Source organism: Streptomyces sp. NPDC001714 (assembly GCF_042892755.1).
In the GTDB taxonomy this organism is placed as follows: Bacteria; Actinomycetota; Actinomycetes; order Streptomycetales; family Streptomycetaceae; genus Streptomyces.
The window spans coordinates 57,672-114,144 of sequence record NZ_JBIAUL010000018.1 but is presented as its reverse complement, the minus strand read 5'-3'; the positions used below and the strand labels follow the sequence as shown (position 1 = coordinate 114,144).

At 73.7% G+C, this 56,473-nt stretch carries 48 protein-coding genes and 1 pseudogene (1 of these 49 running past the window's edge); 24 read left to right on the top strand and 25 right to left on the bottom strand.

The window, feature by feature from the left end:
- Nucleotides 1–105 precede the first annotated feature (105 nt).
- A complete protein-coding gene (locus tag ACFY0P_RS38300) occupies nt 106–372 on the top strand; it encodes a response regulator transcription factor (protein WP_388924189.1) in 267 nt (88 codons plus the stop codon).
- A 306-nt stretch (nt 373–678) separates the two neighbouring features.
- On the top strand, nt 679–1,233 hold the full coding sequence (locus tag ACFY0P_RS38295) for a hypothetical protein (protein ID WP_388924186.1): 555 nt from the start codon (nt 679–681) through the stop codon (nt 1,231–1,233).
- Between the two features lie 54 nt (nt 1,234–1,287).
- Here the strand turns inward: ACFY0P_RS38295 and ACFY0P_RS38290 are convergent, their stop codons facing one another.
- Nucleotides 1,288–2,340 carry a LuxR C-terminal-related transcriptional regulator gene (locus ACFY0P_RS38290; RefSeq protein WP_388924184.1) on the bottom strand — a complete coding sequence of 351 codons (1,053 nt, stop codon included), beginning with the start codon at nt 2,338–2,340 and terminating at the stop codon, nt 1,288–1,290.
- An 878-nt stretch (nt 2,341–3,218) separates the two neighbouring features.
- On the opposite strand from ACFY0P_RS38290, the gene ACFY0P_RS38285 reads away from it, so the two are divergent.
- On the top strand, nt 3,219–4,376 hold the full coding sequence (locus tag ACFY0P_RS38285) for an ROK family transcriptional regulator (RefSeq protein ID WP_388924181.1): 1,158 nt from the start codon (nt 3,219–3,221) through the stop codon (nt 4,374–4,376).
- Nucleotides 4,377–4,446: 70 nt separating this feature from the next.
- Here the strand turns inward: ACFY0P_RS38285 and ACFY0P_RS38280 are convergent, their stop codons facing one another.
- Nucleotides 4,447–5,208, bottom strand: coding sequence for a GntR family transcriptional regulator (locus tag ACFY0P_RS38280; RefSeq protein WP_388924179.1), 762 nt, complete (start codon nt 5,206–5,208; stop codon nt 4,447–4,449).
- Between the two features lie 351 nt (nt 5,209–5,559).
- Between ACFY0P_RS38280 and ACFY0P_RS38275 the strand changes: the two genes are divergently transcribed.
- On the top strand, nt 5,560–6,390 hold the full coding sequence (locus ACFY0P_RS38275) for an alpha/beta fold hydrolase (protein ID WP_388924176.1): 831 nt from the start codon (nt 5,560–5,562) through the stop codon (nt 6,388–6,390).
- A gap of 219 nt (nt 6,391–6,609) precedes the next feature.
- Here ACFY0P_RS38275 and ACFY0P_RS38270 read toward each other — a convergent pair.
- Nucleotides 6,610–7,446, bottom strand: a pseudogene (locus ACFY0P_RS38270) (EamA family transporter); the annotation flags it as partial.
- Nucleotides 7,447–7,493: 47 nt separating this feature from the next.
- Between ACFY0P_RS38270 and ACFY0P_RS38265 the strand changes: the two are divergent.
- The 5 genes from ACFY0P_RS38265 (at nt 7,494) to ACFY0P_RS38245 (ending at nt 16,468) form a co-directional block, all read left to right on the top strand.
- Nucleotides 7,494–8,924 carry a PLP-dependent aminotransferase family protein gene (locus ACFY0P_RS38265; RefSeq protein WP_388924173.1) on the top strand — a complete coding sequence of 477 codons (1,431 nt, stop codon included), beginning with the start codon at nt 7,494–7,496 and terminating at the stop codon, nt 8,922–8,924.
- Between the two features lie 126 nt (nt 8,925–9,050).
- Nucleotides 9,051–10,631, top strand: coding sequence for an alkaline phosphatase D family protein (locus ACFY0P_RS38260; RefSeq protein ID WP_388924170.1), 1,581 nt, complete (start codon nt 9,051–9,053; stop codon nt 10,629–10,631).
- A gap of 151 nt (nt 10,632–10,782) precedes the next feature.
- Nucleotides 10,783–12,213 (top strand): SWIM zinc finger family protein, encoded by a 1,431-nt coding sequence (locus ACFY0P_RS38255; protein ID WP_388924167.1) that lies wholly within the window; start codon nt 10,783–10,785, stop codon nt 12,211–12,213.
- A complete protein-coding gene (locus tag ACFY0P_RS38250; RefSeq protein ID WP_388924164.1) occupies nt 12,213–14,912 on the top strand; it encodes a DUF6493 family protein in 2,700 nt (899 codons plus the stop codon). The genes ACFY0P_RS38255 and ACFY0P_RS38250 overlap by 1 nt, the downstream gene beginning before the upstream one ends.
- A 104-nt stretch (nt 14,913–15,016) precedes the next feature.
- Nucleotides 15,017–16,468, top strand: coding sequence for a GNAT family N-acetyltransferase (locus tag ACFY0P_RS38245; protein WP_388924161.1), 1,452 nt, complete (start codon nt 15,017–15,019; stop codon nt 16,466–16,468).
- 101 nt (nt 16,469–16,569) lie between these two features.
- Here ACFY0P_RS38245 and ACFY0P_RS38240 read toward each other — a convergent pair whose 3' ends face one another.
- Nucleotides 16,570–17,748 (bottom strand): trans-sulfuration enzyme family protein, encoded by a 1,179-nt coding sequence (locus tag ACFY0P_RS38240; protein WP_388924158.1) that lies wholly within the window; start codon nt 17,746–17,748, stop codon nt 16,570–16,572.
- A gap of 59 nt (nt 17,749–17,807) precedes the next feature.
- Between ACFY0P_RS38240 and ACFY0P_RS38235 the strand changes: the two genes are divergently transcribed.
- From ACFY0P_RS38235 to ACFY0P_RS38210, 6 genes are all read left to right on the top strand, one after another.
- Nucleotides 17,808–18,299 (top strand): Lrp/AsnC family transcriptional regulator, encoded by a 492-nt coding sequence (locus ACFY0P_RS38235; protein ID WP_388924156.1) that lies wholly within the window; start codon nt 17,808–17,810, stop codon nt 18,297–18,299.
- Between the two features lie 33 nt (nt 18,300–18,332).
- Nucleotides 18,333–20,021, top strand: a complete 1,689-nt coding sequence (locus ACFY0P_RS38230) for a DUF885 domain-containing protein (RefSeq protein WP_388924153.1) — start codon at nt 18,333–18,335, stop codon at nt 20,019–20,021.
- Between the two features lie 181 nt (nt 20,022–20,202).
- Nucleotides 20,203–20,883, top strand: a complete 681-nt coding sequence (locus ACFY0P_RS38225) for a hypothetical protein (protein ID WP_388924150.1) — start codon at nt 20,203–20,205, stop codon at nt 20,881–20,883.
- A 144-nt stretch (nt 20,884–21,027) separates the two neighbouring features.
- Complete coding sequence (locus tag ACFY0P_RS38220) at nt 21,028–21,255, top strand: ferredoxin (protein WP_388924444.1); 228 nt, start codon at nt 21,028–21,030, stop codon at nt 21,253–21,255.
- Nucleotides 21,242–22,636, top strand: a complete 1,395-nt coding sequence (locus ACFY0P_RS38215; protein WP_388924147.1) for an NAD(P)/FAD-dependent oxidoreductase — start codon at nt 21,242–21,244, stop codon at nt 22,634–22,636. Before ACFY0P_RS38220 ends, ACFY0P_RS38215 begins: the two co-directional genes overlap by 14 nt.
- A 34-nt stretch (nt 22,637–22,670) precedes the next feature.
- The gene (locus ACFY0P_RS38210; RefSeq protein ID WP_388924144.1) at nt 22,671–23,900 is read left to right on the top strand and encodes a cytochrome P450; all 1,230 of its coding nucleotides are present in this window, start codon (nt 22,671–22,673) and stop codon (nt 23,898–23,900) included.
- A 7-nt stretch (nt 23,901–23,907) separates the two neighbouring features.
- On the opposite strand, the gene ACFY0P_RS38205 is transcribed toward ACFY0P_RS38210, so the two are convergent.
- On the bottom strand, nt 23,908–24,423 hold the full coding sequence (locus ACFY0P_RS38205; protein WP_361299351.1) for an immunity 21 family protein: 516 nt from the start codon (nt 24,421–24,423) through the stop codon (nt 23,908–23,910).
- 47 nt (nt 24,424–24,470) lie between these two features.
- Nucleotides 24,471–24,944, bottom strand: a complete 474-nt coding sequence (locus ACFY0P_RS38200; RefSeq protein WP_388924141.1) for a rhodanese-like domain-containing protein — start codon at nt 24,942–24,944, stop codon at nt 24,471–24,473.
- Between the two features lie 137 nt (nt 24,945–25,081).
- On the opposite strand from ACFY0P_RS38200, the gene ACFY0P_RS38195 reads away from it, so the two are divergent.
- A complete protein-coding gene (locus ACFY0P_RS38195) occupies nt 25,082–25,528 on the top strand; it encodes an Lrp/AsnC family transcriptional regulator (RefSeq protein WP_388924138.1) in 447 nt (148 codons plus the stop codon).
- A gap of 242 nt (nt 25,529–25,770) precedes the next feature.
- Here ACFY0P_RS38195 and ACFY0P_RS38190 read toward each other — a convergent pair whose 3' ends face one another.
- The 5 genes from ACFY0P_RS38190 to ACFY0P_RS38170 all read right to left on the bottom strand — a co-directional run bounded on the left by ACFY0P_RS38190 (nt 25,771) and on the right by ACFY0P_RS38170 (nt 33,043).
- Nucleotides 25,771–28,761 carry an AAA family ATPase gene (locus ACFY0P_RS38190; RefSeq protein WP_388924135.1) on the bottom strand — a complete coding sequence of 997 codons (2,991 nt, stop codon included), beginning with the start codon at nt 28,759–28,761 and terminating at the stop codon, nt 25,771–25,773.
- A gap of 40 nt (nt 28,762–28,801) precedes the next feature.
- Nucleotides 28,802–29,965, bottom strand: a complete 1,164-nt coding sequence (locus tag ACFY0P_RS38185; RefSeq protein ID WP_388924132.1) for an exonuclease SbcCD subunit D — start codon at nt 29,963–29,965, stop codon at nt 28,802–28,804.
- 281 nt (nt 29,966–30,246) lie between these two features.
- Nucleotides 30,247–31,008: a cupin domain-containing protein gene (locus ACFY0P_RS38180; RefSeq protein ID WP_388924129.1), complete on the bottom strand. Its 762-nt coding sequence runs from the start codon at nt 31,006–31,008 to the stop codon at nt 30,247–30,249.
- Nucleotides 31,002–31,928, bottom strand: coding sequence for a PmoA family protein (locus ACFY0P_RS38175; protein WP_388924126.1), 927 nt, complete (start codon nt 31,926–31,928; stop codon nt 31,002–31,004). The genes ACFY0P_RS38180 and ACFY0P_RS38175 overlap by 7 nt, the downstream gene beginning before the upstream one ends.
- Complete coding sequence (locus ACFY0P_RS38170) at nt 31,925–33,043, bottom strand: Gfo/Idh/MocA family protein (protein ID WP_388924123.1); 1,119 nt, start codon at nt 33,041–33,043, stop codon at nt 31,925–31,927. The genes ACFY0P_RS38175 and ACFY0P_RS38170 overlap by 4 nt, the downstream gene beginning before the upstream one ends.
- A 240-nt stretch (nt 33,044–33,283) precedes the next feature.
- On the opposite strand from ACFY0P_RS38170, the gene ACFY0P_RS38165 reads away from it, so the two are divergent.
- A complete protein-coding gene (locus tag ACFY0P_RS38165) occupies nt 33,284–33,469 on the top strand; it encodes a hypothetical protein (protein WP_388924121.1) in 186 nt (61 codons plus the stop codon).
- 42 nt (nt 33,470–33,511) lie between these two features.
- Here the strand turns inward: ACFY0P_RS38165 and ACFY0P_RS38160 are convergent, their stop codons facing one another.
- Genes ACFY0P_RS38160 through ACFY0P_RS38150 form a run of 3 tightly spaced genes read right to left on the bottom strand, consistent with a single transcriptional unit; the run spans nt 33,512 to nt 35,530 of the window.
- Nucleotides 33,512–34,138: a YigZ family protein gene (locus tag ACFY0P_RS38160; protein WP_388924118.1), complete on the bottom strand. Its 627-nt coding sequence runs from the start codon at nt 34,136–34,138 to the stop codon at nt 33,512–33,514.
- Between the two features lie 40 nt (nt 34,139–34,178).
- On the bottom strand, nt 34,179–34,721 hold the full coding sequence (locus ACFY0P_RS38155) for a SixA phosphatase family protein (protein ID WP_388924116.1): 543 nt from the start codon (nt 34,719–34,721) through the stop codon (nt 34,179–34,181).
- Nucleotides 34,718–35,530 (bottom strand): hypothetical protein, encoded by an 813-nt coding sequence (locus ACFY0P_RS38150; protein ID WP_388924113.1) that lies wholly within the window; start codon nt 35,528–35,530, stop codon nt 34,718–34,720. Before ACFY0P_RS38150 ends, ACFY0P_RS38155 begins: the two co-directional genes overlap by 4 nt.
- Nucleotides 35,531–35,654: 124 nt before the next feature.
- Here ACFY0P_RS38150 and ACFY0P_RS38145 point away from each other — a divergent pair, with 124 nt between their 5' ends.
- The 3 genes from ACFY0P_RS38145 to ACFY0P_RS38135 all read left to right on the top strand — a co-directional run bounded on the left by ACFY0P_RS38145 (nt 35,655) and on the right by ACFY0P_RS38135 (nt 39,235).
- A complete protein-coding gene (locus ACFY0P_RS38145; protein WP_388924111.1) occupies nt 35,655–36,068 on the top strand; it encodes a CoA-binding protein in 414 nt (137 codons plus the stop codon).
- Nucleotides 36,069–36,298: 230 nt separating this feature from the next.
- The gene (locus ACFY0P_RS38140; protein ID WP_388924108.1) at nt 36,299–37,936 is read left to right on the top strand and encodes an APC family permease; all 1,638 of its coding nucleotides are present in this window, start codon (nt 36,299–36,301) and stop codon (nt 37,934–37,936) included.
- A gap of 75 nt (nt 37,937–38,011) precedes the next feature.
- Entirely contained in the window at nt 38,012–39,235 is a 1,224-nt protein-coding gene (locus ACFY0P_RS38135) for a 4-hydroxybenzoate 3-monooxygenase (RefSeq protein ID WP_388924105.1), read from the top strand.
- A 257-nt stretch (nt 39,236–39,492) separates the two neighbouring features.
- Here ACFY0P_RS38135 and ACFY0P_RS38130 read toward each other — a convergent pair whose 3' ends face one another.
- Nucleotides 39,493–39,858, bottom strand: coding sequence for an ArsR/SmtB family transcription factor (locus ACFY0P_RS38130; RefSeq protein WP_388924102.1), 366 nt, complete (start codon nt 39,856–39,858; stop codon nt 39,493–39,495).
- Nucleotides 39,859–39,920: 62 nt separating this feature from the next.
- Here ACFY0P_RS38130 and ACFY0P_RS38125 point away from each other — a divergent pair, with 62 nt between their 5' ends.
- A complete protein-coding gene (locus ACFY0P_RS38125) occupies nt 39,921–41,087 on the top strand; it encodes a cation diffusion facilitator family transporter (protein ID WP_388924099.1) in 1,167 nt (388 codons plus the stop codon).
- 151 nt (nt 41,088–41,238) lie between these two features.
- Here the strand turns inward: ACFY0P_RS38125 and ACFY0P_RS38120 are convergent, their stop codons facing one another.
- Both ACFY0P_RS38120 and ACFY0P_RS38115 read right to left on the bottom strand, forming a co-directional pair.
- Nucleotides 41,239–41,793: a YbaK/EbsC family protein gene (locus ACFY0P_RS38120; protein WP_388924096.1), complete on the bottom strand. Its 555-nt coding sequence runs from the start codon at nt 41,791–41,793 to the stop codon at nt 41,239–41,241.
- 31 nt (nt 41,794–41,824) lie between these two features.
- Nucleotides 41,825–42,397, bottom strand: coding sequence for a helix-turn-helix domain-containing protein (locus ACFY0P_RS38115; protein ID WP_388924093.1), 573 nt, complete (start codon nt 42,395–42,397; stop codon nt 41,825–41,827).
- A gap of 124 nt (nt 42,398–42,521) precedes the next feature.
- Between ACFY0P_RS38115 and ACFY0P_RS38110 the strand changes: the two genes are divergently transcribed.
- Nucleotides 42,522–43,379, top strand: a complete 858-nt coding sequence (locus tag ACFY0P_RS38110) for an EamA family transporter (protein WP_388924090.1) — start codon at nt 42,522–42,524, stop codon at nt 43,377–43,379.
- A 19-nt stretch (nt 43,380–43,398) separates the two neighbouring features.
- On the opposite strand, the gene ACFY0P_RS38105 is transcribed toward ACFY0P_RS38110, so the two are convergent.
- The gene (locus ACFY0P_RS38105) at nt 43,399–44,163 is read right to left on the bottom strand and encodes an acyltransferase (protein WP_388924087.1); all 765 of its coding nucleotides are present in this window, start codon (nt 44,161–44,163) and stop codon (nt 43,399–43,401) included.
- Nucleotides 44,164–44,273: 110 nt separating this feature from the next.
- On the opposite strand from ACFY0P_RS38105, the gene ACFY0P_RS38100 reads away from it, so the two are divergent.
- On the top strand, nt 44,274–44,801 hold the full coding sequence (locus tag ACFY0P_RS38100) for a gamma carbonic anhydrase family protein (protein ID WP_388924084.1): 528 nt from the start codon (nt 44,274–44,276) through the stop codon (nt 44,799–44,801).
- A 94-nt stretch (nt 44,802–44,895) separates the two neighbouring features.
- Here the strand turns inward: ACFY0P_RS38100 and ACFY0P_RS38095 are convergent, their stop codons facing one another.
- Nucleotides 44,896–45,540, bottom strand: coding sequence for a DedA family protein (locus ACFY0P_RS38095; protein ID WP_388924081.1), 645 nt, complete (start codon nt 45,538–45,540; stop codon nt 44,896–44,898).
- A gap of 209 nt (nt 45,541–45,749) precedes the next feature.
- Here ACFY0P_RS38095 and ACFY0P_RS38090 point away from each other — a divergent pair, with 209 nt between their 5' ends.
- Nucleotides 45,750–46,733, top strand: a complete 984-nt coding sequence (locus ACFY0P_RS38090; RefSeq protein WP_388924441.1) for a YbhN family protein — start codon at nt 45,750–45,752, stop codon at nt 46,731–46,733.
- Nucleotides 46,734–46,742: 9 nt separating this feature from the next.
- Here the strand turns inward: ACFY0P_RS38090 and ACFY0P_RS38085 are convergent, their stop codons facing one another.
- The 6 genes in view from ACFY0P_RS38085 to ACFY0P_RS38060 are tightly spaced (at most 3 nt apart) and all read right to left on the bottom strand, a layout consistent with a single transcriptional unit that may run on beyond the window.
- Nucleotides 46,743–47,798: a class I SAM-dependent methyltransferase gene (locus ACFY0P_RS38085; RefSeq protein WP_388924078.1), complete on the bottom strand. Its 1,056-nt coding sequence runs from the start codon at nt 47,796–47,798 to the stop codon at nt 46,743–46,745.
- Nucleotides 47,782–48,975 carry a glycosyltransferase gene (locus tag ACFY0P_RS38080; RefSeq protein ID WP_388924075.1) on the bottom strand — a complete coding sequence of 398 codons (1,194 nt, stop codon included), beginning with the start codon at nt 48,973–48,975 and terminating at the stop codon, nt 47,782–47,784. The genes ACFY0P_RS38085 and ACFY0P_RS38080 overlap by 17 nt, the downstream gene beginning before the upstream one ends.
- Entirely contained in the window at nt 48,972–49,787 is an 816-nt protein-coding gene (locus ACFY0P_RS38075; RefSeq protein ID WP_388924072.1) for an alpha/beta fold hydrolase, read from the bottom strand. The genes ACFY0P_RS38080 and ACFY0P_RS38075 overlap by 4 nt, the downstream gene beginning before the upstream one ends.
- Nucleotides 49,788–49,790: 3 nt before the next feature.
- On the bottom strand, nt 49,791–50,108 hold the full coding sequence (locus ACFY0P_RS38070) for an acyl carrier protein (protein ID WP_089105552.1): 318 nt from the start codon (nt 50,106–50,108) through the stop codon (nt 49,791–49,793).
- Nucleotides 50,105–54,781 (bottom strand): beta-ketoacyl synthase N-terminal-like domain-containing protein, encoded by a 4,677-nt coding sequence (locus tag ACFY0P_RS38065; protein WP_388924069.1) that lies wholly within the window; start codon nt 54,779–54,781, stop codon nt 50,105–50,107. Before ACFY0P_RS38065 ends, ACFY0P_RS38070 begins: the two co-directional genes overlap by 4 nt.
- A 1-nt stretch (nt 54,782) precedes the next feature.
- Nucleotides 54,783–56,473, bottom strand: partial view of an SDR family NAD(P)-dependent oxidoreductase gene (locus ACFY0P_RS38060; protein ID WP_388924066.1) — the end only. Its footprint extends 5,173 nt past the window's final position; the window shows 1,691 of its 6,864 coding nt (coding positions 5,174–6,864); its start codon lies off the right edge, out of view; the stop codon is at nt 54,783–54,785.

Below are 56,473 nucleotides of genomic sequence, written 5' to 3'. Positions count from 1 at the left end.
CTTCCGCGCGGAGGTTCCCCGCACCACCCGAGACGGGACCAGTCCGCCCTTCCGCCGGGGGCGGACCGGCCCACGTCAGGGTTCTCCTGCGACGAGGAAAACGGAATGGACACACGTCGACCGCCAATAGCTGCCGAAGCTCTGGCCTCACTGAGCGTCCGCGAGCGTGAGGTCCTGCGCCATCTCGCCGACGGCCTCACCTACACGTCCATCGCACGCCGAATGGACCTGAGCCCGCATACCGTCGACACCTATCTGCGCAGGATCCGGGACAAGTCGGGGGCCCGGAGCCGGGTCGGTCTGCTGCGTCTCGCCATCGCCGTGGCCGAGGACCAGGAAAGGGTCCGGGGCCAGGACCAGGCCCCGGACTAGACGACAGCCCCTCAGGCGTGGGGCGCAACCGCCCGGTGGGGCCGACGGTCACGGACAGAAACCGGCCGTCGGCCCCACCGGGCGGTCGTGTGACGCCGCCCCCTTCTCCCGTTCAGCCCCCTGTGTGGCGGGAACACGTGACTACATGTTTCGCGGCACGAACACCACAATGCCTCTCACACCGCCGTCGGACGGCAGCGGGACATCTGGGTCCCGGAGGAAGCGAACGAAGACGAAGCCGACTCGACGGTGCCCACAAGCCCCTTGCCAGGGATCGGGCCGACGCGAGATCGGAGAGTCAGAGCTGTGCCTGAGCCCAGACGGCTGGTGAAGCCGCTCGAGTCCTTTGTCCAGGAGTTGGCGCTGTGCGTCGCGACGAACGGGGACAGGGGACCGGCACTGCTGTGGCCCGAGGACTCCGAGACGTTACCGGAGCTGCTGCGCATCGCGCGCCTCGCCTATCACCAGGAGCGCTGGCCGTACGCCTCCGACGCGGCGCCGCCTCGGACCGACGAGTGTCCGCGGGAGCCCGGGGCCCCGGGAGAGGAGGCGGAGCCGCTGCTGCTGGCCTCGGCGCTCGGCGCGCTGCTGGAGCTGCGGGTCCGCCCGTCCTTCCGGTTCATGCATTCCATGTCGGTCGGCGAACAACAGGCCTCGAGCACGGTCGAGTACATCGTGACCGTGCTCGAAGGCGCGTGCCGGTGCAGGCTCACCCGCACGGACGGCATTCCGGGGAGCACCGTGGATCTGCGCCTTCGCGCGGGCGGGACACTCTTCGTGCCCCGCGACCACGCCTACGCTCTGCTGGACGTCCACACGCCGACGGTCCTGATGGAACTCCTCCTGGGCGAGCCGAACTGACGGGCTGACGGACCATCAAGCAGCCCTTGTCGGCGGACCGTTCGCGGGACCGGACTACTCGTCCTGCGGGTCGGCGCTCTCGTCGTCCGGGTCGTCGCACAGCAGCCCCCTGGTGGCTACCGCGAAACCGGCCTGGAAGCGGCTCTCCGCCCCGAGGGTCTGCATGATGTCCGCGATGTGTTTCCGTGTGGTGCGCAGCGACATGCCGAGGCGCCGGGCGATCGTCTCGTCCTTCCGCCCGGTTGCGAGAAGCCTCAGGATGGTGCGGTCAAGGTCCTTGGCAACGGCTTCCAGTCCATCGGTGGCCGCGTCGGAGAACGGCTGGGCCTCCGTCCACGCGTGTTCGAACAGCTCGCACAGGAAGTGCACGACCGACGGTTCACGGATGACGACCGCGCCCCACGTCCCCTTGTGGTCGGGCAGGAAGGCCAGTTCACGGTCGAACACGATCATCCGGCCGAAGAGCTGATGGGCGGTGCGGTACTCGGCTCCGAGGGCGCTGGCCATGGCGACGTACGCCTGGCTGGGGCTGTTGAACCGCGCGGTGTGGTGGTAGAGGGTCCGGATCCGCACCCCGCGGGCGAGCATCTCGCCATCCCTGGCCAGCGCGTCCTTGAGCACTTCGGGTGCCCGCGTGCCGCCCGGCTGGACGGTGATCATCTCCTCGCGGCACAGCTCGGCCGCCCGGTCCAGGGCGACCCGTACCTCGGTCAGAGCGGGGATGGTGTCGAGGGGCGCGGGGGTGGCACGCTGCGCCTCCTCGTAGTGCGAGGTGAGCTGGGCGAACTGGTCGCGGAAGGCGCGCAGCGAGATCTGCTGCTCGCGTATGGCCCTCTCCAGCGGGGCGGTGGCCACGGCGGCGGCCAGATGCGGGTCGACCGCCCGCATCACCTGGTCGTCCTCCGCGTGCCGCTGGAGCAGGCCCACTTGGAGGAGAGCGTCGACGGCGCGCGTCACCGTGGCTTCGTCGAGCGCGAGTTCCGCGGCCATCCGGGAGAGGTCGAACTGCCGGCGCAGGGCGAGCCACCGGTAGACGGCCACCTCCTCGGCGCCGAGTCGGTCGCCCACACCGAAAGGCTGGCTCTTGGCCTCCTGCCTCAAAGTCATCCCCTCTCCGTGACAAGTAACGCGGGAACGCAGAACACGCCGCCGAACGTCCCCCGGGCCGGCACGTGGCGCGGCGATGACGTGGTGAAGGGGAGATGACTCGGGCAGCGCTCGGGGAATCGATTCGCCCGGGCCCGACCGGCGCGTTCCGGTACCGCGTGAACTCCGCGGCCTCCGCGTGAGCAGGAGGCATCTCGCGCCGAGCCGAACCGGCCGGCGACGGTCGTGGGTGGCAAGGCGTCCCCTCCGCCGGGGTCGAGAACGTGTCGTGTGTTCATCGCATCCGTTCCCCAGGTCGGCCCGCGTGCACCAGACGGGCCGATAATCCGATGGGTGTTCACTACGACGTCGGCGAGGACCGTCAGGCCCGGCACCGCACGATACGGCCGGCCACAATGGAGACATATGGGACGCTCCCCCAACGCAACCCGGTCCAGTCTCACAAGTGCCAAACCACCCCCGGTCGACACACCGCCACCGGTCCTCACCGGCGGTCCTCGTGCCGCAACCAGTCCCTCGCTGGGCAGTGACAACCATAGCGTCCGGGTAGGCAATGTGACATGACAATGGGAGCCCCTCGGCGCGTCGCGCACGTACGCGCGCCACCGCGCCCCGCCCTGCCGGGTCGACGTGGCGACCGACCGAGGTCAGCCGATCCGGGCGTGGCGGACGTGGCGCGTCGGGGGATTCCGCGAGCCGTGCGCGGGGTGCCTCCGGAGCTGGGAGGGCCGGTCACGGTCGGTCCGGCCGCGACCGGTCGCGGTCGCGCCCCGCTGATCGCGGATCTCCGGCAGATCGAAGGCATCCGGCACTCGCCTGGGCCGTCGGCGCCGAAGTACGATCCGGCCAACGTGCGGGGCAAGCTGGGAGGACGGACCTTGGCGGGATTGACCGGCGGTGATCCGTCTCTGCTGCGAAGGATCAATTCCGCGGTGGTGCTGCACGCGCTGCGGGCGACCGACTGTGCGACGCTCACCGAGATCACCCGGGTGACCGGGCTGTCCCGGCCGACCGTCGAGGGGGTCGTGGAAGGGCTGATCGAGGCCGGACTGGTCGTCGAGACGGCGGCCGAGGAGGGCGCCGCCCGGCGGCAGGGGCGGCCGGCGCGGCGGTTCCGGTTCCGGGCCGAGGCCGGCCACCTGCTGGGCCTGGAGATCGGCCCGCACCGCGTCGCCGCTCTCCTGGCCGACCTGGACGGCCGGGTCCTGGGGGCCCAGGCCAAGGACGTCGACGAGACCGCCGATGCCGACGAGCGGCTGGAACGGCTGCGCACCGCCGTGGCCGAGCTGCTGCGCCGGGCCGGGGTGGCGCGCAGTTCGCTGCGGGCCGTCGGGGTCGGCACCCCCGGCATAGTCGAGGCGGACGGCCGGGTGCGGCTGGGCACCGCGCTGCCCGAGTGGACGGGGCTGCGGCTCGGCGAGCGGCTGAGCCGGTCCTTCAAGTGCCCGGTCCTGGTGGAGAACGACGCCAACGCGGCGGCCGTGGCCGAGCACTGGAAGGGCGCCGCCACCGAGTCCGACGACGTGGTGATGGTGATGGCCGGGCTGAGCCCGGGCGCCGGATCGCTGATCGGCGGGCGGCTGCACCGGGGGTACGGCGGGGCGGCCGGGGAGATCGGCGCACTGCATCTGCTGGGCCGGGAGGTGACCCCTGAGACGCTGCTGTCCACCACCGACGAGCCGCTGCATCCGCTGGACGAACAGGCGGTCGCCGAGGTGTTCGCGCTGGCCCGCAAGGGGGATGCGCGGGCGCGGGCGGCCGTCGACCGGTTCATACAGCGGCTGGTCCACGACGTGGCCGCGCTGGTGCTGGCACTGGACCCGGAGCTGGTGGTGATCGGCGGCTGGGCGGCCGGCCTGGACGGCGTCCTGGAGCCGCTGCGCCGGGAGCTCGCCCGTTACTGTCTGCGGCCGCCCCGGGTGGCTCTGTCCCTGCTCGGTGAGGCCGCGGTGGCGACGGGCGCGCTGCGGCTCGCCCTCGACCACGTGGAGGAGCAGTTGTTCGCGGTGGACGGGACGGTCACCGCGCGCCGCTGAGCGCGGGTGCCGGGAAACGCGTCGCGCCCCGGCGGAGAACCGGGGCGCGACCTGGTGTCCGGCGCGGTGGCTAGGAGGCCTGCCGCTCGGGGCCGTGGTGGATCTCCACGCCGCCGGTGTCGCCGAAGGTCAGTCGGCAGGTGTCCGCGCGGTAGGTGGCGACGGAGAGCGCGGCGGTGCGGCCGGCGGCGAGGAACCGGGTGGTGACGACCAGCACCGGGGCGCCGGGGAGCCGGTCGAGTTCCTTGGCGTCGTCCGCGCGGGCCGAGCCGAGCTCCACGGCGCGGTCCTGGCCCTCCAGCTCCAGGCGCTGCAGCTCCCGCAGGACCGCACGCGCGCGGGGCGCTCCGGACGGCGCGTCGATCGCCGTCAGCTCCGGGACCGAGGCCGCCGGGATGTAGAGCAGCTCGGCGGCGACGGGCTGGCCGTGCGTGACGCGGGAGCGGCGCACGATGTGCACGGGCTCCTCCGCGCCGGTCTCCAGGGCGGTCGCGACGGCGGCGGGCGGCACCGCGAGGGTGCAGTCGGCGGGCTGCCAGGCGTCCCCGGGGGCGCCCGGCCAGGCCTGCTGGTCGGTGCCGACCGCCACGCCCATGCGCGGGGGCGCGACCGTCGTACCGACGCCGCGGCGGCGCTGCAGGCGGCCTTCCAGTTCGAGCTGTTCGAGGGCCTGACGGAGGGTGGCGCGGGCCACGCCGAAGCGGGCGGCGAGGTCGCGCTCGTTGGGCAGGATCTCGCCGACCGAGAACTCCGAGTCCAGTGCCTCACTGAGCACGGTCTTGAGATGCCAGTACTTCGGCTCCGGCACCGATTCCAGCTGCGTGGTCCCCACCCTGTCCTCCGCAATCGCCGTGGTCCGGCGGCGTTTTAGCGCCCTTGTTTATTAAAGGTTGTTTTACTTATCTGCGACCATAGGACGGCGCAGACCCTTGGTCAAGACCAATCCTCGATCCCTTGACCAACGCATAGAAAGCGGTGCCACAGAGCGTTCACGAGGCGTTCGCGCGAGTGCGTTTTCGTGACATGGCGGCAAAGCTCCCGTCGCGGGACCGCACCCCCGGCCCAGAATGATCCGGAGACCGGCGGCCGGGGTGCGACACGCCCCACCGGGGACTACCCGCGAGTAGCAATTGCTGACAAGCTGTCTACGGCGTCCGCCGGAGTCGCCAGACGAGGAGCCCCCATGTCCGCCACCGTCTCGTTCAAAGCCCCGGCCGCGCACGGCCGGCAGGATGTGACCGTCTCGTACGCGCGCGTGGGCCGCGGCGAACCGCTGGTCCTCATCCACGGCATAGGGCATCACCGGCAGGCCTGGGACCCCGTGGTGGACATCCTCGCGACCGAGCGGGACGTGATCGCCGTGGACCTGCCCGGCTTCGGCGCCTCCCCGGCCCTGCCCGACGGCCTCGCCTACGACCTGCCGACCACCAACGCCCTGCTCGGCGCCCTGTTCGAGGCCCTGGAGCTGGACCGGCCGCACGTGGCGGGCAACTCGCTCGGCGGGCTGCTGGCGCTGGAACTGGGCCGCGAGAAGCTCGTACGGTCCGTCACCGCCCTCTCCCCCGCCGGGTTCTGGTCACAGGCCGAGCGCCGCTACGCCTTCGGTGTGCTCATCGCCATGCGGCGGATCGCGGAGCGGCTGCCGCTCCCGCTGGTCGAGCGGCTGTCCAGGTCGGCCGCCGGACGGGCCGCCCTGACGAGCACCATCTACGCCCGCCCGGCGCGCCGTTCACCCGAGGCCGTGGTCGCCGAGACGCTGGCTCTCGCGCAGGCCAGCGGATTCGCCGAGACCCTGCGGGCGGGTTCCACCGTCCAGTTCACCGACGACGTCCCCGGCATCCCGGTCACCGTGGGCTGGGGCACCCGGGACATGCTGCTGGTGCGCCGCCAGGGGGTGCGGGCCAAGCAGATCATCCCGAAGGCCCGGCTGGTCCGGCTGCCCGGCTGCGGACACTGCCCGATGAACGACGACCCGGCGCTGGTCGCCCGCGTCATCCTCGACGGCAGCCGCTGACGGACGGCCGGGCGCCGACGGCACGGTGCGGTGCGGGGCCCGGTCGGCCGGCGTCCGACGGCCGCCGAGGCAGGTCAGAGCCCTGGCCACCGGGGAACGGCGGTCCGGCGCACGGCGGCCCACCGGCCGGAAGCCGGAGGGCCCGCTGCTGGGCTGAGGAGTGGTCGTCGCCGAGCGGTGACCGGGCCGTGGCAGGGCGCCGGAGCCCAGGGCGACCCCCGCACCCACCAGGGCCCCGCCGACGGCCTGGGCGGGGCCGTAGGAGCCCGTTCCGACGAGCGGGGCGGTGCACACGGCGGTCAGCGGGATGAGGCCGGTGAACAACGTCGCGCGCTCCGTGCCGATCCGCTGTACGCCCATGTACCAGCACACGAAACCGATGACCGTGACGACGGCCGCCTGCCACAGCAGCGCGGCCGTCTCCGTGGCGTCGGGCCGCCGCAGCCACGCCCCGCCGTCGAGCACGGCCCCGGTCACCGCCGCCTCGGCCGCGGCGAGGGCGCACACGGCGGCGGTCAGCAGCCGGGGTCCGAGCGCGCCCAGCACCGGTCCCGCGAGCACCGCGAACCCGACCTCACCGGCCAGCGCGCACCCCGAGAAGACGAGACCGCTCGCGTCCGTCCGCCCCCAGCCCTGGACCGCGAAGGCACCGACCGCGACCAGCAACGCGCCGCGGAACACCTGGCGTTGGGGCCGGCGACCGTCCAGGAGCGGGACCAGGACCGCGACCACCACCGGGGCGCAGCCGACGAAGACGCCCGGCACCGCCGGCTCCGCGGTGCGCTCGGCCGCGAGGATCGCGAGGTTGAAGCCGACCATCCCGACGGCGGCGAGCAGGGCCGACCGCAGCCACCCGCGCGCCCCGAGCCCGCGCAGCCGCTCGGCCGCGCCCCGCCCGACGAACGGCGCGAGCAGCAGGCAGGCCAGTCCGTAGCGGAGGAACTGGCCGCCCGCGTAGGGGTAGTGGCCCAGCACGCTGTTGGCCGTGAAAGAGGCCCCGACGAGCACGTAGGCGAGCGCGGTGGGCAGGGAGCCGCGCGTGGTGGTCGCGTCCATGAGGACGACACTAGGAACCGGGGCGGTCCGGATTAAGGTCCACTTCCATGACGTCATCGGGGACCAATCCGGGCGGCCTGCCGGGCTCCGCCGCGTGGGAGCTGTTGCTGCCGACCGCATCGGCACCGGCACGCGCGCGCGGGCGTTTCCTCCAGGCCGCGCTGCGGGAGGCGATCCGCGCGGGACGGCTCGCGCCCGGCACCCGGCTGCCGTCCAGCCGGGAGCTGGCCACGGACCTCGGGGTGTCGCGGGGGCTGGTCACGGAGGCGTACGAGCAGCTGGCGGCGGAGGGCTATCTGCGCAGTGGCCGGGGTGCGGGGACCTGGGTGAGCGGTGCCGTGCGGGCGGCGGCGCCACGCGCGCGTGACCTCGCGCCGCGCCCGCACGGCGTACGGGTGGACTTCGTGCCGGGGTCGCCGGACCTGTCGCTGTTCCCGCGGGCCGCCTGGGCCGCCGCCCAGCGGGAGGTGCTGGCGGAGCTGCCGCACCACGACCTCGGCTATCCGGACCCGCGCGGACTGCCCCGGCTGCGCTCGGCCCTCGCCGAACTCCTGGGCCGGCGCCGGGGCGTGGTCGCCGGCCCCGAGCGGATCGTGGTCGTCTCCGGAGTGGCGCAGGCGGCGGCGCTGCTCGGTTCCGTGCTGCACGCGCGCGGGGTGCGCGAGATCGGCGTGGAGGACCCCGGCAGCCCGCAGCACGACGCCCTGTACGCGGCGGCCGGACTGCGCGCCGTACCGCTGCCCCTGGACGACGAGGGCCTGGCGCCGGGCCCGCTGCACGCGGCCGGCGTCCGCGTGGCGGTGACGACGCCCGCCCACCAGTACCCGACCGGGATCGCCTGCTCCCCCGGCCGCCGCACCGAGCTGCTGGACTGGGCCCGCTCGGTGGACGGGCTGCTGCTGGAGGACGACTACGACGGCGACTTCCGCTACGACCGGGCCCCGGTCGGCGCCCTCCAGGGCCTCGACCCGGAACGCGTGGCGTACACGGGGTCGGTCAGCAAGTCCCTCGCCCCCGGGCTGCGGCTGGGCTGGCTGCTGGTGCCGGAGTTCCTGGCGGACGCCGTCGTCGAGCGCAAGCGGACCATGGACCTGGGTCATCCCTCCGTCGACCAGGCGGTGTTCGCCCGGTTCCTGGAGCGCGGCGACTACGACCGGCAGCTGCGCCGCTGCCAGCGCGCCTACCGGGAGCGGCGGGACGTCCTGGTCGCCGCCCTCGCCGAGCACTTCCCGCACGCGCGCGTGTCGGGGATCGCGGCGGGGCTGCACGCCATCGCCGAACTCCCCGAGCGGTACGGGCCGGAGAGCCGCTTCGTGCGGCGGGCGGCGGCGGCCGGGGTGGCGGTGCGACCGCTGAGCGCGTGCGCACACACGCGTGGCGACGAGTCCGCCGTACGGCTGGTGCTGGGGTACGCCCATCTGCCGGCGGCACGGATCCGGGAGGGCGTACGGGTGATGGCGGAGGCACTCGACGGGTGAAGGCGACACGACCGGCCCCGCTTCCTCAGCCCGTCCTTTGTTCACTCGCGGTTTGCGTGTGCGCTGGGGCGCCCCAGTAGTTGTGGCTGTGCACAACTGGCCGGATCCCGTTCTGGAGGCCCTTCCATGTCCCTTTCGCTCCCTGGCCGCCGCAGCGTGCTGCGCGGCTCGCTCGCCGCGTCGGCGGCCCTGACCCTGCCCACGGCGCTCGGTTCCGCGCCGGCGTTCGCGCTGTCCGGACGTCCCCGGGCGGACTGGGGCGTACAGGCGGGCGACGTGACCGCCGACTCCGGCCTGGTGTGGGTCCGTTCGGACCGGCCGGCCCGGATGATCGTGGAGACCTCGGCCACCGAGTCGTTCCGCGACGCCCGCAGCTGGCGCGGCCCGCTGCTCGGCGCGGACAGCGACTTCACCGGCACCACGCGGCTGCACGGGCTGCCGTCCGGTGAGCAGATCCACTACCGGGTGCGGCTCGCCGACCCCGACGACCCGCGCCGCACCGGCGAGCCGGTCACCGGCACCTTCCGCACCGCGTCCGCGCGCCGCCGCCAGGGCGTGAGGTTCGTCTGGTCCGGCGACCTGGCCGGGCAGGGCTGGGGCATCAACGAGTCCATCGGCGGCTACCGCATCTTCGACGCGATGGCGAAGCTAGACCCGGACTTCTTCCTGTGCAGCGGTGACAACATCTACGCCGACGGCGTGATCTCGGCGACCCAGGCGCTGCCCGACGGCAGCCTGTACCGCAACCTCACCTCCGAGGCGAAGTCGCACGTCGCGGTCACGCTGGACGACTTCCGCGGAAACTTCCGCTACAACCTGCTGGACCAGGCGCTGCGCCGGTTCAACGCGCAGGTGCCGAACGTCATCCAGTGGGACGACCACGAGGTCCGCAACAACTGGTACCCGGGCGAGGTCATCGGCACCGGCACCGCCTACCCGGCCGGCACCAGGCTCGACGACATGGCGCTCCGCTCCCGGCAGGCGTTCTCCGAGTACTTCCCGATCTCCACGATCAGCGGCCGCCCGGACGGCCGGATCTACCGGGTCCACCACCACGGCCCGCTCCTCGACGTGTTCGTGCTGGACATGCGGACCTACCGCAACGCGAACTCGCCCGACGCTCAGACGACCGACCCGCAGGGCATCCTCGGCGCCGAACAGCTGGCGTGGCTCAAGCGTGAGCTGTCCCGGTCGCGTGCGGTGTGGAAGGTGATCGCCGCGGACATGCCGCTCGGTCTTGTCGTGCCCGACCCGGTCGAGGGCAAGGCGAACTTCGAGGCCGTCGCCCAGGGCGACCCGGGCGCGCCGCTCGGCCGTGAGCTGCAGATCGCGGAGCTGCTGCGGTACGTCAAGCACCGGAAGATCACCGGCACGGTGTGGCTGACGGCCGACGTCCACCACACCTCGGCCCAGCACTACGACCCGTCGCGGGCCGCGTTCAAGGACTTCGCGCCGTTCTGGGAGTTCGTCTCCGGCCCGCTGAACGCCGGTGCCTTCCCGGCCAACGCGCTGGACGGCACGTTCGGCCCCGACCGGGTGTTCGTCAAGGCGCCGACCGCCTCGAACGTGTCACCCGCCGAGGGCTACCAGTTCTTCGGCGAGGTCGACATCGACGGCGACAGCGGCGAGCTGACGGTGCGCCTGCGCGAGTACGACGGCACCGTGCTGTTCACGCAGACCCTGCAGCCCGGCCGGGTCGGCCAGTAACTCCCGTACGCTTTCCACAGGGCCGCGCACCGGCGTCATCCCCCGGCGTGCGGCCCTGCCGCATCCCCGAACTCGCCTGCCCGCAGCGCGTCTTCGCGGGTGTCTTCGCAGGTCCGAGTCGATTGTCAGTGGTCGCCTCTACGGTTTTTCCATGACGCGATCTTCACAGGCCGTGGCCTATCGCCAACCCTCCGTGCTGCGCTCCGGCGCCGACGGCCGCCGTCTCGGGCTCGAGACCTCCCGGGGTGCGACACCCACCGGGGCCGAGGACCATCCGCGGTTCTTCGCGGGCTTCCTGACCTCTCCTCAGGTGGCCGCGGCCGGGCTGCTCGCGGTCGCCGACGTGGCGGCGGCGCGGTACTACCAGCCGCAGCTGCGCGCCTCGCTGGACCCGGTGGTGACGGGCAACGGCGACCGGCTGCGCTTCGAGTCCTTCTCCGGCTGCGGCGGGGTGTACGCCCGGCTGGACGTCCTCGGCCCGGGACTGGACGGCGGCGAGGTGGGCCAGGGCACGACGAACGTCGACGTCAACAACCCGCTGCGGGAGGCGCTCGCCCGGCTCGGCTCGGACGATCCGCTCCATCTGCGGGTCGGCCCCGAGGAGCTGGCGGTCACCACGCTGGACGGCCCGGTGGTGGAGAAGAAGGTCCCGCTCCCGGACCGCTGGCTGCGCGGTTTCGCGGAGGCGCAGGTCATGGCCGCCGGGTTCGATCTGCGGGCCGAGCTGCCGGCGGACGAGGCGGTGCGGTTCCTGCGCTCGCTCCCCCGCGGCGGCACCGCCCGCCGGGGTTCGGCCGGTCCCGGCTGGGTGGTGCCGGTGGGCCGGGGGCTGCGGCCGACGACCCGTCCGGTGCCGGGCGCGGTGTGCCTGCCGGGACCGGAGCGGCTGGGCGCGCTGCAGCGGGTGCTGCGCCATGCGACGGCCCTGCGCGTCTACGGCCCGCAGGGCGCCCTCGCCGCCTCCGGCACGGCCTCGGCCTGGGAGGTCGCGCTGCCGGGCATGCGGCTCACGCTGACCGTGTCGCCCAACGCGGCCCGCGGATTCTCCGGTGAAGGCGGCGTGCTGGACGCCCTCGCCACCGACGAGGCCGCCGAGGACGCGGAGCTGATCGCGGTCCTGCTGGCCTGGGAGCCCCGCGTCGACATCGCCGACCTGGCCGCTTCCTCCGGGCTCACCCCGGAGCGGGTCCGCGCGGCCCTGGTCCGCCTCGGCACCTCGGGACGCGTCGGCTACGACACGGCGGAGGCCGCCTACTTCCATCGGGAACTGCCGTACGACGCGGGGCGCGTGGAGCGGCACAACCCCCGGCTGCGGTCGGCCCGGGCCCTGGTGGCCGCGGGCGCGGTGGCCCTGGACGGCGCACTGGGCACGGTGACGGCCGAGGACGGTCATGTGCACCGGGTGCGGGATACGGCGGGGGTGCTGAGCTGCAGTTGTCTGTGGTGGGCGAAGTACCGGGGCGGGCGTGGGCCGTGCAAGCACGCGCTGGCGGTGCGGATGGCGCGGCGGGGGGCCGCGGTGGCGCAGGACGAGAAGCAGAACGTGGCTCAGGACATGACGGCGATCGGCGGGGGTGCGTGATGGGCGCGGTGCTGGAGGCGGTACGGGCGGGGCGCGTCGGGGAGACGGCCCTCCTGGTGGGGAAGTTGGCGGATGGCGAACGACGGGCGCTGCTGCCCGAGTTGCAGGCCCTGCGCAAGGAGCTGCGGGCCGCGCCGTGGGAGAGCGGGTCCCAGCGCAGCTATCCGGCGCTCCAGGTGGCCGGGGCCATGTGCCACTCGGGGGCCGCGGCGGCCGCGACCTGGATCGCCGGGGCCGACATGCGCTGGCGGCAGGCACCGGCGGACATGCTGCTGAAGGTGCTGGCGGACCGGGACACCGGCTGGCAGGCCGACGTGGCCCGGCGGCTGGCCGCGCGGCCGGTCTCCGCGGACGTGCCGTTCCTGCTGATGGCGGGGTTGGTACGGCGTTCGGGGTGCGAGGTACCGGTGACGGACGCCTACGTGGTCGGCTGGGTCCGCCACATCGGCCACAGCTGGGGACGCGTCCCCCTCGTCGACCGGCTGCGCGCCGAGCCCGACCTCGCGCCGCTGGTGAACGGCCTGTTCGAGCTCTCCGATCTCGGCGAGGTCCGCTGGCTGTTCGGCGACGGCCCCGGTTCCTGGCAGAGCGCCCTCGCGGAGCTGACCGGCGCGGGCGTGCTGGAGCGCAAGGCCGTGGTCGACGCCTGTGTCGCCCGCCTGCTGCGCGGCGGCGGTCCCACCGACCACCGGATCTTCCTGCCGTTGCTGGGCCTGCTCGCCCTCACCCGGGACGAGGTGTGCGAGCGCGTCGCCGACTGGACGGCCCTGGCCCGGGACGCCGTGTCCCCGGTCGCCGCCCACGCCCAGTCGGTCCTCGGCGCCCTCGCGCTCGACGGCGACCTCACCGCGCGGCAGCTCGCCGAGGCCTCCGAAGGGCTGCTGTTCCGCGCCGAGAAGAAGCTGGTGCGCGCCCAACTGGTGCTGCTCGGCAAGGTGCTCGCCCGCGACCCGTCCTCGGCCGCGGAGCTGCTGCCGGCCGTGGCCCAGGCGTTCGGGCACGAGGACACCCAGGTGCAGGAGCGGGCGCTGAAGCTGGTCGAGCGGCATGCGAAGCGGCTCGACGGCGAGGCTGCCTCCCAATCCGACGTCGCCGTCGCGGTCGAGCAGTTGAGCCCGGCCCTGCGGGTGCGGGCGGCCGCCGTCCTGGGCATCGCGCCCGCGGCGGAGTTCGCGGTGTACGAGGAGGTGCTGCCGCCGGTTCCGGAGCCGATCCGGCTCACGGCCGCACCGGATTCCGCCGTGGAACTCGCCGAGGAGGTGTCGGCCCTGCTGGCGGCCGACGGGGACATGGACGTGGCCGCGTTCGAGCGGGCGCTGGACGGTCTGGCCCGGCATGCCCACCGCGACCAGGACGCGTTGCGGGAGGCGCTCGAACCGGTGGCGGCCACCCGCTGGTGGTGGGAGCCCGAGTCGCACCGCCGGCAGCACTCCGAGGAGTACTTCGGTCATACCCGGCGCGGCCTCCTCACCACCGAGGGCGGCCTCGAACTGATCCTCGCCACGCTGTACGGGGCCGTGAGCACGGCCACCCTGCTCGCCGGGCTGCGGGGCGGCCCGGCCGACCACGACTGCGCACGCCACGGGTTCTCCCGCGTCCTCGACGTCCGGCTGCGTGAACTGGCCCTCCGGATACGCACGGACCCGCAGCCCCTGCTCCTGGCCACCCCGTCGTGGAGCACCGGGACTCTGGAGCCGGCCGAGCTCGTCGACCGGCTCGACACCTACCGTCGTCTCGGCGCCCGGCCGGGAGAGGTCGACTTCGCCCAGGCCCTGCTGCGGGTCCGGCTCGCGGACACTACGGCGGCTCTGGCCGCCGCCGGACGCGCGAGCGAGCTCGGCACGCCGGAGGGCGAGCGGCTCGCACGCCGGCTGTCCGCCGGGGAGGCCACCCTGCCCGGCTCCGACCGCCGGACCTCGGGTCCGCGCATCCTGATCGAGTCCGATGAGGTCCAGGAACTCGGGACGCAATTCCCCGAGGCGTTCCGGCGCCTGGGCCGGCCGTTCACGGCGTCCGACGCGGTCCGTCACTGCTACCACTGGGGCCAGGAGAACCACCGGCACTGGCTGGCCACGCTCCCGGAGCTGCGTGAACTCGTCGCCGTACGGCTGGTGCACGACCTCTCCGAGTCCGCCCTGGACGACCAGCGGGGCGCGGCCGCCGTCCTCCCGCTGCTCGCCGAGTCCGGCGGCGCGGCGGGCGAGAGCACACACCTGTGCGTGGCGTACGGGCTGGGCGCCCGCCATCCGGAGGACCGGCTGGCCGCGGTGGACGCGCTGCTGGTGCTCGCCGCGCGCGGGCAGCTCGACGCGGAGCGGCTCGGTGCCGACCTCGGCCAGTTGGTCCGGCGCGGTGCGGTGAAGCCGCTGCGGCTGGCCGAGTCGGCCCGGACGGCGGCGGCCACGGGGGCGAACGCGACGATATGGGAGATGCTCCGGAACACCCTGCCCGTGCTGCTCGCCGATCTCGCGACCGGGGGCACCGCAGGCGCCTCGGGCGCGACGCGAGGGCTCGGGGAGCTGCTCTCGGTCGCCGCCGACTGCGCGGAGCGGTCCGGGGCCCGGGGTGAGCTGCCGCATCTCTCCGGGGCGGCGGCCCGGCGCGGTTCGTCGCGGCTGGTGGTCCAGGCCCGTCGGCTGCGGGACGCGCTGGCGGTGGCGGCGGCCGTCCGAGAGGGACAGGAGCCGGTCCTTCGCTGACCCCGACAACTGTTGAAACTAGTACAAAAAGAACGTAAGCATGCTTTACCCGTCGGTCACAGAGCGTTCGTGATCACGCAACACCGTTGCTTCACAGTGGCTCCATGAATCGAGACATGTCTGATGTGACACGCACGAGGAACGGGCGCCCCGTGCACCACTGGCGACGGGACGTCGTCGAACTCGCCGCCCTGTTCACGGCCGTCGCGGTGGCCGACGCGGTGGCCAACCTGGTCGGGCACGGGCCCGACGGTCCTGCGCTGCTGGTGATCTCGGCGCTGGTGCTGGCGGCGACGGCGGGCTTCCACGTCTGGTGGGCGAGGCGCTCAGGGCACGCACCACCGGTGACGGACAGCGATACCGGCGCCCGGCCTGCCGTCACCGAGACACGGCAGGCCGGGCCCGGCACGGACACCTCGGGGACCGGCGACCGGGCGAGCACGCTGTGGCGGCTGCGGACGACGGTGCGCGACGAGCCCGGTTCGCTGGCGGCGCTGTGCGGCGCGCTCGCCGGGCATCGCGTGGACATCCTGAGCCTGCAGACGCATCCGCTGGGCGACGGCACGGTGGACGAGTTCCTGCTGCGGTCCCCGGGGGAGCTGATCGCCGGCGAGATCACGCGGGCGGTCGCGCTGGCCGGGGGCACGGACACCTGGATCGAGCGGGCCGACGCCCACGATCTGGTGGACGCCCCCACCCGGGTCCTGGGCCTGGCCACCCGCACCGCGTTGGACGCGGCGGAACTTCCGCTGGCCCTCCGGCAGTTGTTGGGGAGGTGCACGATCCGCTCGCTCCCCGCCCACCCGGTCGGCGGGGCCCGGAGCCCCGAGGCGGTTCCCGTCGAAGGGGTGCTGGAGGACACCGTGATGCGGCTGCGTGCGCCGGAGGGGGGAGTGATCACCGTGGAACGGCCGTATCTCCCGTTCACACCGACCGAGTTCGCGCGGGCGCGGGCGCTGGTGGAGCTGGACACCCGGCTCGGGCCGCGCATCCCGCGCAGCCAGGACGTGATCTCGCTGCCCGCGGGCAACGAGATCACCGTGCGCCGGGCCGACACCGGCGACCTGGAGGCGGCGAGGGCGATGCACGAGCGCTGCTCGAGCCGGACGCTCGGGCTGCGCTACCACGGGCCGGTCGGGGACGCGGACCGTTACCTGAACCACCTGCTCAGCCCCCGCTTCGGCCGGACGCTGGCGGTGCAGACCGCGTCGGGCCGGATCGTCGGCCTCGGGCATCTGTTGTGGGACGGGGACGAGACCGAGGTGGCGCTGCTCGTCGAGGACGACTGGCAGCGGCGCGGTATCGGGAGCGAGCTGCTGGGGCGGCTCGTGAGGATGGCCGTCGAGGCGGGCTGCGAGAGCGTGTACGCGGTGACGCAGGCGTCCAACACCGGGATGGTGGCGGCGATGCGGGGGCTGGGGTTGCCGCTCGACTATCAGATCGAGGAGGGGACGCTGGTCATCACGGCCCGGCTGGAGGCGGTGCCGGGGGACGCCGTGACGGCCATGGGGTGGCTTTCCAGTGCGGGGGACGCGGGACGGGCAGAAGCGCCGTAGCGCTCGGGGTCGTTGGGCGGCCGCGGGTGCGTGGGGGCCGGTCGTGCAGTTCCTCCCCCAGCCGGAGGCTGGGGGTACCCCCAGCGCCCCTGTCGGGGCGCTCAGACGTCCCCCAGTGCCCGGTCCAGGTCCGCCCACAGATCGTCCACGTCCTCCAGGCCCACCGACAGCCGCAGCAGCCGGTCACTCACGCCGGCGCTGCGGCGGTCTCCCGCGTCGACGACGCGGTGGCTGATGGAGGCCGGGTGCTGGATGAGGGTGTCGACGCTGCCGAGGCTGACGGCGGGGGTGATCAGCCGTACCCGGGAGACGACCTCGTGCGGGTCGTCGTAGACCTCGAAGGCGATCATCGCGCCGCCCAGTCGCGGGTAGTGGACGCGGGCGACACGCGGGTCGGCGGTGAGGCGGCGGGCCAGTTCGGCGGCGGTGGCGGAGGCGGCGCGGACCCGTACCGGGAGCGTGGCCAGGCCGCGCAGCAGCAGGTAGCCGGCGAGCGGGTGCAGGACGCCGCCGGTGGCGAACCGTATCTTCCGGAGCTGCCCCGCGAACTCCTCGTCACAGGCGACCACTCCGCCGAGCACGTCGCCGTGGCCGCCGAGGTACTTGGTGGCGCTGTGCAGCACGAGGCGGGCGCCGAGTTCGGCGGGGCGTTGCAGCACCGGGGTGGCGAAGGTGTTGTCGGCGAGCAGCGGCACGGTGCCGCAGGCGTGGGCGACGGCCCGCAGGTCGAGTTCGGCGAGGGTCGGGTTGGCCGGGGACTCGACCACCACGAGCCCGGTGCCGGGGCGCAGCGCGTCGGTGATCCCGGCCGGGTCGGTCCAGGTGACCTCGGTGCCGAGGAGCCCGGCGGTGAGGAGGTGGTCGCTGCAGCCGTAGAGGGGTCGCACGGCGACGACATGGCGCAGGCCGGTGGCGGCGCGCGCGAGGAGGACGGCGGTCAGGGCGGCCATGCCACTGGCGAAGGCGACCGCGGACCCGGTGCCTTCCAGGCGGGCCAGGGCGGTCTCGAAGCGGGCGACCGTCGGGTTGCCGAGGCGTCCGTAGACCGGTGGTCCCGCCGGGTCGGCGCCGTCCGCGGCGAAGGCGTCGATGCGGGCGGCCTCGGCCCTGCTGTCGTACGACGGGTAGGTGGTGGACAGGTCGATCGGCGGGGCGTGCAGGCCCTGGCGGGCGAGGTCGTCGCGGCCGGCGTGCACGGCTTCGGTGGCCAGGGCGCGGGGTGCGCGGGAGACGGGGCCGCCGACGGGCGCCTGGGTGTCGTAGGTGCTCGATGTGTCCATGACGGCAGGGTGAACAACCGACGGGGTGTGCGCGGTGAACCCCGTGCTACGTTCGGGCCGTGGCCGATTCTGTCGTACTGGATCCGGTCGATCTGCATCTGCTGCGGCTGCTGCAGAACGACGCCCGGACCACCTACCGCGATCTCGCCGCCCAGGTGGGGGTGGCGCCGTCGACGTGTCTGGACCGGGTGACCCGGCTGCGCCGCTCCGGGGTGATCCTCGGGCACCGCCTCGAACTCGATCCGGCCAAGCTCGGGCGCGGTCTCGAAGCGTTGCTGTCGGTGCAGGTCAGACCGCACCGGCGGGAGTTGGTGGGACCGTTCGTGGAGCGGATCCGGGCGCTGCCGGAGTCGCGGACGGTGTTCCATCTGACCGGTCCCGACGACTATCTGGTGCATGTGGCCGTGGCGGACATGGCGGACCTGCAACGGCTGGTCCTGGACGAGTTCACGGCCCACCGGGAAGTGGCCCGGGTGGAGACCCGGCTGATCTTCCAGCAGTGGGAGTGCGGGCCGCTGCTTCCGCCGGTGTCGTCGGTTCAATCCCCGTGACGCGCGGTGGTCCGTCGTACGAGGATGGACCGCATGTCTCAGACCAGCAACCCGCTGCCCCGTCAGGTCGCCGACACCTTCGTCGACGAGCTCATCGCCCTCGACCCGATCACCGGTACCTTCCTCGGCGACAAGGAGAGTTCGGGCCGGCTGCCCGACACCTCGCCGGCCGGCGCGGAGGCACTCGCCCGGCTCCAGCGCGACACGCTGGCCAAGCTCGACGAGGCCGAACGGCAGCCCGGTGCGGACGATGACATCGAGCGTCGCTGCGCGCGTCTGCTGCGCGAGCGGCTCAGCGCCTCCCTCGCCGTGCACGAGGCCGACGAGAGCCTGCGTTCGGTCAGCAACCTGAGCTCGGCCGCGCACGCGGTGCGCCAGGTGTTCACGGTGACGCCCACCGCCACCGACGAGGACTGGGCGGCGGTCGCCGAACGGCTGCGCGCGGTGCCGGCCGCCCTGGAGGGCTACCGGCAGTCCCTCGAACTCGGCCTGGACCGCAAGCTGTATGCGGGTCCGCGCGCCACCGTGACCTTCGTCGGACAGCTCGGCGAGTGGGCCGACACGGGCGACGGCAAGGGCTGGTTCGAGCTGTTCGCGGCGTCCGGGCCCGAGGCGCTGCGCGCCGAGCTGGACGAGGCGGCCCGCACCGCCACCGGGGCCGTGGTGGCGCTGCGCGACTGGATGCGGGACGTGTACGCACCGGCGGTCGAGGGCGCGCCGGACGTGGTGGGCCGGGAGCGGTACGCCCGCTGGGTGCGCTACTTCAACGGCACCGACCTCGATCTGGACGAGGCGTACGCGTACGGCTGGTCCGAGTACCACCGGCTGCTCGGCGAGATGAAGGCCGAGGCCGAGAAGATCCTGCCCGGCGCGGCCACCCCGTGGGTGGCGCTGGCGCACCTGGACGAGCAGGGCACCCACATCGAGGGCGTCGACGAGGTGCGCGGCTGGCTGCAGTCCGTGATGGACGAGGCCATCGAGAAGCTGGACGGCATCCACTTCGACCTGGCCGAGCGGGTGCGCCGGGTGGAGTCCCGGATCGCTCCGCCCGGCAGCGCGGCGGCGCCGTACTACACAGCGCCGTCGGACGACTTCTCGCGCCCGGGCATCACCTGGCTGCCGACCATGGGCCAGACCCGGTTCCCGGTCTACGACCTCGTGTCGACCTGGTACCACGAGGGCGTGCCCGGCCACCACCTCCAGCTGGCGCAGTGGAAGCACGTCGCCGACAACCTCTCCCGCTACCAGGCCAGCGTGGGCATGGTCAGCGCCAACGCCGAGGGCTGGGCGCTGTACGCGGAGCGGCTGATGGACGAACTGGGTTTCCTCACGGACCCGGAGCGCCGCCTCGGCTATCTGGACGCGCAGATGATGCGGGCCGCGCGGGTCATCATCGACATCGGCATGCACCTGGAGCTGACGATCCCGGACGACTCCCCCTTCCACCCCGGGGAGCGCTGGACGCCCGCGCTGGCGCAGGAGTTCTTCGGCGCGCACAGCAGCCGGCCCGCGGACTTCGTGGAGAGCGAGCTGACCCGCTACCTGTCCATGCCGGGGCAGGCGATCGGCTACAAGCTGGGCGAGCGGGCCTGGCTGCTGGGCCGGGAGCGGGCCCGGGAGCGGCAGGGCGCCGGCTTCGACCTCAAGTCCTGGCACATGGCGGCCCTGTCCCAGGGCTCGCTGGGCCTGGACGACCTGGTGGACGAGTTGTCCCGGCTCTGACGGGTCGGGCCCGCGCCTGACGGAGCGGCAGCACCGAGCGGGCGCCCGCCGCCGGTGGGCGCCCCGCGGCTGCCGCGACCGGGTCGACGCGGTCTGCCGTTCGGGGGTGCTCCGGTGGCGGCGGCCGGAGGCAGGAGGCTTGCTGGTGCCGGGGCCACCGGACACGGGAAGCGAGCCGCGCATGCAGACCTCCACGCCGCCACGGGAGCCGTTGCAGACGCCACGCGCCGCCGGCATGGCCGGGGTCGTCTTCGCACTGCTGCTCGCCGCCGCCATGGTGCTGATCCGGCTGGCCATTCCGCAGGGCGCCGACGCGGTCACCGCCCAGCAGCCGGATCCCGCCCGGCGCAACGCCGTCCACGCGGCCCTCATGCTGGTGCCGTTCGCCGGCATCTTCTTCCTGTGGTTCGTCGGCGCCGTCCGCTCGCACGTAGGCGACGCCGAGGACCGGTTCATGGCCACCGTGTTCCTGGGCAGCGGCCTGGTCTTCACGGCCATGATGTTCGGCGCCGCCGCGGTGGCCGCGGCCGTGCTCGACACCGCTCATCCGGCGGGCACCTCGCCCTCCCGGCCCACCTGGGACTTCGGCCAGGACCTCGCGTACACGCTGATGACCGGGTACGCGATGCGGATGGCGGCCGTCTTCAGCTGTTCGGCCTCGGTGATCGGGCACCGCCTGCGCATCCTGCCGCGTTGGCTCACGCTGGTCGGCTTCCTCACCACCGTGGTCCTGCTGTTCGTGGCGTCCGCCGTGCCCTGGGCCGAGCTCGTGTTCCCGGCCTGGTCGCTGCTGCTCAGCGTGTACATCGTCCTGGCGAGCTTCCGCCGCTCCCCCGCGGCGCCCGCGGCCCCGGCGGTCTGACGGCTCACCCGATCGGCGGGCCCCGGCGCGCGACGGCGGGACCGGGCTCCCATGCTGGCGTGCGGGGAGTTCTCCGCCGTCCGGGCCCGACGTGACGGACCGGCGGTACACACCGGACCCGGCCAGCGGAAGGGCGGAGCCATGATGCGCCTCGTCGTCGACCTCAACAGATGTCAGGGATACGCGCAGTGCGCGTTCCTCGCTCCGGACGTCTTCGCCATGCACGGCGAGGAATCCCTCGTCTACAACCCGCAGGCCGAGCAGGAGCATCGGGAGCGGGTGGCGCGCGCCGTCGCCGCCTGCCCGGTGCAGGCGATCACCGCCGACGGCCTGGACGGCTTCGCGGGAGGGACCTCCGATGCCGCCCACTGACTATCTCGAGTGGCTGCGGCGCGAGGGCCGGATCGTCGTCGTGGGTGCCTCGCTGGCCGGGCTGCGGGGTGCCGAGACGCTGCGTGCCGAGGGGTTCGCCGGTGAACTCACCATGATCGGCGACGAGCCGTACGAGCCCTACGACCGGCCGCCGCTGTCCAAGGCGGTGCTGCTCGGCAGGGCGGCCCCGCACCACACCGCGCTGCCGCACCGTCTGGAGATCGACGCGAAGTGGCGGCTCGGTGTCGCGGCCACCGGCCTGGACGTCGAGGCCAAGCGGGTCCGGCTGGCCGACGGCGACGAGGTCGAGTACGACCGGCTGCTGATCGCGACCGGAGTGCGGGCCCGGCCCTGGCCCAAGGAGGACGAGGCCCGGCTGGAGGGCGTCTTCACGCTGCGCACCCGGGACGACGCGGCCGCCCTGCTGCGGCGGCTGAAGGCCGGGCCGCGCCGGGTGTTCGTGATCGGCGCCGGGTTCACCGGCTCGGAGATCGCCTCGGCCTGCCGGGAGCAGGGCATCGCGGTCACCGTCGCGGAACGCGCGGGCGCACCGCTGGTGGGCGCCCTCGGCGGGGTGATCGGCGCGGTCGCGGCCGAGATGCACCGGGAGAACGGCGTGGACCTGCGCACCGGGGTCATGGTCACCGCGCTGGAGGGCGACCCGGCCGGGCGGGTGCGGGCGGTCCATCTGTCCGACGAGAGTGTGGTCGAGGCGGACGTGGTGATCGTGTCGCTCGGCGCGACCCGCAACACGGACTGGCTGGCCGGTTCCGGTCTGGGCGCCGGCCCGCGGGGCATCGCCTGCGACGCGGGCTGCCGTGCCTTCGACTTCCGGGGCATCGTCACCGACGACATCTTCGTCGCCGGTGATGTCGCCCGGTCCCCGCACGCGCTGTTCGGCTATCAGTTCCTGTCGCTGGAGCACTGGGGCAACGCGGTCGCCCAGGCCGAGATCGCCGCGCACAACATGATCAGCCCGAGCGCCGAGCGGAGGCCGCACCTGTGGGTGCCGGCGTTCTGGTCGTCGCAGTTCGGCGTGAACATCAAGTCGGTCGGGGTTCCGCCGATGGGCGAGCAGATCATGATCACCCAGGGTTCGCTGGCCGAGCGCCGGTTCGTCGGTGTGTACGGCTACCAGGGGCGGACGATCGCCGCGGTGAGCTTCGACAACACGCGGTGGCTGGAGTTCTACCAGCGGCAGATCGAGAAGGCAGGGCCGTTCCCGGTGGAGTTCCCGACCGTGGACCGCCGTCCCGAGGGACGGGTACCGGTCGACGCGGACTTCCCGGACCCGGCCCTGCCGACGCATGCCCCCATGGTGACCCTCAGCGGCTACTCGCCCACCGACCAGCAGCTGGTCTTCCACCCCGCCCGCCACTGACCGCGACCCGGCCCCGACGCTCCAAGGAACTGTCATGACGCAGACCTCGATGTTGCGCCAGATCACCGACTTCGCGAACCGCGCCGACCCGTACCCGCTGTACGAGGAACTCCGCAAGACGCCGGTGCTGCACGAGGAGGAGGACGGTCCGTACCTCATCAGCACCTACCACGACATCGAGGCCCTGCTCCACGATCCGCGGATCAGCTCCGACGAGTCCAACGTGACCGTGCACGGGGACGACGAGCTGTCCGGTCCGGAGGCGACGGGGCTGCCGCCGAGCTTCATCCGGCTCGACCCGCCCGAGCACGACCGGCTGCGCCGGATCGCGAACAGTTCCTTCGGGCCGCCGCACCGGCCGCGCCGGATCGACGACATGCGGGGCCAGTTGGAGGAGATCGTCACCGAGCTGATCGACGGCCTCGGGGACGCCCGGGAGATCGACCTGGTCGACCAGGTCGCCTACCCGTTCCCGGTCACCGTCATCTGCCGGCTGCTGGGTGTGCCGCGGGAGGACGAGCCGCGGTTCCGGGCCTGGGTCGACCCGATCGTGGCCGGCCTGGACCCCGACAGCCGCACGGCCGACGCATCCGCGAAGACCGCGCAGGAGGCCCGGCTCCAACTCGGCATGTACCTCAACGGGCTGGTGGAGCAGCGCGCCAAGGAGCCGCGCGACGACATGCTGTCCGACCTGGTGCACAGTCGCGGTCCGGACGGCGCCATGACGACCATGGAGGTGCTCAGCACCTCGGTGCTGCTGCTCATCGCCGGCCACGAGACGACGGTCAACCTCATCACCAACGGCATGCTGACGCTGCTGCGGTACCCGCAGTACCTGGAGCGGCTGCGGGGCGACCCGGGGCTGTCGGTGCGGATCGTGGAGGAGCTGCTGCGCTACGAGCCTCCGGTGCAGTTGCTCCCGCAGCGCACCTGCATCGCCGACCTCGAGGTGCACGGGGTGACCATCCCCAAGGGGTCGCGCATCTGGCTGGTCCTTGCCGCGGGCAACCGGGACCCGCATCGGTTCACCGATCCCGACCGCTTCGACCCGGACCGCCAGGACATCCAGCACCTCGGCTTCGGCAGCGGCATCCACAGCTGCTTCGGCGCCCCGCTGGCCCGGCTGGAGGCCCAGATCGCGCTCTCCCAGCTGGCCCGCCGGCTCGACAACCCGCGCCTGGTCGAGGACCCGCCGCCCTACCGCCCGAACGCGGTGCTGCGCGGCCCGCGCCACCTCAACATCGCCGTCGACGGCATCAAGTGACGGTCCATCAGGACGGGAGCCTGCGCAACTGCACCAGGCCCAGCCAGGTTTCGGGGCCGGGTCTGGTGTAGGCGGCGCGCACCGCGTAGGTGCCGGGCTCCAGCGGGACCCGCAGATGGTCCCCGCCCTCGGCCTCGCCGCCGGGCCAGGCGGAGTCGAAGAGGACGACCGGCCCGGGGACCTGCCAGCGGATCTCGTTCTCCCACACGGCGCCGTCGAGGGCGGCGGGCACCTGCGCCAGGAGTTCCTCCTCCGAGTTGGCGGCGGACCACCGTACGAAGGTGCCGTGGTCCGGCAGGAAGGACGTCGAGGCGGGTTCGTCGCCGAGGACCAGGGCGGTGCTGTCCCCGACCGGGAGCAGTCCGACGTAGCCGTCGACCTCGCAGGCCCGGTCGTAGTCGGTGGCCAGGTCCTCGCTGTCGGCGCCGGCCCAGAACGGCAGGACCGTCTCCGGGACCGCCACGAGCGGGCCGCCGCCCGACTCCACCCACTCCACCGCGCCTGGATCCGCATATCGAGTCATGGGGTGAACCTACACGGACAGCGACGGCACGGGTTCGCCTCCGGAAATCAGCAACCGCAGTCGCCCGCGACGGGTGCGGTCAGCGGGTCCGGGGCGCGGCGTTCGCGGCCCTGCCAGGTCTCGAACTCGAAGCCCTCACGCACCCAGTACTCGAATCCGCCGAGCATCTCCTTGACCCGGTAGCCGAGTTCGGCCAGCGCGAGGGCGGCGCGGGTGGCGCCGTTGCAGCCGGGACCCCAGCAGTACGTCACCACGGGCACGGCCTTGTCGAGGAGCTCGGCCGCCTGCTCGGGGATGAGCGCGGTGGGCAGGTGGACGGCGCCGGGGATGTGGCCCTGATCCCAGGACCCGGTGGAGCGGGAGTCCAGGACGACGAAGCCGGGGTGGCCGTCGGCGGCCAGGGCCGTGGCCACGTCGGAGACGTCGGCGTGGAAGGCGAGGCTCGCCCGGAAGTGGGCGGCGGCCTCGGCGGGGGCGGCGGGGGCGACGCGCAGGACGGGGTTGAGGGTGGTGCCGGTCAATGTGAGGCCTTTCGCCGGGCGCCGTCGGTGCGGCGGATCTCCATGGCCGCAAATCTACGAGGGTGACGGGGCGCGCTGAAGGTGTGATCCCCGGCCCTGCCCTTGTCCGGCCGGGGATTCCCTGTTATCCATCCCGCATGACCGAGTTTTCCCCGGACACCACCGACCGGCGCATCCTGGACGTCCTCCAGCGCGAGGGCCGGGCCAGCTTCGCCGAGCTGGCGCGGGCCGTGGCGATGTCCCCGAGCGCGGTGACCGAGCGGGTGCGCAGGCTGGAGGAGGCCGGCGTGATCCAGGGGTACGCGGCGGTGGTCGACCCGGAGCGCCTCGGCCTGCCCATCCTCGCCTTCGTCCGGCTGCGCTACCCGAACGGCAACTACAAGCCCTTCCACGACCTGGTCGCCGCCACCCCGGAGATCCTGGAGGCGCACCACGTCACGGGCGACGACTGCTTCGTCATCAAGGTCACCGCCCGCTCCATGCGCCACCTGGAGGAGATCTCCGGCCGGATCGGCACGCTGGGCTCGGTGACGACGAGCGTCGTCTACTCGTCGCCGCTCCCGCGCCGGGCCGTCGGAACCTGAGCGCTCCGCGGGAGTGCCGCGACAGGCCGTCGGTCGACTGCGGTTCCGTCGTGGCTGGTCGCGCAGTTCCTCCCCCGGCCTTCGGCCGGGGGTACCCCCAGCGCCCCTTCGGGGGCGCTTCCCCCTGGCGGTCGGCGCCCAGCCTGAAGTCGGCTGGGAAACTGACCCGTAAGGGGCGCGGGGAACGGCGCGGCCAACCCCCACCGGCCCGCGGTGAACGAACCGCGCGACCGGCGGCGCGCTCAGACCCCGCGCTGCCGCAGCACCGAGCCCGTTCTCCCCTTCACCACCTCCAGCTGGGCGTGGATGCGGCGGCGCAGGTCGGCGACGTGGCTGACGATGCCGACGCTGCGGTCGCGTTCGCGCAGGGAGTCGAGGACGTCGAGGACCTCGTCCAGGGTCTGGTCGTCGAGGCTGCCGAAGCCCTCGTCGATGAAGAGGGTGTCGAGACGGACGCCGCCCGCCTCGTCGGTGACGACGTCGGCGAGACCGAGGGCGAGCGCGAGGGAGGCGAAGAAGGTCTCGCCGCCCGACAGGGTGGCGGTGTCGCGCTCGCGTCCGGTCCAGGCGTCGACCACGTGCAGGCCGAGGCCACTGCGACCGCGTCCGGTGCGGTCGTCGGAGTGGACCAGGGTGTAGCGGCCGGACGACATGCGCTGCAGGCGCACCGTCGCGGCGGCGGCGACCTGTTCCAGACGGGCGGCGAGGACGTACGACTCCAGGCGCATCCGGCGCTCGTTGTCGGCGGAGGTGCCGGCGGTGAGGGCGGCGAGGCGGGCGACCCGGTCGTACTCCTCGCGCAGCGGGGCGAGTTGCCGTACGCCCTCGGTGGCGCGGGCGGAGAGCCGGTCGAGTTCGGCGCAGCCGCGGGCGGCCCGGTCGCGGGCGGAGGCGGCGTCGCGCAGGCGCTGGGCGGCCTGGGCGGCGGTGCGCTCCGCGGTCTCGAGGTCGGCGGGCGGCTGCTGGGCGGCGGCCGCGGTGTCGGCCTCCGCCAGGACGGCACGCACCGCGGCCTCCTCGGACTGCCGTTCGTCCAGGCGCCGTTGGAGTTCGCGGTGGGCGGTGTCGTCGAGGAGGGCGGCGGCCGCGGCCTGCGGGGTGTCGAAACCGGCCCGGTAGGCGGCGTCGGCGAGCCGGGCATCGGTGTCCTTCAGGTGCCGGGCGGTGTCCTCGGCGGCGCGCGCGGTGTCGGCGGCTTCGGTGAGCAGCGCCACCTGCCGCTCCAGCTGTGCGGCCCGTACGGCAACGCTGGCGGCACTCCCCCGGGCCTGGGCCAGCTCCTCTTCCAGGACGGCCTGTTCCGCGTCGAGGCCCTCGCGCCGGGTCAGCCGCGCGGCGGCCCGGACCTCGGCCTGCTGCCTCTCCGCCAGCCGGCGCTCGCGCTCCTGCTCGGCCAGCCGCAGCTCCTCGTGCGCCGCGTGCAGGGTGGACCCGGCCCGCCGGGCCTGGGCGTACTCCCGCTCCAACTCGTCTGCCTGGGAAGCCAGTTGCGCGGTCGGGGTGTCGCCCGCCTCGGCGGTGGCGGCGGCCAGGGCCTCGCGTGCGGTGCCGAGCCGCCGTTCGTCCCGGGCGCGCTGTTCGTCGGCGCGCTGATGGGCGGCGAGCGCGCGCTCCTCGGCCTCGCGGTCGACGTGGCCCGCGAACTTCTCGGCCGGCGCCGGGTGTTCGGTGGCCCCGCAGACCGCGCACGGCTCTCCCGCGGTGAGCTGCGCGGCCAGTTCGGCGGCGATGCCGTTCAGTCGCTGTTCCTTGAGGTCGAGCCAGTGCGTCCGCGCCGTCACGGCCAGGTGCGCGGAGGCGAGGGCGGTGCGCTGGGCCTCGTCGGTGTCCCGGCCCAGCTCGTCCCGCAGCCGCGCCGCCTCCAGCCGCCGGCGGGCGGGGTCGCGCTGTACGGCGAGCTGTTCGGCGCGGGTCGCGGCCTCCTGGGCGGCGTCGACACGGGACTGCAGTTCCGCACGCCTGGCGTCCCAGCCGGCGAGCCAGCCCGCGGCCTCGCTCAGGGCGTCCTCGTCGTCCCGCTCCTGCCGGTCGAGCCGGCCGCGCTCGTCGGCGACCTCGGCCAGCCGCCGCTCGGCCCGGCGCGCGGACTCCAGCCCGCCCAGCTCCTCGGCGGCCCGGCGGGCAGCGGCGGCGAGCCCTGCCGCACCGGCTCCCGCGAGGGTCTCCGGCAGCAGCGCCCGCGCACGCATCTCGGCGGCTGCCGCGCTGCGGTGCCCCGCCTCGGCGGCCTCCCGCAGCTCCAGCGCCGGCGCCACCGCCGCCGCCTTCCGGGCCCGCTCCATCCGCGCCTGCGCCGCCCGGTGGTCTTCGGCCCGCTCCTCCAGCCGTACGGCCCGCTCCCGGGCCTGTGCGAACCGGGCCTGCAACCGGACCAGTTCGCGTACGTCGGCCAGGGCGCGGTCGGCGGCGAACTGGGCGGACTCGGCGGCGGTGAGCCGGCAGTGGGCGACGGTGAGGCGCTCGCGCGCGGTGCTGCGGGCCACGGCCGCGGCGGCGAGGACGGCGGGGGCCAGACCGGGCTCGCCCGGGGCCAGCTCCGGCAGCTCCATCGCGTCGCCGGCTTCCTGCTGCATGCGGTGCGCGTCGGCCAGCAGCGCGGAGTCGCCGTCCCGGACCCGGGCCTCGGTCGTCTTGCGGCGCTCGGCGAGGCGCTTCTCGACGTCGGCGAAGCGCTGGGTGTCGAAGAGCCGGCCGAGCAGCTGGCCGCGCGCGCCGGCGTCGGCGCGCAGGAAGCGGGCGAAGTCGCCCTGGGGCAGCAGCACGACCTGGCAGAACTGCTCGCGGCTCATGCCGAGCAGCTGGGTGATCTCCTCGCCGATCTCCTGGTGGGAGCGGCTGAGGTCCTTCCAGGCGCGGCCTGTCGCGTCGTACTCGCGCAGCCAGGTCTGCGCCTTGTCCAGGGTGGTGCCCGCGCCGCGCTTCTTGGGGCGCTCCCACGGGGGTTGCCGGGTGATCTCCAACCGGCGTCCGGCGACAGTGAGTTCGAGGCGGACCTCGGTGCGGGTGGCCGGGTCGGCGTGGTCGCTGCGCAGGGTGAGGCCCTGGCCGCTCTGCCGGGCGCCGGGGACGGTGCCGTAGAGGGCGTAGCAGACGGCGTCCAGGACGGAGGTCTTGCCGGCGCCGGTGGGGCCGTGCAGGAGGAAGAGCCCGGCGGCGGAGAGCGCGTCGAAGTCGACGCTCTGGGAGCCGCCGAAGGGTCCGAAGGCGGTGATGTCGAGCCGGTGGAGCCTCATGCGGCCGCCTCCAGGAAGGGGCTCAGGTGCGGGTGTGCTGTCACCGGGCCACCTCGCGTACCGCGCCGTCGGCGCGCAGCGCGTCGAACGCCTCGCCCAGGACGGCCAGTTCGCGTTCGTCGGGGCCCGAGCCGCGCACGTGGGCGACGAAGTCCTCGGCGATCTGCCGGTCGGTTCGGCCGGCCAGCCGGCGGGCGTAGGAGACGTCGGGGTCGTCCGGGGCGCGGTCGGGGTCGAAGACCAGGCTGAGGGTGTGCGGGAAGCGGTCGGCGAGGCGGGCCATGGGGTCGGCGGGGCGGACCGGGTCGGTGAGGGTGGCCTCGACCCAGGCGTCCTCGTGGGGGGTGAGGGCGGGGTCGGCGAGGAGGTCGTCCAGGGTGCCGCGGATGCGGGCCAGCGGGCGCCGGACCGGGCAGTCGAGGCGTTCGGCGGTGACGGTGCCGTCGGCGGCGAGGTCGACGAGCCACATGCTCTTGCGGTGGCCGGCCTCGGAGAAGGAGTACGCCAGCGGGGAGCCCGAGTAGCGGACGCGTTCGGTGAGGGTCTGGCAGCCGTGCAGGTGGCCGAGGGCCACGTAGTCGACGCCGTCGAAGACGCCGGCCGGGACGGCGGCCACGCCGCCGACGGTGATGTCCCGTTCGCTGTCGCTGGGTTCGCCGCCGGTGACGAAGGCGTGCGCGAGGACGACGGAGCGGGTGCCGGGCGCGCGGGCCGCGAGGTCGGCGCGGACCCGGTCCATGGCGGCGGCGAGCACCGTCTCGTGCCCGGCCCGCTCGACCGCGAACTCGTCCTTCACCAGGGCGGGTTCGAGATAGGGCAGACCGTAGAACGCGACGTCCCCGAAGGCGTCGGCGAGCACGACCGGGGTGCCGCAGGCCGCCGGCTCGGTGCGCAGGTGGATGCCGGCGCGGTCGATGAGACCGGCGCCGACACCGAGGCGGCGGGCGGAGTCGTGGTTGCCGGAGATCATCACCGTGGGCACGCCGAGATCGGCGAGCCGGTGCAGGGCCTCGTCGAACAGCTCGACCGCGGCGAGCGGCGGCACCGCGCGGTCGTAGACGTCTCCTGCCACCACCACGGCGTCGACGGCGTGCTCGCGCACGGTCGCCACGAGGTGGCCGATGAACTCGGACTGGGCGCCGAGCATGTTGACGCGGTGGAACGCCCGGCCCAGATGCCAGTCGGAAGTGTGCAGGATTCTCATGAAACCACCCCGACCTGCACCCTTGCCCCTATTACGCCTATTCGACCCGTATGAACCAGCACGGGGACTCCCCGGCAACGCCTGCCACGCTAACGCATACCACCCCCTGATCCACCACGGACCTCACGTTCCCTGACCTCCCGAGGACATCGGCCGGTCGCCGTGGTGATCAGCGCGGGCCGGGTGAGCGGCAGGATCGGGGTTGCCCCACCACGTGCAGCGCAGCACCACCTTGCCGCCGCCGACCGATTCCCCCTTGTCCTGCGTCCCGGAAACCTCTGCTACTCACCGCCGTACGGGAGCGTCGTCCCCGGCAGGTTGTACTCGTCACGGCGGCCGCACATCCCGAACCCGCCGAGCCGGGTGGGTGCGGTCTCGTACGCGGTCGCCTCGCCGAGGTACGACGGCTCGCCGGCCTGCAGCGCGTCCAGCTGGGCGCCGGTGCGCTCGGCGGCGGCCAGCGCACCGGCCCGCCACAGCTCGCGCCAGCGCGGCACCCTGTCGCGCACCAGCCGGGCGGCGGCCCGCTGGAACTCCGCGTACGGGCCGGCGTCCCCGGCGACCAGCGCCTCCCGCAGACCGAGGTACCCCTCGACGGCGAGGTCCCGGCGCCTGCGGGCGGCCTGCTCCGCCTCGGCCCCCGTGCCCGGTGGCAACGTTGCCACGGCCGCGTACCGTTCGGGATCGCCGAGCACCTCGGGCGGGAAGGTGAAGACGGCGTCCCCGGCCTCGGGCAGTCCGCTGTTCTGCATCAGCACGGTGATCCGCAGACCGCCGCCCTGCACCATGCGGTGCACGGTGCCCGGGGTGAACCAGGCGACGGATCCGGGCTCCAGCGGGATCTCCCGGTAGCCGTCCGGGCTGAGCGTCTGCACGGCGCCCCGGCCGCCGGTGACGACGTACGCCTCGGTGCACACCAGGTGCAGGTGCGGGCTGCCGCCGCAGACGCCGTCGGCGGCCTCCCAGTCGTAGGCGCTGAGGTGGGACAGGCCGACCGCGCCGGGGAGGGGGTGCGGGAGGGCGGGCTTGGGCGCGTTCACCACGGCAGGCCCTCCAGGTGTGCGGCGACGCGGTCGGCGTCCCAGGCGCCGTCGGCGAAGACGATCCGGTAGCGGTAGGCGAAGGACTCCCCCGGCTGCAGGGCGAACTCCTCGAAGAACGCCCACGAGAACGCGGCCGTGGGGATCGGTTCCGCGCGCACGAACCAGTGCGACTCGTGGACGGCCGTCCGCGCGTCCAGGTTCTCGGGCGCGTGGGCGAAGACGATCGTGGAGTGCCGGTCCACCTCGTCGTGTTCGGTGGTGAACGCGAGCCAGGGGCCCTGGGTGCCCATCAGCTTCTCGGCGCCGGTGACGGCGTCCGGGCCGAACGCGGTGCCGCCGGTGAAGTCACGGGGGCCGCGCCACTGGAGTCCGGTGTATCCGGCCATCTCGCGGCCTTCTGTGGTGGGGGAACCGAAGGTCAGCGGCTCGTCGCGGACGTTGGTGAGGTGGATGGCCCAGTCGAGCGCCCAGGCGCCGGCCTGCTCGTCGACGGAGTGGACGGTGAGGCCGCGCACCTCCCGCGCCCACTCGGCGCCGCCGTTCTCCACCCAGGTCAGCTCCTCGGTGAAGGAGAGCCGGTCGTCCGCGACGGCGAACTCGGTGAATCCGTCGTGCCGCATCGAGCCGACCCGCTCGGGCAGCACCTGGTAACCCTGCCCGTGGACATAGGAGTTGCCGCCCCAGAAGTTCTGCCCGGACAGGTGGCTGGCCGTCATCTGGAGGCCCTTGTGCCAGCGGTGGTCGCTCGGCCGGTAGCCGGTGACGGTCCGTCCCGCCAGGGTGCGCACCGGGTGGGCGTACGGCTTGCGCGCCTCGTACGCCTCGGGATCGGGGCGGTAGACGTACCGCAGGATCTCGGTGCCGTCCGGTGCCGCGACCGCGATGTGCTCGCCGTGGACGTGGCTGACGCGGATGCTCATGCGCGCTCCTCGGTGGGGGCCCAGTGGGGGTGGTCGCCGTGCATGGCTGCGTAGTAGGGGTCGCCGGGGCCGATCTCGCCGGCGGGCACGGGGCGGCCCGTGAACGCCGACTTGTAGAGCGCGGCGGCGAATTCGAGGGTGGCGCGGGCGTCCGGGCCGCTGCCCGGCGGCCGTACGCCCGCGTCGAGGGCGTCGAGGAGGGCGCCGAGCTGCGCGGTGTGTGAGCTGGGCACGTCCGCCTCGGGGGTACGCCAGGCGGCGGCGCGCTGGGCCGGGACGTGCGGGGCCGGGGTGTAGACCCAGTCCTCGTTGCGGTGTCCGTAGAGATGGGTGAGTTCGACGGTGGCGTCCGCGCAGTCGACGCGGATGCGGCTCACCTCCTGCGGGGACAGCACGCTGTTGACGACGGTGGCCAGCGCGCCGTTCGCGAAGCGGACGAGGGCCGTGGAGACGTCCTCGCTCTCGGTGTCGTGGACCAGGCGGGCCGCCATGGCCCGGATCTCCGTCCACGGGCCCAGCAGGTGCAGCAGCAGGTCGTACTGGTGGATGCCATGGCCCATGGTCGGGCCGCCGCCTTCACCGGCCCAGGTGCCGCGCCACGGTACGGCGTAGTAGGCGGCGTCCCGGTGCCAGGTGGTCTGGCAGTGCGCGACCAGCGGGGCGCCCAGCTCGCCGCCGGTGATCAGCTGCCGGGCATGCACCGCGCCGGAGCCGTAGCGGTGCTGGAAGACCACGGAGGCGTAGCCGCCGGAGGCCTCCTCGGCGGCGGCGATCTCGTCGTACTCGGCGAGGGACAGGCACAGCGGCTTCTCGCACAGCACCCAGGCACCGGCCTTGAGCGCGGCCACCGTCTGTCCGCGGTGCAGGGAGGGGGGTGTGCCGACGAGGACGAGGTCGGGGCGTACGGCGTCCAGCATGGCGTCGACGGACGGGTACCCGGCGACGTCGCCACCGGCGAGTTCCCGGAAGGCGTCGAGGCGGGCCTGGTCGACGTCGACCGCGGCGACCAGATCGACACGGTCGGCGTGGGCCGTGAGGGCGGGCAGATGGCTGCCGCTGACGATCGCGCCGGTGCCGATCACGGCGACGCGGCGGCGGGTCGGGGGTGGGGGCATGCGGTCCTCCATGGGAGTGCCGGGGACCAAGACGCGGAGAAAGCGCTTGCTCTCGGAGGGACCCTAGATCCGGAGGAATGTCAGGACAACCCCCCGCGCAGTGCTGGCCGAGAGAAGCGGGCGGGGCGGCCGAGCGACGGCAGATGAAGGGGCGGGGGAGCCGGTTCCCTCGTCACGCACAACAGACGTGGAAATCACCACGACAACGAGGTCGAGGACAAAGAATTCGACGTCGGTGACATGACCGTCGTCGACGCCAGGAGCGTCGGCGGCTTCGTCTTCACCGGCGACACGGTCCGGCGCCTGGCCGGCCGGGATCAGCCGCCGTACACCTCACCGCTGTTCGTCTTCCACGGCAGTTCGGGCATCCGCATCGCCCGCAACCACTGCGACCGGGGCCTGAACACCTCCGTGGTCACGGACTGATCAGTGTCCGGGACGGAGGAGACCGCTCGGCCCGGGCGATCGTCACGCGTCCCCGTACGCCTCCCCGCCCAGTGTGAGGGTGGCCGTGCCCGCCGTCGCGTCGGCGAGCCAGGCGCGGAAGGCGGCCACGTCGGCGTCCGGCAGGCCGATCTCGATGGTGACGGCCTCGCCGTAGCGGACGTCGCGGACCTCGCGCCCGGTGGCGCGCAGGTCGTTCTGGAGCTTGCCGGCCCGCTGGTGGTCGACGGTCACCGTGGCCAGCCGGAAGCGGCGCCGGGTGCGGGTGCCGAGGGTGTCGAGGGCCTCGCCGACCGCGCCGCCGTAGGCGCGGATGAGTCCGCCGGCGCCGAGCTTGACGCCGCCGTAGTAGCGGGTGACGACGGCGACGACGTACCGCATGTCGCGGCGCAGCAGCATCTGGAGCATCGGGACGCCGGCGGTGCCGCCCGGTTCGCCGTCGTCGCTGGCCTTCTGGGTGGAGGCGTCGGCGCCGATGACGTAGGCCCAGCAGTTGTGGGTGGCGTCGGCGTGCTCCTTGCGGACCGCCGCGACGAAGTCCTGGGCCTCCTGCTCGGTGGCCGCCGGGGCGAGCGCGCACAGGAAGCGGGAGCGGTTGACCTCGGTCTCGTGCGTGCCCGCGCGGGCGACGGTGCGGTACTCGTCCTGCATCCGCCCAGCCTATGCGGACCTGTGCGCCATCCTTCCGCCGCTACTCCTTCCGCCCCCGGGGCACCGTCACCTCCGTCAGCAGGGCCGTCCCCGGGGCCAGGGCCGTCCACGCCGTGCCGTGCCAGGCGAGGACCGCGATCGCGGACGTCGGGAACTTCTTGCGCACCTGTTCCAGGGTGTCGTCGAGGCCGTCGCCCGCGAGGTCGAGGACGAGTTCCTCCAGGCCGGGGTTGTGTCCGACCAGCAGCAGCGTCTCCACCTCGTCCGGCACCTCGCGCACCACCGCCAGCAGGTCGGGTACGTCGGCCGCGTACACCCGCCGGTCGTAGCGGACCGGCGGCGGCGTGCCCCACTGGCCGGAGGCCAGTTCCCAGGTCTGCCGGGCGCGTACCGCGGTGGAGCACACCGCGAGGTCGGGCAGGCAGTCGGACTCGGCGAGCGCGCGGCCGGCCGCGGGGGCGTCCCGGCGGCCGCGGTCGGCGAGCGGCCGCAGCCGGTCCGGGACGCCCTCGGGCCACGCGGACTTGGCGTGCCGCAGGACGACGAGGCGGCGCAGCGGGCCCGCACCCGCCCGGGTGATCACGCCGCCCGCCCGAGGTCGCGGGTGAGGTCGAGGGCGAGCAGCCGGTCGGCGTAGGCGCAGGTCTCGAAGCGGGCGCCGTCGGGAATCTCGGGCTGGTTCTCCATCCAGCGCAGCACGCCGAGCACCCCGGGCACGTCGAGGTCGTCCTCCCAGGCGTCCCGCAGCCGTCCCCTTACCTTCTCGGGCACCGGCCGCGAGGGGCTGCGCGCCCAGTGCGCCACCGACTGCCGCAGCCTGCCGAGCCGCCGCCCGGCCGCGTCGAGGGCGCCGGCGCCGAGGTGGACGGCCGTGCCGCGCGGGGCGTCGAGGAGGGCGAGCCGCAGTGCGGCGGGGTCGTCGAGCGTGTTGAGGACACCGGCCTCGGGGCCGCCTGCGGAGGCGACGGCGACGGTCACGCCGGCCCCGGGCAAGGTGCCGCCCGTGGCCGTCACGTGCACGACCTGGGCCTCGCCCAGTCCCGGCGACAGGTCGCGGCCGTCCTCGAAGGGGCGGATGCCGAGGGTGGTGGCGGCGGCGTGCAGTTCGGCCTGGTGGCGGTCGGCGGTGAGCAGGGGCAGGACGGGGGTGCCGCCGAGTTCCAGCGCGCGCAGGAGGAGGTCGGTGGTGAGCAGGACCCGCAGCGCCGTCAGGTCGTACCCGGAGGCGTGTGCCTCCACCCGGGTCAGGGCACGGCGGGCGGGGACGGCGGGGACGGTCTCACCGGACTTGGCGTCGAGGATGCGCAGCACGGGCTGAGCGTAGGCGGGCGGCGGGCCGTCCGCAGGCACCTTGCGACGATTCAGGTCACCGTGGCGGGACATGCGGGACATGCGACACCCCCTGCCGCCCGGACAGTCCCGACGGTACTGCGCGGACCCGGTCGGGGCCAGGGAATCAGGGTCCGGCGGCCGCTGTTGCCCACGGCGAATGTTCCCCGAGCCGAGGAGGCCGACGGTGTACGGCGACGAAGCGACGATCCGCAGGATTCTGACCGGGACGGGTGACACCTGGGCGGTGGTCGGCCTGTCGTCCAACCGGGGACGGGCGGCGTACGGGGTGGCGCAGGTGCTGCAGCGGTTCGGCAAGCGGATCGTGCCGGTCCACCCCAAGGCGGAGACGGTGCACGGCGAGCAGGGCTACGCGTCCCTCTCGGAGATCCCCTTCGAGGTCGACGTCGTCGACGTCTTCGTCAACAGCGAGCTGTCCGGGGTGGTCGCGGACGAGGCGGTGACGAAGGGCGCGAAGGCGGTGTGGTTCCAGCTCGGGGTGGTCGACGAGGCGGCGTACGAGCGGGTGCGGGCCGCGGGTCTGGACATGGTCATGGACCGCTGCCCGGCCATCGAAATACCTCGCCTGGGCCGGAACTGAACCGGATTTGAGGAAGATCTGAGCTTGGTCTGTCTTACCCTCTTCTCACTTAGTACAACTGAATACGGACATTCCGTGACCCTCACTGACCTGTGCAAAAGCTTTGGCCAAGACAGGAAAGATCGAGGGTCAAATCTTTGGCAACACTCTTCTGTCCGCATGGAACGGACCCTTACCTTGTGGCCTCTTGCTCGTTAAATCTGCGTTCAGAAACTGAGAGGCCACTTGACATGGTGAGTGTCGAGAAAGCCGCCACGGAGGACATCACACCTTCGGGCGGTCTGAGGCGAGACGTCGGCCTGATCGGCCTGATGTGGGCCTCTGTGGGCTCGATCATCGGCTCCGGATGGCTGTACGGCGCCGAGAAGGCGGTCGGCGTGGCCGGCCCCGCGGCGATCATCTCGTGGGTGATCGGCGCGATCGCGATCGTGCTCCTGGCACTGGTGCACGCCGAGCTCGGCGGCATGTTCCCGGTGGCGGGCGGCACGGCCCGCTACCCGCACTACGCGTTCGGCGGCCTGGCCGGCATGTCCTTCGGCTGGTTCTCCTGGCTCCAGGCCGCGACCGTGGCCCCGATCGAGGTCGAGGCCATGATCGGTTACGCCGGTCACTGGAAGTGGGCCCAGCACCTCCAGCACGCCGACGGCACCCTGACCGCGAGCGGCCTGCTGGCGGCGGTCGTGCTCATGGCCCTGTTCGTCGGCGTCAACTTCTTCGGCGTCCGGGTGCTCGCGCACACCAACAGCGCCGCGACCTGGTGGAAGATCGCCGTGCCACTGGCCGCGATCTTCATCATCGCGATCGGCAACTTCCACCCGGGCAACTTCCACTCGGAGGGCTTCGCGCCCTTCGGCGCCAAGGGTGTCCTGACCGCGATCAGCACCAGCGGCATCATCTTCGCGCTGCTCGGCTTCGAGCAGGCCATCCAGCTGGCCGGCGAGAGCCGCAACCCGAAGAAGGACCTGCCCCGCGCCACGCTCGGCTCGGTCGCGATCGGTGCCGTGATCTACGTCCTGCTCCAGGTCGTGTTCATCGCCGCGCTGCCGCACAGCACCTTCGCGCGCGGCTGGGGCCACCTCGCGTACGAGGGCATCAGCGGCCCGTGGGCCGGTCTCGCCACCCTGGTGGGCCTCGGCTGGCTGGCCTGGGTCCTCTACCTGGACGCGATCATCTCCCCCGGCGGCACCGGCCTCATCTACACCACCGCCACCTCCCGCGTCTCCTACGGCCTGGCGAAGAACGGCTACGCGCCGAAGATCTTCACCCGGACCGACTCCCGCGGTGTGCCGTGGTTCGGCCTCATCATGTCCTTCGTGACCGGCGTGATCTGCTTCCTGCCGTTCCCGAGCTGGCAGCAGCTGGTCGGCTTCATCACCTCGGCGAGCGTGCTGATGTACGCCGGCGCCCCGCTGGCCTACGGCGTCTTCACCGACAAGCTGCCGCAGCGCGAGCGCCCGTACCGGCTGCCCTTCGGCAAGGTGGTCTCGCCGCTGTCGTTCGTGGTCGCCAACCTGATCATCTACTGGTCCGGCTGGGACATCCTGTGGCGGCTCGGCCTCGCGATCGTCCTCGGCTACCTGCTGCTCGGCGGCTACGCCTTCTACGCCCACAGCAGGAACCTGCCGGACGCGCCCCGGCTGGACTTCCGGGCCGCGCAGTGGCTGCCGGTCTACCTGATCGGCATGGGCCTGATCTCCTGGCAGGGCAGCTTCGGCGGCCAGAACAACATCGCGCTGTGGTGGGACATCCTGGTCATCGCCGCCTTCTCGATCGGCATCTACTACTGGGCCAAGGCGACCGCCTCCACGGCCGAGGACATCGAGCGCAGCATCGACGAGGTCGTGGTCACGGACGCCCCGGCGCACTGACCCCTCCTCCTCGCCTGCGTCCCGTCAGCCACGGTGGCACTGCCGTGGCTGACGGGACACCGTCATAATGCGGGGGTGACTCACCCCTCCCCCCACAGCAACTCCCCCTCCGGAGAACGCCGTACGGTCGTCGTCGTGGGCGCCGGGCCCGCAGGGCTGACCGTCGGGAACATCCTGCGGGCCGCCGACGTCGACTGCGTGGTCCTGGAGACCGAGAGCAGACAGTTCATCGAGACCCGGCCACGGGCCGGGGTCATCGAGGAATGGGCGGTGCGCGGGCTCCGGCAGCGCGGCCTGGGCGACGGCCTGGCGGCCCGGGCGCAGGTGCACAGCGAGTGCGAGTTCCGCTTCGACGGCGAACGGTTCCGGTTCGACTACCGCGAACTGACGGATCATCATCATTACGTCTACCCACAGCCGTTGCTGGTGACGGACCTGGTGCGGGAGTACGCCGACGTGCGCGGCGGGGACATCAGGTTCGGGGTGCGGGACGTCGGGCTGCACGACCTGGAGACGGACCGGCCCGCCGTGTCGTACCTCGACCCCGGGACCGGCGAACGGCACGTTCTGCGCTGCGAGTTCGTGGCGGGCTGTGACGGGGCCCGCGGGGTGACCCGGGCGGCGATACCGCAGGGGCGGGTGCGGGTCGCCCGGAAGGACTACGGCATAGCGTGGCTGGCGCTGCTCGCCGAGGCGCCGCCGTCCTCGGACTGCGTGGTGTTCGGCGTCCATCCGAACGGCTTCGCCGGGCACATGGCGCGCAGCCCCGAGGTCACCCGCTACTACCTGCAGTGCCCGCCGGACGACGATCCGGAGAACTGGTCGCACGACCGGGTCTGGGACGAGCTGCGCGAACGGCTCGGCGCGGCCGGGGCGCCGCCGCTCACCGAGGGGCGGCTGATCGAGAAGCGCCTGCTGGACATGCACGACTACGTGGTCGAACCCCTGGTCTACGGCCGCCTCTTCCTGGCCGGAGACGCCGGGCACCTGACCGCGCCGATCGCCGCCAAGGGCATGAACCTCGCCCTGCACGACGCCTTCCTGCTGGGCGACGCGCTCGCCGGGCACGTCACCAAGGGCGACGACGCCGGCCTGGAGGGCTACTCCCACGCCTGCCTGCGCCGGGTCTGGGACTACCAGGAGTTCTCGCAGTTCCTGTCCGGCATCTACCACGGCACGGCCTCCGGCGATCCTTTCCTCGCGGGCACCAGCCTGGCCCGGCTGCGCAGGCTCTTCACCTCACGTGCGGCGGCCACGGCCTTCGCCGAGCAGTACCTCGGTTCGGCCGCCGCCTACTGAGAGCCAGGCGGGGACGGCCGCCGGGTTCCCGGTGCGGGTCGTGAACAGCGCCCTACCGGCGAGGGCGAGCAGGACGACCGCGAGGGCCATGGCCAGGTGGACGCCGGACGGGGGTGTGGCCCCCGCGGCCATCGGGGCGGTGGCGGCGGCCGCGGAGCCGTCCGCGCATGTGAAGGCGGTCCGGGAAACGCCCCTCGGCCCGGCGCCGGCCGCCGCGACCAGTGATCCGGAGGCGGTGCTCGCCCTGCTGGAGAAGCTCAATCGTCTGGTGCGGCAGCGGTCTCGGTCAGCCGGTGGTCCGCCACCTTCAGCGCCTCCTCGACGAGCGTCCGCAGGTGACCGTGGCGCAACGAGTACACCACCCGCCGCCCCTCCTTGCGGGTGCCCACCAGACCGGCCAGCCGCAGCCGGGCCAGATGCTGGCTGACGGCGGGCCGGGCGGCACCGCACACCTCGGTGAGCGTGCTGACGTCGGCCTCCCCCGCGGTCAGGGCGTGCAGCAGGGTGAGCCGGGTGCGGTCGCCGAGCAGGGCGAGGAGTTCGGCGGCGAGCGCGAACTGTTCCTCGCCCGGGGTGCGCGGATGCGCATGATGCGCAGGTGATAGGTGCAAGCGTGCGCTCATACGCACATAATGGCGTCGTGGGCGTCCCGTGTCCACGTCCCGCGCACGGAGAGGGGAGCCGCATGAGCGACCGGCACCACCACGAACACGCACACGCGGACGACCGCCACCCCCACGACCACACACCCGCGCACGACCCTCACCCTCACGACCACGCCCACGACCGGCAGGGCGAGCCCGTCCACGGCCATGAGCACGACCATGACCACCAGCACGGCCACTCCCACTCCCCCTCGGCCGGCCTCCGCCACCGCCTCACCCACCTCCTGAAGCCGCACTCCCACGAGACGGCCGACAAGCTCGATCCCGCGCTGGAGTCCTCGGCCCGGGGCATGCGGGCGCTCTGGGTCTCGCTGGCCGTGCTCGGCGCGACGGCGCTCGTGCAGGCGGTCGTGGTGGTCCTGTCCGGCTCGGTCGCCCTGCTCGGCGACACGGTGCACAACGCGGCGGACGCGCTGACCGCCGTACCACTGGGCATCGCCTTCGTGCTCGGGCGCCGCGCGGCGAACCGTCGCTTCACCTACGGCTACGGGCGGGCCGAGGACCTCGCGGGGATCGCGATCGTGCTGACGATCACCGCGTCCGCCGTCTTCGCCGCGTGGACGGCCGTCGAACGACTGCTGGATCCGCGTCCGGTCACCCACCTGACGGCCGTCGCGGTGGCCGCGCTCGTCGGGTTCGCCGGGAACGAGTGGGTGGCCCGGTACCGGATCCGGGTGGGCCGGGAGATCGGCTCGGCCGCACTGGTGGCCGACGGACTACACGCCCGTACTGACGGGTTCACCTCGCTGGCCGTGCTGCTGGGGGCCGGCGGCGCCGCCCTCGGCTGGCAACTCGCCGATCCACTGGTGGGGTTGGCGATCACGGCGGCGATCGCGCTGGTGCTGCGGGACGCGGCGCGCGAGGTGTTCCGGCGGGTGATGGACGCCGTGGACCCGGAGTTGACCGACCGGGCCGAGCGGGCGTTGCGCGAGGTGGCGGGGGTGCGGGCGGTGGGTGAGCTGCGGCTGCGGTGGATCGGGCACCGGCTGCGCGCCGAGGTGGCGGTCGTGGTGGACGGCGAGGCGACCGTACGGCAGGCCCACACGATCGCCGTCGCGGCGGAACATGCGCTGCTGCACGCCGTACCGCGGCTGACGGCGGCCCTGGTGCACGCGGATCCGGCACCGGCGCCGGGCCAGGCGGACCCGCACCTGGCGTTGGCCCACCACGCGCACGCCGTCTCCTGAGCGCGCCGCGGAAGTGCCGCGACAAGCCTCGGTCGACCGCGGCGCCGTCGTTGCTGGTCGCGCAGTTCCTCCGCCGGCTTTCGGCCGGGGGTATCCCCAGCGCCCCTGACGGGCCGCTGCCGAACCGCAGCGGACTTCGCCCGGACCCGCCTCAGACTCCCAGCCCCGCCAGCACCACCGCACCCGGCAGGTCGGCGAACGCCTTGCCGGGGACGAGGAGTTTGCCGCGTCGGCGGCCGCTGCCGACCAGCACGTAGGGCAGGTCGACCACGGCCGGGTCCACCAGCAGCGGCCAGTCCTGCGGGAGTCCGATCGGGGTGATGCCGCCGTACTCCATGCCGGTCGCCCCGGTCGCGGTGTCCGTCGACGCGAACGAGGCCTTGCGGGCGCCGAGTTGGCGGCGCACCACGCCGTTGACGTCCACCTTGGTGGTGGACAGCACCAGACAGGCCGCCAGGGTGGTCTCGCCGCCGCGCCTGCCCGCCACCACCACGCAGTTGGCCGACTTCTCCAGCAGGTCGCGCCCGTAGTGCTCGACGAAGACCGCGGTGTCCGCCCACCGCGGGTCGGTCTCGACGTAGACGATCCGGTCAGCGGGCACGGCGCCGGTCCAGTGGCGTACGGCGTCGGCGACCGGCGCGGTCAGCTCGTCGAGGCAGTCCGGGGCCGGGACGGCGGTGTCGAAGTCTCCGATGGGTGCGCGCATGTCCGCACGCTAACAGCCCGGCCCGCGGGGCTCAGGGCACGGGCGGCACGGAGACCGTCATCACCATCTCCATCGGCACGTCCCCGGTGTTGCCGTACACGTGGGCCGTGTTGGCCTCGAAGGAGGCGCTGGCGCCCGTCGGCACACGGTATTCGGTCCCGTCGACGGTGAGGGTGAGTTCACCGGCGGTCACATGGACGATCTCCACCGTGCCGGTCGGGTGGGGTTCCGAGGTGCTGCTCTCGCCCGGCATCAGATGCCAGTCCCACATCTCCAGCGGGCCGGGTGCCTCGGTGCCGGCGAGGAGCCGGTTGTAGCTGCCGGCGTCGGTGTGCCACAGCCGGACGGCCTTGTCGGCGGGGATGATCTGGACCTTCGGGCCCTGTTCGTAGTCGAGCAGGGTGGTGATGCTGATGCCGAGCGCGTCACCGATCTTGACGACCGTGCCGATGCTCGGGTTGGTGCGGGCCTGCTCGATCTGGATCAGCATGCCGCGGCTGACTCCGGCCCGGGTCGCGAGCACGTCCAGGGTGAAGCCGCGCACCGCGCGCCAGTGCTTGACGTTGCGGGCCAGGGACTGGGTCAGCAGGTCGAGGTCCGACACGTTCCGTCCATCGTGGAAGGCATTGTGGTCCTTGCGGTCAAATATTTTGAATGACGCAGTTCATCTGACTGAACTACGATGGGGTGTACCTGATCGTTCACCGAACTGTACTGCGAGGCGGGCCGTGACAGCATTCTTCGCCCTGACCACCAGTCTCCTGTGGGGGCTGGCCGACTTCGGCGGCGGACTGCTCACCCGACGCGCGCCGGCGCTCACGGTGGTCGTCGTGTCGCAGGGTCTGGCGGCGGTCGTGCTGGGTGTGATCGTGGTGGCCACGGGCGGCTGGAGCGAGGCCGGGCCCCGGCTCTGGTTCGCGTTCGCGGCGGGTCTGGTCGGGCCGGTCGCGCTGTTCTCCTTCTACAGGGCCCTCGCCCTCGGCCCGATGGGGGTGGTCTCCCCGCTGGCCACGCTGAGCGTCGCCGTCCCGGTCGGGGTCGGGCTGTTCCTCGGCGAGCGGCCGGGGCTGCTCCAGGTCGCGGGCATCGCGGTCGCCGTCACCGGGGTCGTGCTGGCCGGTGGCCCGCAGCTGCGCGGCGCGCCCGTGCAGCGCCGGACGATCCTGCTCACCCTGGTCGCCGCCGGCGGCTTCGGCACGGTGTTCGCGCTGATCACGGAGGCGTCCACCACGGTCACCGGCCTCTTCCTGGCCCTCCTCGTGCAGCGGCTGACCAGCGTCGCGACGGGCGGCGCCGCCCTGTGGCTGTCCGTGCGCCGGGGTGTGCCCGCGCTGCCGGAGGGCGGCTTCGCCCGGGCCGCGCTCCCGGCGCTCGGCTTCGTCGGACTCGCCGACGTCGCGGCCAACGGCACGTACTCGGTCGCCGCCCAGCACGGCCCGGTCACCGTCGCCGCGGTGCTCGCCTCGCTCTACCCGGTGGTCACCGCGCTCGCGGCCCGCGGCTTCCTCAGTGAACGGCTGCGCGCGATCCAGGCGGCGGGCGCCGGGCTGGCGCTGGTGGGGACGCTGCTGCTGGCCACCGGCTGAACCGGCGGCCGACGCGCGCTCAGCTCTCGGGTTCCAGTTCGGCGAGCCGCGCCACGTCCTCCTCGTCCAGCTCCGCCAGCGCGCGCAGCTGCTCCGGCGTGGTGCCCGCCGGGATCGGCACCGGCGGGGGCGTGCGCAGCGGCGGCTGCCAGCCGGTCTCGGGCGTCCAGCGGCGTACGACCCGGGCGGGTGCGCCGGCCACCACGGCGTGGTCGGGCACCGTGCCCCGGACCACCGCGCCGGCGGCCACCACCACGTTCCGTCCGATCCGGGCGCCCGGCAGGATCACCGCGCCGGTGCCGATCCAGCAGCCCGGTCCGATCTCCACGGGCTCCATGCGGGGCCACTGCCGGCCGATGGGCTCGTGCGGGTCGTCGTAGGAGTGGTTGGTGGAGGTGACGTAGACGTACGGGCCGAAGTAGCAGTCGCTGCCGATGGTGACCGTGGTGTCCGCGATGACGTGGCTGCCGCGGCCGAGGACCACGCCGTCGCCGATGCGGAGGATCGGGTCGGGGCCGAGGTCGAGGTCGGGCATCAGGCCCGCGGTGAGGGTGACCTGTTCGCCGACGATGCAGTGCGAGCCGAGGTGGATCCACGGTTCGCCGAAGACCGTGCCGAGCGGGAAGGCGAGGCGGGTGGCCTCGCCGAGGGCGCCGAACCGGAAGCGGCCGGGGTGGTCGGCGGTGACGGATCCCGTGCGCTGCAGCCAGGCCCAGGCCGCGTGCACTGCGCGTTGGGCGAGGCGGCGGGGCCAGGACGAGAACGTGTTCTTGGGCTTCGGCACGCAGTCACGCTACTCAGCGGGCGCCGGCTTGAAGAGGGCGGGCTGCTGTGATCTTCGCCCCAGGTGGTGGGCTAGGTTGCCGTGGACGTCGATGACGATGGGAGACGGTGATGACGCAGCAGGCGCTGATCGTGGGGATCGGGGGGCGTGAGCCGAGGATCGAGGCCGACGTGTTCGTGGCGCCGACCGCCTCGGTGATCGGGGACGTGACGCTCGAGGCCGGGGCGAGTGTCTGGTACGGCGCGGTGGTGCGGGGGGACGTGGAGAGGATCACCGTGGGGGCGCGGGCGAACGTCCAGGACAATGTGACGTTGCACGCGGATCCGGGGTTTCCCGTGCGGGTCGGGGAGCGGGTGTCCATCGGGCACAACGCGGTGGTGCACGGGGCGACCGTCGAGGACGACTGCCTGATCGGGATGGGGGCGACCGTGCTGAACGGTGCCGTGATCGGGGCGGGGTCGTTGGTTGCGGCGCAGGCGCTGGTGCCGCAGGGGATGGTGGTTCCGCCGGGGTCGTTGGTGGCGGGGGTGCCGGCGAAGGTGCGGCGCGAGCTCAGCCGGGAGGAGCGGGAGGGGGTGACCCTCAACGGGACCTTCTATGCGGAGTTGGCCAAGGCGCATCGCGGGGTGCATGAGTAGGTCGTGTGGCGGGTGCGGCGGAGTGGGGGCTGGTCGCGCAGTTCCTCCCCCAGCCTTCGGCCGGGGGTAATCCCAGCGCCCCTTTCGGGGCGCTTCAGTCCCCGGCGCTCACAGGTTCCGCTTCCTTCTGCGTCATCTGGACCTTCTTCGCCTTGCGGCGGACGATCAGCATCGACGCCAGGCCGAAGAGGACCGCTGCCGCCAGGCCCACGTACGAGAACCTCTTCAGCCAGTCCTCCGCGACGACGCCGACGTAGTAGACGACCGCCGTCGTGCCGCCCGCCCAGCAGATGCCGCCGAGGAGGTTGGCGGTCAGGAACTTCCAGTACGGCATGTGGAGGACGCCGGCCAGGGGGCCCGCGAAGATGCGCAGGAGGGCGATGAAGCGGCCGACGAAGACCGCCCACATGCCCCACTTCTCGAAGGAGCGCTCGGCGGTGGCGACGTGGCCCTCGCTGAAGTGTCTCGGGAACTTCCTGCCCAGCCAGGCCAGCAGGGGACGGCCGCCCTTGCGGCCGATCGCGTAGCCGATGGAGTCGCCGATCACCGCGCCCGCGGTCGCGCAGGCGCCGAGGACGAACGGGTTGACGCCCGAGTGCTGGGAGGAGAGCAGCGCGGCGGAGACCAGGACGATCTCGCCCGGCAGCGGGATGCCCAGGCTCTCCAGTCCGATCACCAGCGCCACCACGGCGTAGACGGCGACCGCAGGCACCGAGTCGAGCCATTCCTGGACGTGCACCGCCGGATCCTCCCCTGTCGCGTGCTCCTTCCCCAGGAAGGCTACCGGGTCGGCCGGGTACCACCGTGCCCGCGGCACCGGCCCGCCCCCCTGCCTTCGGTTTTCGGACATCCGGGTGTCATACGGGACGGGAAGGCTCCCCGGCGTCTGCTCGCCTGCGGCTCCCCACCGCCGGCCCGCCGTGGAAGGACAACGTCCCCGTGTCCTCACTGTCATCACTGTCGTCGTCCCGCCCCGACGCACCCGTGCGTCCGCTGCCGGCGCCCTCCTCGATGGCGGGCCGGCCGCTCCGGCTCGCCCTGTGTCTGTCCCCGCTGCTCATCGCGGCGGTCTGGGGGCTGACCAACCAGTCACTGCTGTACGAGGGCGCCACCCGGCTCGCCCGTGCCGAACCGGCGTGGCTGCTGGCCGCCGGCGGTTTCACCTGCCTGACCTGGGTGGTGGCCGCCTGCATGCGGCAGGGCGCCGTGCCCGACCGGTTGCCGCCGGGGCTGCTGCTGGCCTCGCAGTTCGCCGCCGGCGCCGCCAACCACGCGCTGCCCGCCGGGCTCGGCGCACACGCGGTCACCGTCCGCTTCCTGCGCACCCGGGGCGTCCCGCTGGAGCGGGCCACCTCCTCGATCGCGCTGTACTCGGTGGCCAAGTCGGGTGCGAAGGCGGTCGTGCTGATCGTGTTCCTGCTGTCCTCGTCCGCCTGGCGGCGGCTGGGCGAGCTGGTCCCGGACGGCGTGGTGCTGATCCCGGTCGCCGCGGTGCTCACCCTGGTGGGCGTGGCGACGGCCGTCGTGCGACCGCTGCGGCGGCCGGTCACCGGGCTGGTCCGCTCCGCGCTCACCGATGCCCGGACGGTTCATGCGCGGCCCTCCCGGGTGCTGGCCCTGTGGGGCGGGGCCACCGCGATGCCGCTGGTGCAGGCGTGTGTGCTGGCCTGCACCGGGGAGGCGCTCGGCCTCGGGCTGTCGTGGGGCACCGTGATCTTCGCGTACCTGGCGGCGGGCACGGCGGGAGGTGCCGTACCGGTACCCGGCGGGGTCGCGGTGGACGCGGCGCTGGTGATCACGCTGGTCGCGTTCGGCTCCCCGGTCGCGGTCGCCACCGCGACCGTGATCGGCTACCGCGTCCTGACCGACTGGATCCCGCTGCTGCCGGGCGCCCTGGTGCTGTCGGCGATGATCCGCGCGAAGGTGCTGTGAGGCGAGGCGTCAGCCGCGCCGGGCGACGATGCGGTAGGCGTTGGAGACCCGAAGACGGCGCGAGAACGGCCGTACGGCGAAGCGGTCCAGGAGGGTGCCGGCGATCAGGGCCGGGATGCCCGCGATGAGCAGGGCCGCGCGGAGGGTCTTCTGGAGGCCGCCGGGCGGGGTCGGCAGCCAGGGGGCGTCCTCGCGCGGGGCGGTGTGGTCCAGGGCGAGCCAGACGGCGGCCAGCAGGTCGACGGGGTCGTGGGCCTCGGCGTGCTCCTCGGCGACGACCGTGAAGCCCAGCTCGGTGAGGCGGGCGCGCAGGTTGGCGACCGGGATGAAGTGCAGGTGCTGCGGCTGCAGCCAGGGCAGCCACCAGCGGCCCAGCAGGCGGGCGTAGCGGCTCTCGGGGTCGGGGACCTCGATGAGGAGGTGACCGCCGGGACGTACCGTCTCGTGCGCGGCGCGCAGTTCGCGGTCGGGGTCGGTGCTGTGCTCCAGGTAGTGGAACATACTCACCACGTCGTAGCGGGCGGCGAGTTCGGGGGCCAGGTCGGGGAAGGCGCCGCGGTAGGCGTGCTCCACGCGGCCCTCGCGCGCGGCGAGTTCGACGCCGTCGGTGAAGTCGAGACCGTCGAAGGCGGTGCCGGGCAGCACCTCGCGGGCGGCCTCGCAGAAGTGGCCGTGGCCGGTGCCGACGTCGAGCCAGTTCTTCGGGGTCGCGTCGTGCGGGAGCATGGACCGGGCGCGGCCCTGGTACATCTTGGTGCGGCCGCCGAAGGTGCCGCTCATCTTCTGCTCACCGAGGCCGTCGTAGAAGTCGCGGTAGTAGAACTCCAGGCCGGTGTCGTTCAGGCGCGGGTTCTGGAAGGTGTGGCCGCAGTCCCCGCAGCGGTCGAGGGCGAAGGAACCGGGCTTGTGCTGGAGCAGGTCGGTGGTGCGCAGCCGGGTGGTCAGCCGGTCGGAGGCGCACCAGGGGCAGGTGGTGCGCCGGGGTTCGAAGAAGCGGTCGGTGCCCTCGGTGAGGTCCCGCCGATAGGCGGAGCGCAGCGCCTCGATCTCACTCTGCTTGCTCATCGGTTCTCCTTGCGTGCGGGTCGGCCGCGAGGGCTTCCAGGTGGGTTGCGGCGGCCGGTGCGCCGCCCGCCGCGCGGAACGCGGTGCGGATCCTGGCCGCCGCCGTGCGCGGGCCGGGCTCGTACAGGACGGTGTCGAGGGCCTCGCCCAGCCGCGCGGCGGTGACCCGGCCGAACCGGACCCTGAGGCCCGCCCCGGCGTCGACGACCTGCCCGGCGATCACCGGCTGGTCGTCGCGGATGGGGGCGACGACCAGCGGGACGCCGTGCCACAGGGCCTCGCAGACGGTGTTGTGCCCGGCGTGGCAGACGACCGCGTCGACCCGTTCCAGGAGCGGGAGTTGGGGCAGCGAGGGCAGGATCAGGAGGTCCTTGTCGTCGGCCGCGGGGGGCAGGGTGCCACCGGGGTCGGCGACCAGCGCCTGGACCCGGTCGGCCCGTTCGCGGACGGCGGCCACGCACTCGGCCAGGAACCGGCCGCCCACGTCCGCGTTGGCGGTGCCCAGGGAGATCAGGACCCGCTCCCGGCTGGGGTCCAGCCACTCCCAGGGGAAGCCGTCGGCGACCGGCCGCTCGGAGATCGACGGTCCCACGTAGCGGACCGCCGGACGGTCGGTGGGGCCCGCCAGTTCGGGGGTGGTGAAGGCGAGCGTCAACAACGGCGAGAAGCGCGGGTCTGCGGTGCCCGCCGGGTCGCCGATGCGGTCCCGTAGTTCCGCGAGCCGGTCCCGGAGCCACTCGGCGACCTTGGGGATGCCGTCGTAGGCGTCGCCGAACTCGGCCGAGGTGGTCGCGGAGGTCGCCCACGGCAGCCCGAGCCGCTCGGCCACCAGAGCCCCGGCGAAGGCCTGTTGGTCGGCGACCACCACATCGGGGCGGAACTCGTCGACGGCCGCCCGGACGCCCGGCGCCATGGCGTCCGCCAGGGGCACCAGGAACCACTCCCAGAGGAACTTCAGCGCCTCCGCGCCCCGCAGGTCGGCGGGCCGCCGCTCCCCCTCCGCGGTCCCCGCGCACGGGAACACCCGTGCCTCGGGCCCGGCCAGCCGGCGCACCAGCCCGGCGTCCGCGCAGACCCAGGCCACCCGGTGCCCGCGCGCGGCGAGTTCGGCCGCGACGCCGACGGCCGGGTTGATGTGCCCGACCAGGGGCGGTACGACGAACAGGAAGCCGCTCACCGGGCCCCGGCCCGTACGCCGCCGCCGACCGAGTGGATCAGCTCCAGGATGTGTCCGCCGACCGTGCCGGCCGCCTCGACCAGCACGGAGTGCTCGTGCCCTGGCAGCACCACCGACCGGTAGTCCGCCAGCAGGGCCTCCTTCAGCGGGACCACCCCGACCAGGTCGGAGTCGCCGCCGTACACCCCGAGGACCGGGCAGCGTACGGCGCTGATCTGGTCCTCGGTCAGGACCCGGCTGGCCGGGATGTCCCGGCCCAGGCTGGTCTCGCGGGCGAGCCGGGCCGCGCCCTTGGCCAGCCGGGCGGTGTTGTGGCTGCGGTTGGCGGTGATCCAGGCGATCGCGTCCGGCTCGTTGTGCGCGAGTTCGGTGACGACCCGGTGCAGGATGCCGCCGAGTTTCGCGGCCCAGGCGGCGGTCGCCGGTTCGGACTCGATGAGGGTCAGGCTGGCGGTGCGCTCCGGGTGGCGGGCCGCGTAGCCGAAGGCGATGGTGCCGCCGTAGGAGTTGCCGACGAGGTGGACCGGGCCGGTGATCGACAGGTGGTCGAGCAGGGCCTCCAGGTCGTCGATGTTGTGGTCGAGGGTGTACCCGCCGCTGGGGCGGCCGCTGCGGCCGTGGCCGCGCAGGTCGTACATGACCACGTCGAGGCCGGAGGCGGCGAAGGCGGGGGCCACGGTGAAGTAGTAGCTGGCCAGGCTGTCGGTGAGCAGCCCGTGCACCAGGACCACGGTGGCCAGGGGGGTGCGGCCCTCCCCCGGGCCCATTCTCTGTACGTGCAGCCGGATGTCCCCGGTGTCGACCATCGCCATGGCTCAGCCCGCCTCCGTGGCCTTCAGGCTCCACACCACGTACTCGACGAGCCGGCCGACCGTCAGCTCGATGATCTCGTCGAACTCCATCCCGGCCAGGAACTCGGCGAAGTTGACCCGCTTCCCGTACCGCTCCTCCAGGAGCCCGGCCAGGGTGACCAGGTCGATGCTCTCCAGCTCCAGGTCGCGGTTGAAGGTGGTGCTCATGCCGATCTCGGCGTCGTCGTCGCCGTACTCCTCCAGGAGGGTGCGGAGCATGCGCGCGAGGTCGGCGAGCACGGCCTCCTCGTCGGCTCGGATCTCGGGTTCGGTGGGATTCATCGCGGGTCCTCCTCGGGGTCTGCGGCTGCCGGTCCGGTGGTCCAGGCCACGACGTAGTCGCGGTCCGGCAGTGCGGGGGGATTGCGGACCGGCGCGCAGTGCACCGGGTAGGCGCGTTCCAGCCGGCCCGAGACCAGCAGCCGGCTGCCGTCCGGGGCCGCCTCCAGGACGGTGAAGTCCCGGGGCCGGCCGCCGAATCCGGTGCCCTCCGCCTTGGCGACGGCCTCCTTGGCGGCCCAGAAGCGGGTGAACCACAGCGACGGGGAACCGTCGGCTGAGAGAGCGTGCAGCAGGCGGAGTTCGTCCGCGCCGAGCGCGGCCCGGATGGCCGCCGGGTCTCGTTCGGCGACCTCTTCGAGGTCGATGCCCGGTCCGGGTCCGGGGGTGTGCGGGCGTACGATCGCCACCGCCGCCTCGGCCCGGTGGGCGAGGGAGACGTCCAGCGCGGGCAGGGTGCGGCCGTGCACGCCGACGACGTAAGGGCGGCCCGACGCGTCGTTGCGGACCCGGAGTTCGGCCGGGAAGACCGGCCCTTCGCCGTGCTGCCAGAGCCACTGCCGCACCGCGTCCTTGGCGGTGATCCGGCCCAGCAGCCACTGCCGGCGGCCGCGTGGCGGGTGCTCGGCGTACTCCGAACGCTCCGCTCCGCCGAGGGAGTTGCGCATGATCAGCTCGCGGGAGGCCAGGTCCGGCCAGCGCTCGTGGAGCAGGGTCCAGCCGCCGGGCCGGGCCTCGGAGAGGGTGTTGCGCTCCGGGAAGCGTTCGACGGGGCGGGTCTGCGGGTCGTTGTCGAAGCGACGGTCCTGCCAGCCGCCGATCCGGGCCCAGACCCGGTCGCCGACGGTGAGCTCCACGTCCGCCTCCAGGACGGTGTCGGTGAGCGAGGTGATCCGCACCAGGCAGCCGACCTCGGTGCCGGGGGCGGGATGCGGGCCGTGGAAGCGCATCTCCCGCATCTGCACCGGGAAGACGACGGTCCGCTCGGTGCGGGTGGCCATGATCCAGTAGCCGAGGATCTGGCCGACGTTGTCGAGCAGGGCACCGGGGGCGGCGGGCGTGGTGATCACTCCGCGGACATGCCGGTCACCGATCGCGGAGAGCTCGGTGACGCCCTGGAACGCCGGGCCGTGGAACATCCAGCGCTCGGCGTACAGCTCGGCGGCGGGGTGATCGGGGGTGCGCTCGGCGGCCGGGGGCCGGGCCGGGCCGGCGGGCGGCGGCGCGTGGTCCGGGGCCACTTCGACGACCGCGCGGGCGGTGGGGCCGAAGGTGACCGAGACGCGGCCGGGTCCTTCGGGGGTGACGGTGACCGGGACGTCGACGGCGGGTGTGGCGGTGAGCCAGCGGTCGAAACGGGCTCCGTGCACGGCGACCGCCCGCAGTCCGGTGGCCTCCTCGGCCGCGTCCGTCATGTGCTGGACGATCGTGGTGGCGGGGACCACGGGCCAACGGTCCTCGGTGTCGGGCCAGCCGGGGCGCTGCGGGAAGAAGCAGTGGTCGAGGAGGTGGGGCATCGCCTCGGGGGACACCCGGAGGGTGGTGGTGCGGGAGGTGGGGGGCGGCTGGGGTCCGGTGGGCGGAGGCACTGCGGGGGCCGGGACGCGAGGCAGGGCACGGGCGGCCGTGCGGGCCGCGGTGGCGGACGAGGCGCTGATCGTGGTGAGGAGGGCCGCTGCCGTGTCGGCCGTCTCCCGCAGCAGCGCGTCGAGTTCGGCGGCGGCCGGGACGCGGGTGGCGAAGTCCTCCAGCGGGGAGGGTCCGGCGGGGTTCCGTCGGCTGCCCAGCGCCGTGCGGAGTTCGTGCAGTTCCGGACCGTCCAGGGACACCAGCGCGCCGCCCAGGTCGAGCCGGACGGGCGGCCGCTGCCGTGACGGCGTCGCCGCGCTGCCGGTCTTCGGGACCGCCGGGGCGACGGCGGCACCCGCGGTCCACAACGCCGTTGCCACGCGACGCAGTTGGGCCAGACCGGAGCGATGGGGTGAGTTGGCGGCGACGGCGAGGTGGTCGCGGTCGCCGAGGGTGTCGCCGATCAGGGAGGCCAGCTGACCGGGGCCGGTCTGGACGAAGACCCGGTGCCCGGCGGCGTAGAGGGCCTCGACCAGCTGCCGGAACCGGACCGGCTCCAGCAGGTGCCGGACGAACAGCTCGCGCACCTCCGCCTCGGCCGCCGGGAAGGGGGCCGCGGTGGTGCCGGACCAGACCGGGACGGTCGGCCGGTGCAGCCGGAAGCGCTCGGCGGCCTCCTTGATGGGGGTCAGGTACGGCTCCAGCATCGGGGTGTGGAAGCCGGACCGGAACGGCAGCACCTGGCACAGCACGCCGTCGGCGCGGAAGGCCCGGACGAAGTCCGCGACGGCCCGGTCCGGGCCGCAGACCATCGACTGGTTCGGCGCGTTGTCGTGGGAGAGGACGATCCCGGCGTCCGTCCAGTCCGCGTGGAGCGCGGCGAGGACCCGGTCGGCGGGGGCACCCACGGCGGCGAAGGCGAGGCCCGGGACGGTGACCGCGTCGGGGTCGAACTCGGCCATGAACGCGTCCACTTGGTCACCCGAGTAGAGCCCGGCGGCCACCATCGCCGTCCACTCGCCGACGCTGTGCCCGGCGACCGCGTCCGGCACCACGCCCATCCGGCGCAGCGCCGCATCCAGCAGCCGCCCCACGCCGACGACACCGAACCCATGACGGCCTACGTCCCCGACCCGCACGGCGTCCGTGACGGGACCGGTGACGGTGGGGAGGCCGAAATGCGCGGCGATGTCGTCGACGCGGGGAGTGAACTCGCCTTCCAGGCCCGGGAAGACGAAGGCCGGTCCGCCGGTGCGGAGCAGCGGGTCGGGCCGGAACCACACGTCGTTGCGGCCCTGCCAGGCGCGGCCCTTGCCGACCGCGCGCCGGGCGAGGGCGAGCCGTTTCGCGGTGGGGTCGACGATGCCGAGGCGGGCGGGGCCTGCCTGCGGGTGGGTGCCCTCGGGGGCCAGACCGGCGGCGAGGACGGCGGAGTCGTCGGCGGCGAGGACGGCGGTCAGCCGCTCGGGGGTGTCGGCGGCGAGCAGGAGGATGCGCTCGGGTTCGATGACCTCCGCGACGCGGGGTGCGGTGACTTCGGAGCCGCGGGGTCCGGTGACCTCGGAGCCGCGGGATGCGGTGACTTCTTCGGCGCGAGGCCCGGTGACTCCCGCACTGCCGGGTGCGGTGGCTTCCCCCGCGCGAGGCCCGGTGACTCCCGTGCTGCGGGTGACGGCGGCCGCGCGGTTGCCGGGGGCCTCCTCCAGGACCACGTGGGCGTTGATCCCGCCGAACCCGAAGGCGTTCACGGCGGCTCTGCGGACCGGCTGTCCGGGGGCGGTCTCCCAGGGCCGGGCCCGGTCCAGGGTGCGGAAGCGGGTGGCGGCGAGGGCCGGGTGCGGGTCGTCGCAGTGCAGGGTGGGCAGCAGGGTGGCGTGGTGGAGCGCGAGGGCGGCCTTGACCAGCCCGGCGACTCCGGCGGCCGGCATGGTGTGGCCGATCATCGACTTCACCGAGCCCAGCACGGCCCGCTCGTTCTCGTCGCCGGGCCCGAACACCTCGGCCAGGGTGGTCAGTTCGGCCGTGTCGCCGGCCGGGGTGGCGGTGCCGTGCGCCTCCAGGAGGCCCACCGAGTGCGGTGCGGTGGGGTCGAGACCTGCGGCCCGCCAGGCCTGGCGTACGGCGTGGGTCTGGCCGCCGGGGTCGGGGTTGACGAGTCCGGCGGTACGGCCGTCGCTGGCCACGCCGGTGCCGCGGATCACGGCGTAGACGCGGTCGCCGTCGCGTTCGGCGTCGGCGAGGCGTTTGAGGACGACGACCCCGGTGCCCTCACCGATGAGGATGCCGTCGGCGTCGCGGTGGAAGGGGCGGATGCGCTGGCTCGGGGAGAGCGCGCGCAGCTGGGAGAAGACGCTCCACAGGGTGATGTCGTGGCAGTGGTGCACTCCCCCGGCGAGCATCACGTCGCAGCGCCCGGCGGTGAGTTCGGTGACGGCCTGGTCGACGGCGACCAGGGAGGAGGCGCAGGCCGCGTCCACGGTGTAGGCGGGGCCGCGCAGGTCGAGGCGGTTGGCGATCCGGGAGGCGGCGAGGTTGGGTACCAGGCCGATGGCGGACTCGGGGCTGGCGGGGCCGAGCCGATCGGTGAACGCCTCGCGCACCCGGGCCAGTTGGCCCGGGGTGAGGTCGGGCACCAACTCACCCAGGGTGCGGACGAGTTGCCCCGCCGTCCGGACCCGCTGGTCGAGCCGGACCAGGCCGGGCGTGAGATAGCCGCCCCGGCCCAGGACCACCCCGATCCGGTGCCGGTCGGGCAGCCGGTCCGCGCCGCCCGCGTCCGCGATCGCCGCGGCGGCCACGTCGAGGGCGATCAGCTGGTCGGGCTCGGTGCCGTGGACGGAGTTCGGCATGATCCCGTACCGGGTGACCTCCACCTCGGCCAGCCCGTCGACGAATCCGCCGCGCCGGCAGTACACCTCGTCGGAGACGGCGGGCCCGGTCGCCGAGCCCGGCCGGTAGTAGTCCGCGTCCCAGCGTCCTTCGGGCACCTCGCCGATCGCGTCCACGCCGTCGCGCAGGTTGGTCCAGTAGGCGTCGAGGCCCGCGGCGCCGGGCAGCAGCACCGCCATGCCCACGATCGCGACCGGTGTCCGGCGGTCGTCGGTCATGTCACCAGCCCGAGGCGGTGTAGACGACGGCCCGGACGGACTCCTCGCCCCAGGCGAGTTCCCGCAGCAGGGCGGCGGTGCCCTCGTCGGGGTCGATCAGCTTGATGCCGCGGCGCGCGTACTCGCGTCCGAGTTCCGGGCTGACCATGCCGGTGTGGCCGCCGACGGGTGCCCACGGCCCCCAGTGCACGGTCAGCGCCCGGTTCCCGGTGCGCTCCGCCCAGCCGGCGCCGAGGCTCTCCAGGGCGTCGTTGGCGGCGGCGTAGTCGGCCTGGCCGCGGTTGCCGAGGACGGCCGAGATGCTGCCGAACAGGACGGCGAAGCCGGGCCCGTTGGGCAGTTCCTCGAGGGCGGCGAGCAGGGTGGCCGCGCCGGTCGTCTTGGTGCCGTAGACCCGCTGGAAGGACTCCATGGTCTTCTCGGCGATCAGCCGGTCCTCGATCACCCCGGCCGCGAAGACGACTCCGTCCAGGCGGCCGTGGTCGGCGTAGATCTCCTTGACGGCCTGGAGTGCGGCGTCGCGGTCGCGGAAGTCGACGGCGCGGTAGCGGGCCTCGCTGCCGAGCGCGGCGAGTTCGCCGAGGGTGGCGGTGATCTCCCGCTGGGCCAGGATCAGTTCGGCCTCGCGGTTGATCTCTGCGGGCTTCAGGCCACCCCGGGCGGCGAGGGCGGCGCGGAGTTCGGCGGGGGTGCGGGCGGCGGCGGTGTCCGATGCCTCGGGACCGTTCGGCGCGGGGGTCCGGCCGAGCAGCTCGATCCGGCACCGGCAGGCGGCGGCGAGGGTGGCCGCGAACTTGGCGGTGATGCCCCGGGCGCCACCGACCAGCAGCACCACCGAGTCCCGGTCGAGGCCGAGGGCGGCGGCCTCGGCGGCCCCTGCCCCGGCCGGGCCGGCTCCGGTGCCGCCGAGCGCGCCGGGCGCCACCTCGACCAGTTCGAGACCCTGCCGGCCGGCGGATGTGCGCAGTACGACGGGAGCCGGTTCCGGCGTGAGCAGTTCGGCGAGCAGCGCGTCGGCGACCGCCTCCGGTGCGGTGTCCGCGAGGGTCACGACCCGGGCGACGGTGTCCGGATACTCCCGGGCGACAGTCCGGAAGAGCCCGTGCAGGCCTGCCGAGCGTGCCGCGTCCGGACCGTCGGCGGGACGGGCGGCCAGCAGCCAGCGCGGGCTCCTGGCCAGGGCGGCCCGCAGGACCGGATAGGCGGCGGGCAGCACGGGGGTGTCGCTGCCGGGCAGCGCGCCCAGGTACAGCACGCCGTCCACGGCTCCGTCCGCCTCCCCGAGCAGGTGGTCGGCGTCCACGGTCACGGCCTCGGCGCCGTACCCGGTGAGCCGTGCCGCCGACTGTGCGCCGTCCCCGAGGACGAAGAACCGCTTGCCGGACAGCACGCCGGCCGGGTCGGCCACGGCGGCGGGGTGTGCCAGGGGCACGGGCCGCATCTCGAACCGCTTCGGCGCCTCACCCACGGGGATCTCGTCGGCCGTGGAGGGGTGGGACTCCGATGCCGGTATGTCCGGACCGGGTCCGGCGGCAGCCACCGGCTCGGACACGGTGGGCGTCCCGTCGGTGGCGGCCGGGGCCGGTCCGGTGGCGGCCGCGGCCGTCTCCTCGGCACCGGTGCCGACCCGTGCCCTCAGCCATCCGGTGACGGCCGCCGCCGTGCGCGCCTTGGCCAGTTCTTCCAGTTCGG

Coding starts and splice junctions, on each gene's coding strand:
- ACFY0P_RS38140 (WP_388924108.1), top strand. CDS start 36,299: ATGGTGAGTGTCGAGAAAGCCGCCACGGAGGACATCACACCTTCGGGC.
- ACFY0P_RS38070 (WP_089105552.1), bottom strand. CDS start 50,108: ATGAATCCCACCGAACCCGAGATCCGAGCCGACGAGGAGGCCGTGCTC.
- ACFY0P_RS38190 (WP_388924135.1), bottom strand. CDS start 28,761: ATGAGGCTCCACCGGCTCGACATCACCGCCTTCGGACCCTTCGGCGGC.
- ACFY0P_RS38065 (WP_388924069.1), bottom strand. CDS start 54,781: ATGACCGACGACCGCCGGACACCGGTCGCGATCGTGGGCATGGCGGTG.
- ACFY0P_RS38185 (WP_388924132.1), bottom strand. CDS start 29,965: ATGAGAATCCTGCACACTTCCGACTGGCATCTGGGCCGGGCGTTCCAC.
- ACFY0P_RS38265 (WP_388924173.1), top strand. CDS start 7,494: ATGACGTCATCGGGGACCAATCCGGGCGGCCTGCCGGGCTCCGCCGCG.
- ACFY0P_RS38165 (WP_388924121.1), top strand. CDS start 33,284: ATGACCGTCGTCGACGCCAGGAGCGTCGGCGGCTTCGTCTTCACCGGC.
- ACFY0P_RS38205 (WP_361299351.1), bottom strand. CDS start 24,423: ATGACTCGATATGCGGATCCAGGCGCGGTGGAGTGGGTGGAGTCGGGC.
- ACFY0P_RS38210 (WP_388924144.1), top strand. CDS start 22,671: ATGACGCAGACCTCGATGTTGCGCCAGATCACCGACTTCGCGAACCGC.
- ACFY0P_RS38240 (WP_388924158.1), bottom strand. CDS start 17,748: ATGGACACATCGAGCACCTACGACACCCAGGCGCCCGTCGGCGGCCCC.
- ACFY0P_RS38170 (WP_388924123.1), bottom strand. CDS start 33,043: ATGCCCCCACCCCCGACCCGCCGCCGCGTCGCCGTGATCGGCACCGGC.
- ACFY0P_RS38130 (WP_388924102.1), bottom strand. CDS start 39,858: ATGAGCGCACGCTTGCACCTATCACCTGCGCATCATGCGCATCCGCGC.
- ACFY0P_RS38175 (WP_388924126.1), bottom strand. CDS start 31,928: ATGAGCATCCGCGTCAGCCACGTCCACGGCGAGCACATCGCGGTCGCG.
- ACFY0P_RS38255 (WP_388924167.1), top strand. CDS start 10,783: ATGACGCGATCTTCACAGGCCGTGGCCTATCGCCAACCCTCCGTGCTG.
- ACFY0P_RS38195 (WP_388924138.1), top strand. CDS start 25,082: ATGACCGAGTTTTCCCCGGACACCACCGACCGGCGCATCCTGGACGTC.
- ACFY0P_RS38250 (WP_388924164.1), top strand. CDS start 12,213: ATGGGCGCGGTGCTGGAGGCGGTACGGGCGGGGCGCGTCGGGGAGACG.
- ACFY0P_RS38300 (WP_388924189.1), top strand. CDS start 106: ATGGACACACGTCGACCGCCAATAGCTGCCGAAGCTCTGGCCTCACTG.
- ACFY0P_RS38220 (WP_388924444.1), top strand. CDS start 21,028: ATGCGCCTCGTCGTCGACCTCAACAGATGTCAGGGATACGCGCAGTGC.
- ACFY0P_RS38225 (WP_388924150.1), top strand. CDS start 20,203: ATGCAGACCTCCACGCCGCCACGGGAGCCGTTGCAGACGCCACGCGCC.
- ACFY0P_RS38150 (WP_388924113.1), bottom strand. CDS start 35,530: ATGTCCCGCATGTCCCGCCACGGTGACCTGAATCGTCGCAAGGTGCCT.
- ACFY0P_RS38245 (WP_388924161.1), top strand. CDS start 15,017: ATGAATCGAGACATGTCTGATGTGACACGCACGAGGAACGGGCGCCCC.
- ACFY0P_RS38100 (WP_388924084.1), top strand. CDS start 44,274: ATGACGCAGCAGGCGCTGATCGTGGGGATCGGGGGGCGTGAGCCGAGG.
- ACFY0P_RS38120 (WP_388924096.1), bottom strand. CDS start 41,793: ATGCGCGCACCCATCGGAGACTTCGACACCGCCGTCCCGGCCCCGGAC.
- ACFY0P_RS38215 (WP_388924147.1), top strand. CDS start 21,242: ATGCCGCCCACTGACTATCTCGAGTGGCTGCGGCGCGAGGGCCGGATC.
- ACFY0P_RS38160 (WP_388924118.1), bottom strand. CDS start 34,138: ATGCAGGACGAGTACCGCACCGTCGCCCGCGCGGGCACGCACGAGACC.
- ACFY0P_RS38075 (WP_388924072.1), bottom strand. CDS start 49,787: ATGGCGATGGTCGACACCGGGGACATCCGGCTGCACGTACAGAGAATG.
- ACFY0P_RS38125 (WP_388924099.1), top strand. CDS start 39,921: ATGAGCGACCGGCACCACCACGAACACGCACACGCGGACGACCGCCAC.
- ACFY0P_RS38085 (WP_388924078.1), bottom strand. CDS start 47,798: ATGAGCAAGCAGAGTGAGATCGAGGCGCTGCGCTCCGCCTATCGGCGG.
- ACFY0P_RS38260 (WP_388924170.1), top strand. CDS start 9,051: ATGTCCCTTTCGCTCCCTGGCCGCCGCAGCGTGCTGCGCGGCTCGCTC.
- ACFY0P_RS38275 (WP_388924176.1), top strand. CDS start 5,560: ATGTCCGCCACCGTCTCGTTCAAAGCCCCGGCCGCGCACGGCCGGCAG.
- ACFY0P_RS38230 (WP_388924153.1), top strand. CDS start 18,333: ATGTCTCAGACCAGCAACCCGCTGCCCCGTCAGGTCGCCGACACCTTC.
- ACFY0P_RS38290 (WP_388924184.1), bottom strand. CDS start 2,340: ATGACTTTGAGGCAGGAGGCCAAGAGCCAGCCTTTCGGTGTGGGCGAC.